Here is a 56,463-nt window from a genome sequence, read left to right as displayed (position 1 = left end):
GCTCGTCCATCGAGTGGGGCAACTACGCACAGGCGTTCACGTACCTGCCGTTCGCCCGGTTCATCCTGAACGGCGTCTTCGTCGCCGCGGCCGGCACGGCGATCAACGTCGCCGTCGCGGTGCTGTCCGGCTACGCGTTCTCGCGACTGCGGTGGCGCGGCCGGAACACGGTGTTCGTCCTGTTCCTGGCGACGCTGATGATCCCGCAGGACGTCCTCGTCATCCCGATGTACGTGATGATGCAGGGCTTCGGGTGGGTCGACACGTTCCAGGCGCTCATCATCCCGTGGGCGTTCACGGCACTCGGCGCGTTCCTGGTGCGGCAGTTCTTCCTCACCGTGCCGCAGGAGCTCGACGACGCCGCCCGGGTGGACGGAGCCGGAGCGATCCGGACGTTCTTCTCGGTGATGCTCCCGCTGGCCCGACCGACGATGGCGGTCCTCGCCGTGTTCTCGTTCATCGCGTACTGGAACTCGTTCCTCTGGCCGCTCGTCATCGTCAACGACGTCGAGGCCCGTGGCACCATCCCGCTCGGCCTGCAGCAGTTCTTCGGGCAGCAGGGCTCCGAGTGGAACCTCGTGATGGCGGCCTCGGTGATCTCGATGCTGCCCACGGTGGTCCTGCTGATCCTGCTCCAGAAGCACCTCGTCAAGGGGATCGTCACCAGCGGTCTCGGCGGCCGGTGACACCGCCGACCGTCACCCTCTCGTCCTCCACTGAAAGGAACACTGGCCTCATGACCATCACCGCACCTGCCGAGCCGCAGACCGCGACCGACTCCGCGGGGTTCCCCGCGTGGTTCTCCCACGACCGGTTCGGCATGTTCATCCACTGGGGGCTGTACGCCCTGCCGGCACGGCACGAGTGGGTGAAGAACCGCGAACGGATCACCGACGAGGACTACCAGAAGTACTTCGACCACTTCGACCCGGACCTGTTCGACGCCGCGGACTGGGCACGTCGGGCACGGCAGGCGGGAATGAAGTACGTCGTCCTCACCACGAAGCACCACGAGGGCTTCTGCCTGTGGGACACCGCCCTGACCGACTACAAGTCCACGAACACCCCGTTCGGCCGTGACATCGTGCGCGAGTTCGTCGACGCCGTCCGTGCCGAGGGGCTGCGGGTCGGCTTCTACCACTCGCTCATCGACTGGCACCACCCGGACTTCACCGTCGACGGCGTGCACCCCCGGCGCGACGACGGCGAGCAGGCGATCGCAGCGCTGAACGAGGGCCGCGACATGTCGCGCTACCGCGAGTACCTCCACGGTCAGGTCGAGGAGCTGCTCACCGACTACGGGCAGATCGACTACCTGTTCTACGACTTCTCGTACCGGGACAACGACCACGAGGACATCTGGGGCGGCAAGGGCCGGGACGAGTGGGGGTCCGAGGAACTCATGGCGCTGACGAAGCGGCTGCAGCCCGGCATCATCGTGAACGACCGGCTCGACATCCCCGGTGACCTGGTCACCCCCGAGCAGTACCAGCCCGACAAGCCGATGGAGGTCGACGGCGTCCCGGTGCCGTGGGAGGCCTGCCAGACGCTGAACGGCTCGTGGGGCTACGACCGCGACAACCTGAACCTGAAGGCGGTCGACCTGCTCGTCCGCATGCTCGTCGACGGCGTCTCGAACAACGGGAACATGCTGCTCAACATCGGCCCGACCGGTCGCGGCGAGTTCGACGGGGTCTCGGGGCAGACGCTCGACGGCATCGGGACGTGGATGCACCAGCACGCTCGCTCGGTGTACGGGGCGGGGCCGTCGCGGTTCGTCGCCCCACGGAACACCGTCTACACGCAGAACGGCAACCGCCTGTACCTGCACCTGTTCGCGTGGCCGTTCGAGCACGTGCACCTGCCCGACCTCGCCGGCCGGGTGGCGTACGCGCAGCTGCTCAACGACGCGTCGGAGATCCACTTCCGCGAGATCCCGCCGGGCACCCGGGCGCAGAACACCGGGCTCGGCGGCCAGCCCGCCGGCACGCTCACCCTGACGCTGCCGATCGTGCGGCCCGACGTCGCCGTGCCCGTCGTCGAGCTGTTCCTGCGCGACTGATGCAGCGGATCCTGACGCGGACACGACTGCGGGCCGGGAACGAGGCGGCGTACGACACCGTGCACACCTCGGTCCCGCCCGCGCTCGCGGCACGCCTGCGCGAGGCCGGGGTGCACGACTGGACGATCTGGCGGGACGGGCTCGACCTGGTCCACCTGATCGAGGTCGAGGACCACCGGGCGATGCGCCGGGCGCTCGCCGACGACCCGGTCAACGCCGAGTGGCAGGAGACGATCAACCCGCTGCTCGAGGCGGACGACGACTACTCGGGCGACGACGACGGGATCCCGCGGGTCTGGTCGCTGTCGGACCAGGTGCACCACGTGGATCAGGTGGACCCGTGACGGCCCTCGACCTGGACCGCGGCCCGTTCTGGTTCGGCGGGGCCGGCATCGGCAACCTGCTCCGTCCGGTGTCCGACGACGACGCCCGCGCCACGGTCGACGCCGCATGGGACGCCGGGGTCCGCGGGTTCGACACCGCCCCGCACTACGGCCTGGGGCTGTCCGAACGGCGGCTCGGTGCGGCGCTCGCCGGACGCCCCCGGCAGGACTTCCTCGTGTCGACGAAGGTCGGGCGGGTGCTCGTGCCCGGGCGCGGCGACGGCGACGACCTGGCGTCCGGGGGCTTCGCGGTGCCGGACGACACCGTGCGGCAGTGGGACCCGTCGCCGGCGGGCGTCCGGCGCTCGCTCGACGAGTCGCTCGGCCGGCTCGGGCTCGACCACGTCGACGTCGCCTACCTGCACGACCCGGACGTGTACTCGCTCACGGACGGCCTGACCCAGGCGCTGCCGACGCTCGCCGAGCTCCGTGACGATGGCGTGGTGCGGGCGGTCGGCGTCGGGTCGAACTCCGTCGAGGCGCTGTCGGCGGCCGTCGACACCGGACTCTGCGACGTCGTCATGCTCGCCGGCCGGTACACCCTGCTCGAGCAACCGGCTGCGGCACTCGTCGACCGGTGCGCGTCGCTGGGCGTCGCGGTCGTGGCGGTCGGGGTCTACAACTCGGGGTTGCTCGGCCAGGAGCGGCCCGCCGTGGGTGCGACGTACGACTACGCCGAGGCCTCCGCGCAGCTGCTCGCCCGAGCCAACGCCGTCGCCGACGTCTGCGAGCGCCACGGAGTCACGCTGCCCGAGGCCGCGCTGGCCTTCCCGCGCCGGGCTGCGGCGGTCGCGGCGATCGCGCTCGGGGTGCAGTCCGCCGACCAGGTGCGCTCGAACGTCGCACGCGCCGCCGCCGACGTGCCGGAGGCGCTGTGGGACGACCTTCGCGCGGCGGGCCTGCTCGCGGCCTGAGTCACGGACGACGAAAGTCACCCCGATCCACGTCGTTGCGTGGTTCGGGGTGACTTCAGTGGTGTGCCGGTCGGACCGGCGGCGTGGTGCCTAGCGGCGCGAACCGCGGCCGGCGACGCGCGTGTAGATGAACAGCACGATGATCGCGCCGATGATCGAGCCGATGATGCCGGCCGGCTGGAAGAAGCCGGCCGGCGGCGTGGTGCCTAGCGGCGCGAACCGCGGCCGGCGACGCGCGTGTAGATGAACAGCACGATGATCGCGCCGATGATCGAGCCGATGATGCCGGCCGGCTGGAAGAAGCCGGCCGGCGGCGTGGTGCCTAGCGGCGCGAACCGCGGCCGGCGACGCGCGTGTAGATGAACAGCACGATGATCGCGCCGATGATCGAGCCGATGATGCCGGCCGGCTGGAAGAAGCCGGCCGGCGGCGTGGTGCCTAGCGGCGCGAACCGCGGCCGGCGACGCGCGTGTAGATGAACAGCACGATGATCGCGCCGATGATCGAGCCGATGATGCCGGCCGGCTGGAAGAAGCCGTCCATCGGGTCGTGCTGGAAGATCAGGAACCCGAGGAACCCGCCGACGAACGATCCGACGATGCCCAGGACGATCGTCATGAGGATGCCGATGTTCTGCTTGCCGGGGATGATGAGCCGGGCGAGAGCGCCGGCGATGAGTCCGATGATGATCAAGCTGATGATGAGACCGAGCACGGTGTCCTCCTCGTGGGTGCGGTTGCCGCGGCATGGTTGCCGGAGTCAGGGCCGAGGACCGACACAACTCCGAGGTTCCTGGGAGCATTGCCGGGTTCAGTCGAGGGAGCGCCGCAACCAGCGCTCGACACCTTCGACGTGCGACACGACGAGGGCCTGCACGAGCTGCGGATCCCGGCGCCGGATCGCGTCGACGATGGCGGCGTGCTCGTCGAGGGTCCGCTGCACCGACCCGTTCTGCGTCAGTCCGCGCCACACCCGCACCCGCACCGTCTTGCTCGACAGCGCGTCGAGCAGCCCGGACAGGTACTGGTTGCCGCCGATGCCCGCGATGGTCGAGTGGAACAGCAGGTCGTGGGCGACGAGGTCCTCGACGCCGGTGTCCTCGCCGACGGACTGCATCAGGGTCGCGAGCTCGTCGATCTGCTGTTCCGTGGCGCGGGCCGTCGCCAGGACGGCGGACGCCGGTTCCAGGATGCGGCGCACCTCGAGCAGGTCGACGAGCGACCGGTCGTGGTGCATGTCGACGACGAACGACACCGCCTCGAGCAGGACGCCCGGTTCGAGCGACGTCACGTAGGTGCCGTCGCCGCGCCGGACGTCGAGCACGCGGATGAGCTCGAGCGCCTTCACGGCTTCGCGGAGACTGTTGCGGGACAGTCCGAGCGACTCGCTCAGTTCCTTCTCGGGCGGGAGGCGCTGGCCGGGTTGGAGCTCGCCGCTCACGATCATCTGCTGGATGCGTGCGATCGCATCGTCGGTCAACGACGCCACGTCACCACCTCCTGTGGACCCGGCCGCGTGCGCGACGGGACGTCCCGACGATACCCGGGGCGGGCCTCCAGGCCGGTGCGGCGGAGCCGCTGGGCGACCATCAGGCCGGCCGCAGCCGGAGCGCCTGCATCCCGCCGTCGACCGCCAGCTCGACGCCCGTCGTCGACCGGGCGAGCGGGCTCGTCAGGTAGGCGACCGCCTCGGCGACCTCCGCCGCCTGCACCAGGCGTCCGTGCGGCTGGCGTGCCTCGAGCGCGGCGCGTTCGGCGGCCGGGTCGTCCGCGGACGACAGGAGTCGCGCGATCCACGGGGTGTCCGCGGTGCCCGGGTTGACGGCGTTGACGCGGATGCCCTCGCGGACGTGGTCGGCGGCCATCGCGCGGGTGAGCGCGGAGATCGCCCCCTTCGTGGCGGAGTAGAGCGCCCGCTGGGGCAGCCCGGCGGTGGCCGCGACGGAGCACGTGTTGACGATGCTCGCGCTGTCCGACGCTCGGAGGTGGGGGAGCGCGGCGCGGGACAGGCGCACGGCGCCGAGGACGTTGACCTCGTACACGCGGCGCCACTCGTCGTCGGTGTTGTCCTCGACCGTCCCCTGGGCGCCGATGCCGGCGTTGTTCACGAGCACGTCGAGACCGCCGAGCTGGTCGACGGCCGACGCGACGGCGGCACGGACGGACTCGTCGGACGACACGTCGCAGGTGACGGAGACGAGTCCGTCGGCAGCGGACGGCTGCAGGTCGAGCACGGCGACCGCCGCGCCGCGCTCCTGCAGTGCGGCCGCGATGGCCGCGCCGATACCGGAGGCGCCGCCGGTGACGATCGCGCGGAGACCCGCGTGGGTGCTGGGCATCCCGGTCGCGGTCGTGTCGGTCATCAGGCTGCTCCCACTGTCTGGCGCTGCGAGCCGAGCCCGTCGGCGGTGAGCTCGACCACGTCGCCGGGCTGCAGGTACGGCGCGTGCCCAGCCAGGGCGACCCCGGCCGGGGTGCCCGTGCTGATGACGTCGCCCGGGTACAGCACCATGAACTGCGACAGGTACCGGACGATCTCGACGGGTCGGAAGATCATGTCCGCCGTGGTGCCGTCCTGCCGCACCTCGCCGTTGACGGTGAGCCGGAGTGCGAGCGCCGCCGGGTCGACCTGGTCGGGGGTGACCAGCCACGGGCCGAGCGGGTTGAACGTCTCGCAGGACTTCCCCTTGTCCCACTGCCCGCCGCGCTCGAGCTGGAATGCCCGTTCGGAGACGTCGTTGGCGATGGCGTAGCCGGCGATGCAGGCGCTCGCGGCCTCGTCGGAGTCGCAGTAGCGGGCGGTCTGCCCGATGACGACGGCGAGTTCGATCTCCCAGTCGGTCTTCTCGCTGCCGCGGGGGATCAGGACCTCGTCGTCCGGGCCGATCACCGTCATCGGGTCCTTCATGAACACGATCGGCTCGGTCGGGATCTCGGCGCCGGTCTCGGCGGCGTGGTCGCGGTAGTTCAGGCCGATGCAGACGACCTTGCCGGGACGGGCCACCGGTGCACCGCGGCGGAGGCCCTCGGCGCCGGGCAGCGCTCGGAGGTCCCCGGCGCTCCGCGCGTGCCGGACGCGGGCGACCGGGTCGGACGCCAGGAAGGCCCCGCCGATGTCGGTCGTGATCGGGCGGAGGTCGAGGACCTCGCCGTCGGTGTCGACCGCGACGGGGATCTCGCCGCCCGCGGGGCCGAGTCGTGCGAACTGCATCGTTCCTCGCTCTCCGGCTGCACCGGCGCAACCAGAGACATCCTATGTCTGCGCCGGGTTGCCGACAAGGTCGCGGGTGCTGAGGGTCCTCCCATGCAGGTACGTGCGCTCCGCCGTCCCGCTCAGCACCGACTGCCGTTCGTCAGGGGTCAGGTCGGCCAGTGCGTCGGTGGTCCGCCGCACCACGTCGTCGTAGGTCGTGGCGAGCGTCGAGACGGGCCAGTCCGAACCGAACAGCGACCGCTCCGGGCCGAACCGCTCGACCACGGCACGCACGTACCGGTCGACGGGCTGTTGGCGCCACTCCGGTCCGGCCTCGGTGGACAGTCCGGACACCTTGCAGGCCACGTTCGGACGCGTAGCGAAGTCGTCGATCCGGGCCGCCCACCCGGGGTCCCCGCCCGCGATGTCGGGTTTGCCGGCGTGGTCGAGGACGAACGATCCCTCGGGCACGGCGTCGAGCAGTGCGAGGGCAGCGCGGTGCTCACGCGCGCGGACGAGCACGTCGAACACCAGGCCGGCGGCGGCCACCGCACGGACTCCGCGGACGACCTCGGGCCGGGCGAGCCAGTCCGGGTCCGGTTCGTCGTGCGCCTGGTGGCGGATGCCGACCAGGCGGGTGCTGGCTGGCCGTTTGCCCGCCAGCTGGCTGCTGGCCGGCCGGCCCCCGCCGGACCCCGCGATCAGTGCGGCGATCCGGTCGACGACGTCCGGGGCGGTCAGGTCCACCCAGCCGACGACCCCGGCGACCGGCTCGGGCTGCTCGAGGAGCCAGGCGGTCTCGCCGGGGTCGTGCACGGCCTGCACGACGATCGTCCGGGTGACGTCGGTGCTCCGGGCGGCGGCGCGGAGGTCGTCCACGTCGAACCGGCGGCGGATCGGAGCGACCGAGTCGTCCATCCAGGGGTACGGCCGGTCGGCGGGATCCCACAGGTGGTGGTGAGCGTCGATGATCACGCGCTCATGATGCCCGATTCATCCGATGTCCGCCCGGGGGTGCCGGTGCGGCGACCGCTCGCGCTCAGCGACACCTCACGCGCCACAGTGCCCTGAGGTGTCGTTGGGCGCGTGGAGTCGCAGCGGCCAGTGGCGATCAGACGACGCCGGAGGCCTCGAGCTCGGCCCGCAGCTCGGCGTCCGACGGCTCGACGAAGTGCTTGCCGTTGGGCAGCACCACGACGGGGATGTTCTTCCGGCCGCTGATCGCCTCGGCACGGTCGGCCGCGGACAGGTCCTGCTCCACGTCGACGTACTCGTAGTCCACGCCGAGGGTGTCGAGCAGCGCCTTGGACCGACGGCAGTCGCGGCACCAGTCGGCACCGAACATGGTCACGCGGTCGGGGGCAGTCGTCGCATCGCTCATGTGCAGAGAGTACGTCGGAGCGCCCCCGGGCATTCCCGGAGCGCCGCCGGACCCGCGCCCCGCTCGCCCTACGATTGGCACATGCCGCCAGCACCCGATCCCGCGACGCTGGCCTGGGCCTCGGCGGCCGTCCGGCGCTTCGCCGCCGCGACCAACCTGCTCGTCGCCGCCCGACGGTTCCGCATCGTCGGTGGCGACCCCCGTGACGCCGCGGCACTGCGGCACCTGCTGACCGCACTCGGGGCGCGCGAGGCCGAGCAGCCGAACCACCAACACCAGCACCAGCAGCACCCGTCCGACCTCGTCGACCAGCTCTGGTGTCTCGGCACGCCCGAGGAATCGACGCCCGCGGTCGAGCAGGCCGCCGACCGCCCGCGCGGCACCCCGCTGGTCGTCATCGATGCCGGCCGGCACATGCCCGCCGTCGACGAGGACGCCTTCGGTCCCGTCACACCCGCCCGCCCCGGCGTCCTCGCAGTCCCGATGCTCTCCGACGACGTCTTCCTCGTCTCCACCGGCCGCGACCCCGAGGACGACCCCGCAGCGGACGCCCGCCTGCGCTGGGCACGACGTTCCATGCCCGTCGCCCGGTCGGTCGCCGCGGAACTCCGCGACGGCGGACTCCTGCGCGGCACCCGCATCGGCGTCGCGATGTTCCTCGAGCCCAAGACGGCGGTGCTGAGCCTGCTCCTCCGTGACGCCGGCGCCGAGGTCGTCGTCTACGCCCACGCCGACGAGACCGACGACGCCGTCGCCGACGCACTGCGGTCCGCCGGCCTGACGGTGTTCGCGAGCAGCACGGCGACGCTCCCCGAGCAGAAGCAGCTGGCCCTCGCGATGCTCGACACCGCGCCGCACATCCTGCTCGACGACGGCTCGCACGTCATCCGGCTCGCCCACCAGGAACGCCCCGACCTGCTGCCGACGATGCTCGGCGCGGCCGAGGAGACCACGAGCGGCCTGCGGCCCCTGCGTGTGCTGGCAGCGCGCGGCGAGCTCGGCATCCCGGTGATCGCGGTGAACGACGCCCGCACCAAGACGTTCTTCGACAACCGCTACGGCACCGGGCAGTCGACGGTGTTCGCGGTGCTCGACCTGGTCGACGGGCTCGCGTCCGGCACACACCGGGCGATGCCGGGAGGCGCGGCGGTCGTCGCCGGGTTCGGGCACGTCGGCGAGGGGGTCGCCCTGGTGCTCACCGCCCTCGGGTTCCGGGTGACGGTCGCCGAGACCGACCCGGTCCGCGCCCTGCAGGCGCGGTTCGCCGGGTACGCCGTGGCCCCGCTCGTCGAGGCGGTGCGTGACGCCGACCTCGTGATGAGCGCCACCGGGGTGCCGGACACCATCGACCTCGAGGTGCTCCGGGCCTGCGCCGACGGTGCGGTCCTCGCCGTCGCCGGCGGGGTCGACCAGGAGATCGCCGTCGACGACGCGCTCGCCGCCGGGGCCCGGCGCCAGGACGTGGGGCCGAAGGCCGAGCGGTTCGTGTTCCCCGGGGTCGACGGTGGGCCGATCGTGCTCGACGACGGTGGCTGCATCAACATCACCGCGGCCGAGGGCAACCCGGTCGAGATCATGGACCTGTCGTTCGCCGTGCAGCTCGGCGCCGTCCGGATGCTCCTGGAGCGCGGCGACGAGCTGGAGCGTGCCGTCGTGCCGATCGAGCCCGCGGTCGACGACGTGACCGCCCGCGCGGCGCTCGCCGCCTTCGGGAGCCGACCCGTGCCTCCCGGCCTCCCCGCTGAGCACCCGGCGGACCGCGAGCCGGACGTCCGGACGCACCGTTTCGGAGACCCGGCGTGAGCGCCCGACAGCACCCGGTCACGGTGCACTCGGCGCGCGTCGTCGTCCCGATGACGGCGCCACCGATCGCGGACGGCGCGGTCGCCGTGCAGGACGGCCGGATCCTGCACGTCGGCGACCGGTCGTGGGTCATCGACCAGCTCACCGGGTCCGACGCGACCTTCACCGAGCGGCAGTGGCGTGGCGCGCTCCTGCCCGGACTCGTGAACGCGCACTCGCACCTCCAGTACACCGGCATGGCCAGTGTCGGCCGACGGCAGTACAGCGGGTTCGAGGACTGGGCCGCAGCGTTCAACGTCGACTACGCCGAACCGCACGACTGGCGGGCCGAAGCCGCGGACGGTGCACGGGCGTCGATCCTGGCCGGCGTCACGAGCATCGCGGACATCGTCACCGACATCGAGGCCTCGACCGCCCTGCAGGACGCCGGCCTCGGCGGCATCGCGTACTGGGAGGTGATGGACTGGGAGAACGACGCCTGGCAGTCGCACGGACGCGACCAGGTGCTCGACGAACTCGACCGGATCCCCACGACGCCCGGAGCCGGCCTGTCCCCGCACGCGCCGTACTCGCTCGAGGTCGCCCCGCTGCTCGAGCTCCCCGACATCGTGCGGCAGCGCGGTCTGCGACTGCACCTGCACCTCGGTGAAGCGGCGTTCGAGGGGGAGCGCACCGCCCTCGGTCCGGTCCCCGGGCTCGACGGGGTCGACGGCGTCGGCCACGGGAACGACTGGCACCTGGCGAACGTGCCGTCGTTCCGGGCGCTACGGGCCCTCGGCTTCGGTGCGAGCGCGACCGCGTTCGTCGACCGCCTCGGCGTGCTCGGGCCGGACTGCCACATCGCCCACGGGGTGTACATGACCGCCGCCGACCGGGCCCTCCTGCGTGCCCGGGGCACCGCCGTCGCACTGTGCCCGCGGTCGAACGCCGTCATCGGCCTCGACCCGCCGCCCGTCGCCGACTACCTGCGCGAGGGCAGCCCGATCGCGATCGGTACCGACTCCCTGTCGTCGTCGCCGTCCCTCGACCTGATGGCCGACGTCACCGCGCTCCACCGCATCGCTCGTGCCCAGGGCTACGGGCACCGTGACCTGCACGAGCGGCTGCTCGCGGCGGCGACCCTCGGTGGTGCGCACGCGATGGGCCTCGCCGTCGGGTCGGACCGCATCGGGCACCTCGCCGTCGGGGCGCGCGCCGACCTGGCGGTCTTCGACGTCGACGCCCGGACCGTGCCGGACGCGCTCGCCGAGCTCGTCGAGGACGGCGCCGGGCGGGCGGCCGCCACCGTGATCCGTGGGGTCGTCCGCGCCGCGGCGGGCGTCGTCACCGAACCGGCTTCCCCGCACATGGACGTCCCCGCACCGCACCAGGAGGAACGATGACCGAGTCCGCACCCCACCCCGGAATGGCCGCGCGCCGAACCGTCACCGGTGAGCTGATCGAGTGGCTCGACGTGCCGAAGCGCGCGATCGCCCTCGGCATGGAACCGCACCCCGAGGGCGGCTGGTACGTCCGCACCTGGACCTCGCCGGCGACGGTCACCACCCCCGCGGGGGACCGTCCCGCCGCCACCCTGATCCACTTCCTGCTGCCCCCGGGCGAGGCCTCCGCCTGGCACCGGGTCACGAGCGACGAGATCTGGATGTGGCACGGGCCGGACACCGTCGACCTGCAGCTCGGCGGCGACGGTGACGTCCCCGAGCCCGGTGCGACGATCACGCTCGGCCCGGACGCCGGACGCGACCGGGTGAACGACGCGCAGGCGTTCGTGCGCGGCGGGGTGTGGCAGCGGACGATCCCGGGCGACGGCGAGGTGCTGCTGAGCTGCCTGGTGTCGCCGGGCTTCTCGTTCGACGACTTCACGATGGCCGACGATGGAGACCCTGCCGTCGAGTTGCACCGCGACACCGTTTCGCGTTGGTATCCCACCGCGAAGTACACTTCGACCTGCCCCCACCCCCCTCGCACGAAGGCCCGACCGTGACCCGTCCCCTCCGCTTCACCCTCGCCGTCGCCACCGCCGCGGTCGCCGCCCTCGCCCTGTCGGCCTGCTCCGCCGGGGGCAGCAGCAACGCCGACGGCACCGTGACCGACGGCAAGCTCACGATCGCCACCGGTGACCCGGCGTACTCGCCCTGGGTCGAGGACAACAAGCCGCAGTCAGGCAAGGGCTTCGAGTCCGCCGTGGCCTACGCGGTCGCGAAGGAGATGGGCTACGGCAAGTCCGACGTCGTCTGGAAGCGCAGCACCTTCGACAGCGCCATCGCGCCGGGCCCGAAGGACTGGGACCTCAACGTCCAGCAGTTCTCGATCGACGCGAAGCGCAAGAAGGCCGTCGACATGTCGAGCGCCTACTACACGACGACCCAGGCGGTCGTGACGACCTCCGGGTCGAAGGCCGCCGGCGACACCACGATCGCTGCCCTCAAGCAGGACGCGATCGGCGTCGCGACCGGTTCGACGAGCATCGCGAGCGTCAAGGACGTCCTCGGTGTCACGCCGCAGGTGTTCAACTCCAACGACGACGCCGTGCTCGCGCTCAAGTCCGGGCAGATCGACGCGATCGTCACCGACCTGCCGACGGCGTTCTACATGGCCTCGGCCCAGGTCGACGACGGCACCGTGTCCGCGCAGTTCCCCGACGACGGCAAGGGCGACCAGTTCGGCTTCGTCCTGCCGAAGGACTCGGAGCTGACGAGCAAGGTCGACAAGGCCCTGAAGACCCTCGACGACGACGGCACCCTGCGGGACCTGCAGACCAAGTGGCTGTCGTCGGAGACCGGCACGCCGGTCCTGAAGTAACCGGATGACCCTGCCAGCAGGGGCCGGCACTCCGGTCGCCGCACCCGCGCCGAGCCAGGTCGAGCTCGAGCGTCGGCTCTACCGCCGCCAGCGTGGCCGTCGCTCGGTCGTGGTGTCGGTCGTCTCCACCCTGGTCGTGCTCGCCGTCGTGTACTTCGGCGTCGTGAACACCCCCGGCTGGGCGGCGGTGCAGCAGTCGTTCTTCGACCCGCAGACCGCGGTCGACACGTTCCCGGACATCCTGCTGGGCCTCTGGCTGAACGTCCGGATCCTGTTCTTCAGCGCCATCGGCGTCGCCGTGTTCGGCACGCTGCTCGCGGTCGTCCGCGGCCTGCGCAACCCGGTGTTCTTCCCGCTGCGGATGCTCGCGACCGGCTACACGGACCTGTTCCGTGGCCTGCCGCTCATCATCGTGCTCTACCTGGTGGGCTACGGCATCCCCGGGCTCGGGGTGTTCCCGCGGCTCCCCGCCGAGGTCTGGGGCACGATCGCGATCACCCTGACCTACTCGTCGTACATCGCCGAGGTGCTCCGCGCCGGCATGGAGGCCGTGCACCCCTCGCAGCGCCTGGCCGCCCGGTCGCTTGGACTCTCGCACGCCAAGACACTGCGGCTCGTGGTGCTGCCGCAGGCGATCCGCAAGGTCACCCCGGCGCTGATGAACGACTTCGTGTCGATGCAGAAGGACGTCGGTCTGGTGTCGATCCTCGGGGCCGTCGACGCGGTCCGCTCCGCCCAGATCGCGCAGGCCGAGACCTACAACTTCACGCCGTACTTCGTCGCCGGGCTGCTGTTCGTGGTGATCAGCCTGCCGCTGATCCGCGTCACGGACGCGATCGCGCGTCGCCAGCAGCGGCGCGAGCAGATCGGAGGGACCGTATGAGCGAGGCCGGCCTGGAGGCCCGTGGTGCGTCCGGTACGGACGCCGCGGTCCTCGAACTGCGCGGGTTGCGCAAGGCCTTCGGCGAGCACGAGGTCCTGCGCGGGATCGACCTGACGGTCCACCGGCACCAGGTCATCTGCGTCATCGGGGCTTCGGGCTCCGGCAAGTCGACGCTGCTCAAGACGGTCAATCTGCTCGAGGGCATCGACGACGGCGAGATCCTGCTGCAGGGCACGGACATCGCCGACCCGCGCGTCGCCGTCGACGCCGTGCGGGCGCGCATCGGCGTGGTGTTCCAGCAGTTCAACCTGTTCCCGCACATGAGCGTGCTCGACAACGTCACGCTCGCCTCCCGCCAGGTGCACGGCATCGGACGGGCCCAGGCCGAGGACACCGCGCGCCGGCTGCTCGACCGGATCGGCCTCGCTTCGTTCGCCGATGCGTACCCCGACCGCCTGTCCGGCGGGCAGCAGCAGCGCGTCGCGATCGTCCGGGCGATCGCGTCGGACCCGGAACTCCTGCTGCTCGACGAGGTCACGAGCGCCCTCGACCCGCAGCTCGTGGGCGAGGTGCTCGACCTGGTCACCGAGCTGAAGCGGCAGGGTTCGACGATCCTGATGACGACGCACGAGATGCACTTCGCGCGGAACGTCGCCGACCGGATCGTGTTCCTGCACCGCGGCGAGGTCGTCGAACAGGGTTCCCCCGCCGACGTCCTCGACCACCCGCAGCACCCGGCGCTCGTCGAGTTCCTCGCCCGCGTGCACGCCTAGGGCGTCAGCAGCACCTTGCCGATCACCTCGCCGTCGCGCACGCGGCGGTGGGCCTCCTCGACCTCGGCCAGGGGCAGCACCGAGTCGATGACCGGGCGCACCCGGCCGTCGGCGACCAGCGGCCATACGTTGTAGCGGACCGCCTCGACGATCGCGGCCTTCTCGGCGAGCGGCCGTGCGCGCAGGGTCGTGCCGCTGATCGTCGCGCGCTTCCGCATCAGCACCCCGAAGTCGAGCTCGGCGGTGCGGCCGCTGCCCGAGGCGATGACCGCGATGTGCCCGTTCGGGGCGAGGGCCTGCAGGTTCCGCTCCAGGTAGGACGGTCCGACGATGTCGAGCACCACGTCGACGCCGACACCGTCGGTGAACGCCATGACGCGCTCCACGAAGTCCTCGGTGCGGTGGTCGACCACCAGGTCGGCGCCGAGCTCACGGGACGCGGCGACCTTGCGGTCGCCGCCGCTCGTCGCGATCACCGTCGCACCGAGGGCCTTCGCCCACAGCACCGCGTGTGACCCCATGCCGCCGGTACCGCCGTGCACCAGGAGCGTCTGCCCCGGTCGGAGCCCGGCGAGCATGCCGATGTTGGAATAGACGGTGCAGGCGGCCTCGGGCAGCCCGGCCGCCTCGACCAGGTCGACGCCATCGGGGACCGGCAGCACCTGCGTGACCGGCGCGACCACGAGTGCCGCGTACCCGCCGCCGGAGAGCAGCGCGCACACCCGGTCGCCCACCGCCACGGTCGTGACGCCCGCACCGACGGCCCGCACGGTGCCGGAGACCTCGAGCCCGAGGATCTGCGAGGCTCCGGGCGGCGGCGGGTAGTTCCCCGCGCGCTGCTGCAGGTCGGCGTTGTTGACGCCGGCAGCGGCGACCTCGATCAGGACCTCGTCCCTACCGGGTTCCGGGTCGGGCAGGTCGGTGACGGACATGGAAGCGTCGTCGAACGTGATGGCTCGCATGCCCTCGACGGTACGCGCCACGTGCCTTCGGCCGGGTGCCGGTCGCCCACAACCCGGCCGGTCCCCCTGTGGATGTTCCCTGTACGCTCGATGACGGATCTGCACCTCATCCGGGGGAGTGCGGACAGATCGAGGGGGACTCTCCACCATGCCCAAGAAGCTCATCGCGCTGGCCACCGCCGGCCTCGCACTCACGCTGCTCGCCGGTTGCTCGACCGGGCCGTCCAAGGCCGAGCAGTGCACGCAGTTCGAGAAGACCGTCAAGTCCGCCGCCCAGGGCGTCCAGTCCGAGGCCGCGAACCTGCAGTCCGACCCGGACGCCGCCGTCACGAAGCTCAAGGAGCTCGACGAGAAGATCTCCGACGGCGTCGACGACCTGTCGGACGACGACCTGAAGGCCAAGGGCGACGCCTTCGAAGAGGCGTACGGCGACCTGGTCGACGACATCGAGGACATCGCCGACGACCCGCAGTCTGCCGACGTCTCGGCCCTGACGAAGTCCAGCACCAAGGTGCAGGACGCCGGCAACGCGTTCCAGAAGGAGTGCAACTCCTGATGCGCCGTACCCTCACGGCGCTCGCCACCGCCGGCCTCGCGCTCACGCTGCTCGCCGGCTGCTCGGGCGGCGACGGCGGTTCGTCCGACGGCGGCTCCTCCAGCGGCGACTCGGGCTCGTCCAGCGCCCCGTCGGCCTCGAAGACCGCCGCAGCAGCACCCGCCCAGACCAAGCAGGAAGCCTGCTCGCTGCTCGAGAACGAACTCGCGTCGTTCCTCAAGGAGCAGGGTTCGAGCTCCGCCCCGGCCGAGCCGAAGGCCCGTGCGGCGCTCGTCGACGAGTTCGTCCAGCGCATCGACTCGGCGCTGACGAAGGTCTCGAACGACCAGGTGCACGACACGTTCGAGGACTTCTCCGGCGCGGCCAAGGGCTACAGCTCGGCCATCCGCTCCGGCGCGGCCGAGGACTCCACCGAGGTCACGAAGGCCCAGTCCGAGGTGCAGACCACGCTCGACCAGGTCTCGGCGGTCTGCCCCGCCAAGAGCTGAGCGGGCACACGCCCGGCCACGCACGACGACGCCCCGCCGCTCCTGGACCAGGAACGGCGGGGCGTCGTGCTTCCCCCGTCGGGGGAACGGGCGTCAGACGGCCGCGGGCTGCGAGGCGTCGAGGCGTGCGACGTCCTCCGGCCGCAGCCGCACGGTCGGCGCCGTGATCGAGTTCAGGATCGACTGCGGCCGCGACGCACCGGGGATCGGCACGACGACGTCGCTCTTCTGCAGCTCCCACGCCAGGGCGATGACCTGCGGGGTGACCCCACGGTCGCGGGCGATGTACGCGAAGTCCTCGAACGCCGTGCCGAGGTCCGCCGCGCTCCCGATGCCACCGAGGGGGCTCCACGGCAGGAACGCGATGCCGAGCTCGTCGCACAGCTCGAGTTCCGGCTCACTCGACCGGAACTTCGGCGAGTACTGGTTCTGCACCGACGCCAGGCGTCCGCCGAGCACCTCGTTCGCGGTGCGGATCTGGTCCGGGTCGGCGTTCGAGATGCCCGCCATCCGGATGACGCCCTCGTCGAGCAGCTCGGCGAGCGCCCCGATCGAGTCGGCGTACGGCACTGCCGGGTCGGGGCGGTGGAACTGGTACAGGCCGATCTGCTCGACGCCGAGCCGCTTCGCCGAGGCCTTCGCCGCCTCCTTCAGGTACTCCGGGTGCCCGTTCTGTGCCCAGTTGCCGGCTTCGGGGCGCAGGTGTCCGCCCTTCGTCGCGATGAGGACGTCCGAGGTGTCGTCGTGGAACTCCCGGACGGCCCGCGCGATGAGCTCCTCGTTGTGCCCCACCTCGTCGTGGCCGCCCAGGTGGTAGGCGTCGGCGGTGTCGATGAGCGTGACACCGTTCTCGAGCGCTGCGTGGATCGTGGCGATGGACTGACGCTCGTCCGGTCGGCCCTCGATCGACATGGGCATCCCGCCCAGACCGATGGCACTGACGGACACGTCTCCGATGACTCGTTGCTTCATCGGCCCAGCATGCGCCGGGGGTGCGCTCGCACGCCCAGGTGGTCACGCCGTGGCCGTGACCGACAGGCGGACTGGAGGCGCGTGGCGGCCCCGCCTTCGCGCCTCCAGGCCGGAACGCACACGCGTTCTCGGACAGGACACGCGTCGATCGACGCGTGTCCTGTCGGAAGCGTGGTGTCGGTCAGGCGCTGGCGGACACCGACGACGAGGCGGATCCGCTGTCGACGGCGTTCGCGAAGACGACCCCGCCCCACACGATGACGACGATCGCGAGCACGAAGCCGATCGCGGCGATCCACCACGACGGCTTCCGCCGGATCCACGCGCCGATCGACAGCACGATCGTGGCGACCCCGATGACGAAGGCACCACCGACCGCGATGGCCGTGCCACCGAAGTACCCGCCGGGCGTGCAGCCCGACGAGGCGTCGCACTCCGCCGTGGCCGAGGCGATCGCCACGATGCCGACGACCGCCGTGATCGCGGTCATGACGGCGCCGAACACCAGGAGCAGCACCGTCGAGATCCGGTCGGCGAGCTTCGCCGGCGGGAACAGCGTGGTGCCACCGCGCTCCCACGCCGCGCGCTGCGCGTCCGTGGGACCGGAGGAGGACTGCGGCGGAGGGCCGGGGACGTTGGACCAGGTCATGCGTGCAGTCCTACCGCGCCTCGACCCCGAACGCCTGTGCGAGCCGCTGGATCTTCTGCGCCCGACCGAGCCGCGGCAGGTCGGAACCATCGCGGATGACCCGGCCGCGGGCCTCGAAGTCGTCGAGGAAGTCCTGCGCCCAGGCGACGTCGGTCGGCGTGGGGGAGATGACCTCGTTGATGACGGGGAGCTGCTCGGTGTCCAGGCAGAGCTTGCCGGTGAGGCCGAGCGACACGGCCACCTGCGACTGCTCGCGGAGGATCGGGTGCGACGACCCGACCGTGGGGCCGTCGATCGGGCCCGGCAGGTCGCCGACGCGCGAGGCGACGACCAGCTTCGACCGCGGGTACGCCATCGCGAGCGTGTCGGCGCTGGTCCCGGTGTCGCGGCGGTAGTCCCCGGAACCGAAGGCCAGGCGGAACGCGCCCTGCGCCTTGGCGATCGACACCGACTCCTCGATGCCCAGGGCCGACTCGACCAGGGCGATCACCGGCGTCTGGCCGCCGAGCCGGTGCCAGGTGTCGGTGACCTGGGCGGGGGACTCGGTCTTGGCGAGCATGACGCCCTGCAGCCCGGGCAGGCCGCGGAGCTCCTCGACGTCGTCCGCCCAGAAGTCCGTCGTGACGTCGTTGATGCGCACCCAGGCCTCGCCACCGCCGGCGAGCCAGGCGGCGACGCCCTGCCGGGCCGAGGGCTTCGCGGCGGGGTCGACGGCGTCTTCGATGTCCAGGATGATCTGGTCGGCGCGGGAGCGCTGGGACTTGTCGAACCGGTCGGTGGCGGTGCCGGACACCAGCAGCCACGACCGTGAGATCTCGGCGGGGACCGATCGACGCCGGTTCGGCGTGGGGGTGGACGGAGCGGTGCGGTCGTCGATGGCCATGCCCCGTTGGTACCACACCGGACGGGGCCGCCGTCGGATCGGGCGCGCCGCACGTCGGGTCGGACGGTGGCGCACGGCGGGCCGGACGGCGGTCACGTCCGTGCGGAAACCCCGAAACCTCGGTTCATTGCCAGAGAGGCCGTCCGGTTCCGCCTACAGTGTCGGATGTGTGGCGAGCGGACAGGGTGACCGACGGTGAGGACGACGTGAACGACGACGTCCCCGTCGAGGGTGCCCGCGCGCGCCCCGACGACGATCGAGACGAGCAGCAGGACGTGGACCAGGAACGGACCGACGACGAGCCGGACCGCACGCTCCGCCCGGAGCTGCAGATGACGAGCCCGCAGGCGATCAGCCTCGGCGACCCGCGGCTGCAGGCCGGCAACGCGGCCGAACCGACGTGGGACGGCTGGCGCACCCAGCTGACCGGCGTCGGCGGCACGAGCCCGCTCACGCACTTCAGCGACCACCCGCGCGCCCGCATCGAGCTCTCGACCACCCACCCGGGCGGTCTCGCGCAGTTCATCACCGGCAAGACGACCCTGCTGTCCAGCCTGATCCGCGACGAGGTGGCGCTCCGTGCCGCCCGCGTGGCCGCCGGACACGTCGAGGCGAAGGGCACCGAGCTCGCCACCGTGCGCGGCATCGACGCCGTGAAGCTCGGCATCGGCATGGCCGACTGGAAGCACGGCGACGAGCAGTTCCGCGGCCCGGTGCTCCTGCGCCCCCTGGCGATCCGCCGGCACGGACGCGACTTCGAGGTGCGCCTGCTCGGCGAACCGGTGCTCAACCCGGGCCTCGCCGACGCGCTGCACGAGCAGTTCGGGGTCATCCTCGACGCGCAGTCCTTCGTGGCCCTCGCGCAGCAGGACGGCTCCTTCACGCCGAACCCCGTCATCGACCGCCTGCGTGGCCTGACTGCGCACATCCCCGGCTTCTCGGTGCACGCCCGACTCGTGGTGTCCACCTTCGCCGAGGTCGCCACCGGCATGGTCGAGGACACCGGGGACCTGTCGCACCCCGTGCTCGACGCCCTCGCCGGCAACCCGAGCGCGAAGTGGCAGGTCGAGCAGTCCTACCACCCGGTCGAGCAGACCCCGTCGGACGAGCGCAGCCCGGAGACCGACACGCTCCTGCTCGACGCCGACGACGAGCAGGAGAACGTGATCGCGCAGATCACGGCCGGCAACTCCATCGTCGTGAAGACCCTGCCCGGCACCGGTGGCACCCAGACCATCGTGAACGCCCTGGGCGGCCTGGTCGCCGCGAACAAGCGCGTGCTCGTCGTGAGCCCGCGCCGCGCCACGCTGCGGGGCATCGCCGCTCGCTTCGGCGAGGTCCAGCTGCCCGGGGTCGCGGTCACGCCGTCGACCCTGCGCCGTGACGTCGTCCGTGCGATCGCCCGGAACGAGAAGGCCGCGCGTCCGAACCTCCGCGAGGTCGACGACGCCCTGGTCCGCCTGCGCAAGGTGCTCAAGGACTACCGCGGTTCGCTCACCCGCAAGGACCCCGACTTCGGCGTCTCGGTGCTCGACTGCCTGGTGGAGCTGTCGCGCCTGTCGCTGCTGCCCGTCGCCCCGTCGACCACCGCGCGCCTGTCGAAGCAGTCCGTCGCCTCGATGGTCGAGGGCCGCTCGCGCGTCGCCGAGACGATGGTCAGCGCCGCGAACCTCGGTGAGTTCCGCTACGGCCCCGACGACTCGCCCTGGTACGGCGCGAAGTTCGGTTCGAGCGACGGTGCCCAGCGTGCGCACCGCATCGCGAAGGACCTCGACGCCGACGGCCTGCCGACCCTGCTCCGCCGCGCCCACGACCTGGTGAGCTCGACGCACATGCGCCAGTTCACGACGATCAACGAGCTCGGCATCTACCTGCGTCTGCTCACCGAGATCCGTGACACGCTCGACCGCTTCCTGCCGGTGGTCTTCGACCGCTCGGTGTCCGAGCTCGTGGCCGCCACCGCCCCCCGCGGCGAGGGCGCTCCGATGTCGTCGACGAACCGTCGCCGGCTCAAGAAGCTCGCCCGCGAGTACGTCCGTCCGGGCGTGCACGTGTCCGACCTGCACGAGGCCCTGACCCGCGTCCAGCAGCAGCGGGTGCTCTGGCAGCGCTACGTGGCCGCCGGCGTGAACCCCGAGGTGCCCACCGGCATCGCCGACGTCCAGGTGCTGTTCTCGAACGTCGCCGAGGACCTCGCGCGCCTCGACGAGCCGCTGGGTCGCACCGAGCGTGACCGCCAGCTCGCGAACACCCCGGTCGACCAGCTCGTCCCGACCATCGCCGAGCTCGCCGCCGAGTCCGACGTCCTGCACAACCTGCAGGAGCGCACCGAGCTCATGCAGACCCTGCGCGACCTGCAGCTCGAACCGCTCATCACCGACCTGGCGAACCGGCACGTGCCGGACGTGCAGGTGCCGGCCGAGCTCGAGCTCGCCTGGTGGCAGTCCGCTCTCGAGACCATGCTCGAGTCCGACCGGGCGCTGCTCGGCGCGAACACCGACATGCTCGACCGGGTCGAGGCCGACTTCCGCCTGGTGGACGACGCCCACGCGGCCGGGGTCTCCCAGGGCCTGGCGTGGCAGCTCGCCGAGAACTGGAAGGTCGGTCTCGTCGACTGGCCCGAAGAAGCGACTGCGCTCAAGACCCAGCTCCGCGACGGCGCGATCACCTCGCGCCTGCTGCAGGACTCCGCACCGCACCTGTCCCGGTCGATCGCACCCGTCTGGCTCGCCAGCCCGTACGAGGTGCCGCAGATCGCCGACACGATGCCGTTCGACACCGTGATCCTGGTCGACGCCGGCGCCGTGACGATCGCCGAGACCGTCGGTGCCGTCCGACGTGCCCGGCAGACCGTCGTGTTCGGCGACCCGGTCACCCAGACGCCGTCGCCGTTCCGCATCGCCGTGGACCCCGAGCACCGGGCGCTGCAGGTCGACGAGGGCACGCTCGACGCGTTCCACGCCGACTCCGCCCTGGCGAAGCTGTCCACCCTGCTGCCGACCCTGTCCCTGTCGCGGTCGTACCGCGCCGGCGGCGAGGACCTGGCCGAGCTCGTGAACCGTCGCTTCTACGGCGGCAAGATCGAGTCCCTGCCGTGGGCCGGCTCGTTCCTCGGCCACGGCTCGATCGCGCTCGACTACGTCAGCGACGGCAAGGCCGTGCCCGACCCCGAGTCCGGTGCCGTCGAGAGCGTCGACGCCGAGGTGGACCGCGTGGTCCGCCTCGTCATCGACCACGCCCGCACCCGTCCGACCGAGTCGCTCATGGTCATCACCGCGTCGGCGAAGCACGCCGTGCGCGTCGAGCAGGCCGTGCTGACCGCCGCCCAGGGCCACAAGGACCTGACCGAGTTCGTCATCGGCGACCGTGCCGAGCCGTTCATCGTGGCGACGCTCGAGCAGTCGGTGGCGCAGAGCCGCGACCGCGTCGTGTTCTCCATCGGCTACGGCCGGACCCCGCACGGCCGTGTGCTGCGCGACTTCGGTCCGCTCGGCAAGCCCGGCGGCGAGCGGCTGCTGGCGGTCGCCATGACCCGTGCGCGTCGCTCGATGGTCATCGTCACCTGCTTCCAGCCGTCGGACATCGAGGCCGAACGCATGGGCCACGGCACCGTCGCCCTCGCCGAGATCCTGGCCGAGGTGCGTGCCCGCACCACCGCTGAGTACGTGCCGGACGACTCCGACCCGCTGCTCGTCGACCTGGCCCGGCGCCTCGAGATGCGTGGCATCCCGGTCGCGCTCGGACACCGCGGCAAGCTCGGCCTCGTCGCCGCGCACGGCGGGGTGTGCGTCACGATCGAGACCGACGCGTCGCTGGTCAAGGGATCGCTGCGCGAGTCCCTGCGCCTGCGCCCCGAGGTCCTCCGCCGACTCGGCTGGCACTACGTGCGCGTGCACGCGTTCCAGCTGTTCTCCGACCCGGACCGCGTCGCCGACACCGTCGCGTCCGTGCTCGGGGTCGACCGCGGTGCCACGCAGGAGATCTCGATCCCGCCGATCCCCGCCCGCCGATGAGCACGCAGGATCTCCATCCCGTCGTGCCCGGCATCGGCCCCGCGCGCCGATGAGCCGCCGGGCCTCGCGGCCCGCCGGTCCGGTGACGCCGGAGACGGACCAGCTGGTGGGCACGTGGACGCGAGTCGACGACGCGTCGTCAGCCGCGCCTCCCGTCCGTCCCGCCGCTGACGGAGGCGAGACGGCGGACCAGCCGGGAGGCCCGGTGCGGCGCCGCAGACGCGTCACCACCCAGCCGGTGGCGGGCTACGACCCGACGCCGCCACCGGAACCGGCGCGGCACCGCGACGGTGAGAACGACGACCAGCTCCGGCGCGACGTCCCCCCGCACTGGTAACCGGTAGCCTGGCCCGTGATGACTGACACCGCGCGGCAGCGCCCCGACTGGCAGACCTGGCCGAACCTGATCACGCTGTTCCGCCTCGTGCTGATCCCGGTGTTCATCGGCCTCGTCGTCGCCGGCCACCCGGGGTGGGCGCTCGTCGCCCTCGTCGTGATCGGCGTGAGCGACTGGGCGGACGGCTTCATCGCCCGCAAGTTCGACCAGGGCTCCAAGCTCGGCAAGGCCATCGACCCCGTCGCCGACCGCCTGGCCATCATCGCGATCGTGCTGTCCCTGGTGCTCGTCGGCCTGCTGCCCTGGTGGGTGGTGGCCGTCGTCGTGCTCGTCGACCTGGTGCTCGTCGTCCTGTCGAGCGTGCTGTTCCACGGCAACCCGGACCTGGACGTCACGTGGACGGGCAAGATCCGCTCGGCGCTGCTGTTCGTCGGGCTGCCGGTGCTGCTGTTCTCCGCGGTGCACACCGTCGACGAGAACGCGCCGTGGGTCCGGGTCGTGGCCCTGGTGTTCGTGTACCTCGGCACCGCGGGGCACGTGCTCGCCGGCGCGCAGTACGCCGTCGCGATGTTCGCGAAGCGCCGCGCGGTCCCCGCCGCCTGACGGGCCGCCCTCTCCGCAAAACACCGGTGTTCACGCTGCGCACCGCGGTTTGCGGGTGTGCAGAGCGGGAACACCGGTGTCTTGCGAAGGCGCCTGGGCTAGAGCTTCGTCGAGCCGCCGATGCCGGGGCCCTCGGGGGCGTTCGACGGGGCGATGTGCGCCCCCGTGCTGGCCGCGGCGCCGTTCTGCGGGCGGAGCAGGTCGCGGATCTCGAGCAGCACCTCGACGTCGGTCGGGGGGACGTCCTGTGGGGTCTGCTGCTCGTCGTTCTTGACGCGCTCGAACGCCACCTTCTTCAGGTGGTTGACGGGCACGACGAGCGCGAAGTACACGACCGCGGCGACGATGACGAAGTTGATGACCGCGCCGATGATCGCGCCGAAGAGGATCTCCGCCGGCTTGCCGCCGGACACCGTCGGGATGTAGACGATGAGCGCCTTGTCCAGGCTCGACGCGTTGAACACCGCCCCGATGAGCGGGTTGATGAGGCTGGTGACGATCGTGCTGACGATCGCGGTGAACGCCGCACCGATGACGACTGCGACGGCCAGGTCGATGACGTTGCCGCGGAGCAGGAACTCCTTGAAGCCCTTCATGCGAGGGTCTCCTTCCGGGTCGAGGACGGCCGCCGAGTGGCGACGCGCCCCAACCTATCCGGAGAGCGCAGACCCCGTCAGGACGCGGCGGGCTTCGAGCCGCTGGGCTTCGACTCGGCCTTCTTCGCCGGCTCGGACTTCTTCGGCTCGGACTTCGCCGGGGCGCTCGACGAGCCCTCGGACTTCGGGGCCGGGCGGGAGTCGGTGCGGTAGAAGCCGCCGCCGTTGAAGGTCACGCCGACGGGGGAGAACACCTTGCGCAGGACGCCGCCGCAGACCGGGCACTCCGTCAGGGTGGCGTCGGAGAAGGACTGCTTGATGTCGAACGCGTTGTCGCACTCGGTGCAACGGTACGAGTAGGTGGGCACGTCAGCTCCGGAACGTGATGATGCGCGACGGCGTGATGATGCCGTCAACGGGTTCGTCGTGGGGTTCGCGCGGGACCTCGTCGAGGTACTCCGCGTCGAAGATCACAGCATAGACGGGCGGACGGTTCGCCATGGACCCGAGGGTCTTGTCGTAGTAGCCGCGCCCCCAGCCCATGCGGACGCCGTCGTGCCCGACCGCCGCCGCCGGGGCCAGGATCGCGTCGACGTCGTTGATCGCGAGCGGGGACAGGACCTCGCCGACGACCTCGGGCAGGCCGAGCAGGCTCTCGGTCTCGCTCTCGCCGTCGCCCACGGCCCAGTCGAGCAGGCCGTCCTCGCGGGTGATCGGCAGCAGCACGCGGATGCCCTGCCCGAACGCCCAGTTCAGGAACGGCCGCACGTTCGGCTCGTCCGGTGCGGACAGGTACAGGGCGAGGGACGTCACCTGGCGCTCCTCGACGAAGCGCTGCAGGGTCGCGGTCAGGGTCTCGGTGTCCGCGTCGCGTTCGGTCGTGGTCCGGGTGCGCCGCCGCTGCCGGAGTTCGGCTCGCAGGGCGCGCTTCTCGTTCCCGAGATCGGCGATCATGCGCAGGAGTCTACCGAGGGGCACGGTTGCGGCTTCCCGCCGGGAACACGCGGGGTCCCGTGTCCCCCGGAGCGACGACATGCCCTCGAAAGGGGGATCGGATACGGTCTGAGCATGGGCTTCCAGATTTCGAAGGCGGTGATCCCGGCCGCAGGGCTGGGTACCCGCTTCCTCCCCGCGACCAAGGCGATGCCGAAGGAGATGCTCCCCGTCGTCGACAAGCCGGCCATCCAGTACGTGGTGGAAGAGGCTGTCGGTGCCGGGCTGACCGACGTGCTGATGATCACCGGGCGCAACAAGAACGCGCTCGAGAACCACTTCGACCACGTGTCGGAGCTCGAGGAGACCCTCCGCAAGAAGGGCGACCACGAGAAGCTGCAGAAGGTGAACCAGTCGACGGACCTCGCCGACATGCACTACGTGCGACAGGGTGACCCGCTCGGCCTCGGCCACGCGGTGCTCCGCGCGAAGATGCACGTCGGCCGCGAGCCGTTCGCCGTGCTCCTCGGTGACGACATCATCGACGCTCGTGACCCGCTGCTCCAGCGCATGATCGAGGTCCAGGGCGAGAAGAACGCCACCATCGTGGCCCTGCTCGAGGTCCCCGAGTCGCAGACGCACCTGTACGGCATCGCCACGGTCGAGCCGACCGACACCGACGACGTGGTGAAGATCACCGGTCTCGTCGAGAAGCCCCCGCAGGGCGAAGCGCCCTCGAACCTGGCCATCATCGGCCGCTACGTCATCCGTCCCGAGGTCTTCGACGTCCTCGAGAAGCAGGAGCCGGGCAAGGGCGGCGAGATCCAGCTGACCGACGCGCTCATGAAGATGGCGAGCGCTGAAGAGTGGACCGGCGGCGTGTACGGCGTCGTGTTCCGTGGACGCCGGTACGACACGGGTGACAAACTCGACTACATCAAGGCGATCGTGCAGCTCGCCTCGGACCGCGATGACCTCGGCCCCGACCTCAAGTCGTGGCTGAAGGAGTTCAACGCGGGCGAATAGTCGGCCATCCCGCTCGGGTCCGGTGATCACGGACCCGGGCGGGACACCCCGTCCCGCACCGGGGCGGGACCCCGGAGGAACCCAGCGATGACGACGATCCCGACCCTGTCCCACGGGCGGGTCACCATCCGGCCCCTCCGGCTCCGCGACACCCGCGACCTCGACGCGGCACTCGCGACGAACCGTTCGTGGCTCCGCACCTGGGAGGCCACGAACCCCTCCGGACACGTCTCCACCGACGTCCGGGGCAGCATCCGCGCGCTCCAGGCCAACGCCCGCGCGGGACTGGGACTCCCGTTCGCGATGGAGCTCGACGGACGCTTCGTCGGGCAGCTCAACGTCTCCGGCATCTCCTACGGCTCGCTCGCGAGCGCCTCCATCGGCTACTGGGTCGTCGAGGACGCCGCCGGCCACAACGTGACGCCGATCTCCGTCGCCCTCGCCGTCGACCACTGCTTCCGCTCGCTCGGCGTGCACCGGATCGAGATCTGCATCCGGCCGGAGAACGCCCCGAGCCTGCGCGTCGTCGAGAAGCTCGGTTTCCGGTACGAGGGACTCCGTCGCCGCTACATCCACATCAACGGGGACTGGCGCGACCACTTCTGCTTCGCGCTGGTGGCCGAAGAGGTCCGCGGGGGCGTCCTCGAGCGCTGGGTGCAGGGGCAGGTGCCGCCCGGCGTGGGGGCCGTGCCGCTCGCCGCACGCGACGAGGCGGCGATGCCGCTGGACACGACGCCCCGCATCTGACGTCCCGCGTCTGACGGGCCTGGAGGCGCGGCTCGCCTCCCACGGATTCCGCCCCGACACGCGCAACACGCGTCCGGCAATGACGCGGCGCGGGAACCGCCGCCCCTACCGTGTTCGCATGGCAGGAATCGGCTCGTGGGGTGGCGGCATCGTCCTGCTCGTCGCGGCCGTCCTCTGGCTCGTCTACCTGATGCCGTCGTGGGCCGCCCGCCGCCAGTACCTGGCCACCGAGCGGAACGCCATCCGGCTGCAGCAGACCCTCCGGATCCTCGCGCAGACCGCCGAGCTGCCGGACGAGGTCCGCATCGAGATGAACGCGAAGTCCCTCGCCCAGGCGCAGCGCGTCGCCCGGTCCGAAGAGGCCAAGCGCACCGCCATCGTCCGAGCCCACGAAGCCGCGCGACAGCGTGAGATCACCCGCCGCCTGGCCGAGCAGGCCCCGGTGCTCGAGCGGGCGTCCGCCGTGCCGGCCCTGACCGCGATGCGCATGCGCCGTTCCCGGCTCGGGGCGACCCTGTTCGGCACGCTCGGCGTCGTCATCGCCCTCGTGGTCTTCGTCGCGGCACCGTCGCTCTGGCTCGTCGGTGTCGCCGGCCTCGTCGCCGCCGGCGGGTCCGCAGCGGTCCTGGCCCAGCTGCACCAGGTGGCGACGGCGCGGAAGCAGCGTCTCGCGGCCGCCGAGACGGGCGCGACCCGCGCCTCCCGGCCGTCCACCGCCTGGACGGACCCGGCGCCGCCCCTGTCGACCGAGCAGCCTGCCGAGCCCGCAGCAGACCGTTCCTGGACCCCGAACCACGTTCCGAAGCCCCTCTACGTGGAGCGGCCGGCTGCTCCGGCCGCCTCGCCCGAGTCGTCGGCGGACCTCGCTGCCCGCCTGAAGGAGCGCGTCGCCGCGGCCAAGGCGGAAGCCGAGGCCGAAGCTGCCGCGATCCGCGCCGGGGAGTCCGACCCGTCGCTGGCGCGGGTGTCGCGGATGCGGCCCGAACTCGAAGAGGCTGCGGCGTCGCTGTCCGCGCACGACCAGGGGCGTCTGGCCGAACGGCTCGGGCTCCGGGCCCCCGCCGCCCCTGCTGCGTCGGCCGGCGTTGCTCCTGGCGCTCCTGCTCCCGCTGCTCCTGCTCCCGCCGACGAGCCTGCCGGGCCGCCGAGCAAGTGGGCCGGCATGGGTGTCCTCGACGACGATGCCTACCAGCAGGCCGACCTCGACGCGATCATGCGACGGCGCCGCGCGGTCTGACCCGCGGCACGCCCGAAGCCCCACCTGCGATTTCGGCTGGGCCGAACGAGGGTGCTAGTGTGATCGAGCACTTGGGGCTATGGCGCAGTTGGTAGCGCGTCTCGTTCGCAATGAGAAGGTCAGGGGTTCGAATCCCCTTAGCTCCACCAGGTAGCAACCACGAGAACGGCCCGGAACCCACAGGTTCCGGGCCGTTCTGTCGTTGGCGGTCGTGTCGAGGGGATCGTCCTCCACAGGCCGATTCAGGTGGATCGTTCGACACAGTTCACGGACAGGGGTGGTGTGTTGTCCAACGCACCGCCCTAGACTCCCCGTGCGCCGACCGGCGCGGGAAACGGGGGAACACGTGCGCTTCAGGACCGCCATCGCATCGATCGGCACGGTGCTCGCCGTCGCCGCCGGGCTCGCCGTCGTCGGTCCGGTCGCGCCGGCATCGGCAGCGGCCCCGACGACCGGCCGGTTCACCCCCGTCGCACCGGCACGAGCCTGGTCCGGCACCGCGACGAGCACCGCGACGACGGTCACCCTCGGCGGCAGGAACGGCATCCCCGCTTCGGCCACGGCTGTCGTGCTCACCGCGACGGTGAACGCTCCGAGCGCCGCCGGGTACGTCAGTGTTGCCCCTGCCGGCAGCACGGCGAGCCCCGCGATCCAGAACTTCCGCCGGGGGCAGCCGATCTCCGGCACGACCACGGTCGGCCTCACCTCGGGCAAGGCCCAGGTGAAGGTGTCCGCGGGCAAGGCCACCGTTTCGCTCGACGTTGCGGGGTGGTACGGCACGAGTGCATCCGGTTCCACGTACACGCCGCTGCCGCCGACGAACGTGCTGAACGGAACGGTGTCCACCGCGGCGAAGAAGATCGTGGTCGCGGGGAAGGCGGGTGTTCCGGCGAACGCCACCGCAGTGGTGCTCCAGACCGACGTCTCCCGCCCCGCAACGAGTGGTCGGCTGCGGATCACCCCGTCCGGCAACAACGCCGGGGTCGTCTCGTTGATGTACGAGAAGGGCATCACCGTCGCCAACACGACCACGGTCAGGCTCTCCGGGGGCGCCGTGCAGGCGCGAGTCTCCTCCGGATCCGCACGGGTGCTCGCCGACGTGGTCGGGTACTACGCGCCGAACGCCGACGGTTCGGTCTTCGTCCCCGCGCACCCGGTCCGAGCTGCGACCGTCGCTGCCGGGACCACCGCGAAGAAGGTCACCGTCGCCGGCACCGCAGGTGTCCCGCGCAATGCGACCGCTGCGGTCATCAACGCGAAGGTCGGCAAGGGAAGCACCGGCGGATCACTCCGCGTCGTCGGCGCGGGGCTGGCCTCGAGCGTGCCGACGCAGGTCTACGCCAAGGGTCAGACGATCGGGAACGCCTTGATCGCGCCGCTCGCAGCCGGAGGACAGGTGCAGGCGAAGGTGTCCGGCGGGACTGCAACGGTCTACGTCGACGTCGTGGGGTACTTCCTCGATGGATCGACCGGTTCGGGGACCGGCGTGGACATCTCCTGGCCGCAGTGCGGCAAGTCCGTCCCCAGCGACCAGTCGTTCGGGATCGTCGGGGTGAACGGTGAACGGGCCAACACGACGAACCCCTGCTTGCAACAGCAGCTCGGCTGGGCCGCGGCCTCCGCCGGGGGCACCGCCCAGCCGACGACGCAGGTCTACTCGCTCTTCACGAACCCCGGTGCACGGGCAGCCTCGGTCTGGCCGACGTCGAACCTCGCGCCGAACGGCCAGACAGTCGCTGTGCCCACGGCGTACGGCACCTGCACACCGCAGTCCGGTGCGCAGTCGACCTGGAAGACGACGGCAGCGTGCTCGTACATGTACGGGTACGCCCGCGCCTACGAAGCAGCCAACACCCGCGGAGTCACCAATCCTGGTCAGTACCGCTGGTGGCTCGACGTCGAGACCGGACTGTCGTACGTCACCTCGGACGCCGGGCAGAACCGTGCTGCGCTCGAGGGCATGACGAAGGCCCTGCAGGACGCGGGAGTGACCCAGATCGGGGTCTACTCGACCTCGTACCAGTTCAACAAGATCATGGGGACCGTCCCGGCATCGGGTCCGCTGCGGCCGCTGCCGAGCTGGATCGCGCTCGGTGCAGCCCGTCTCGACCAGGCTCAGGCGGCCTGCTCCGGCGCTCGTCTGCTCGGTGGACCCATCAGGATGACGCAGTACGTGACGCCGTTCGACTCGACCGCGATCGACCGCGACTGGTCCTGCAGCTGACGCAGGGGCACGCGATCTGCGACGGTTCGCGAGCGGATCGGCGCGCATCCTGACGGCGAGCGCGAGTCACAGACGGACGGGAGGCCCGGTGCCAGCTGGCACCGGGCCTCCCGTCCGTCTGTGGGTCGCGTCGCACCCGTCCCCGCCGTCGACGTGTCAGCCGGCGATGCTCTCCGTCAGCACGCCGGACTGCGCGAAGGTGGTGTGGATCGCGTTCGCGGCCTGCTCGAAGGCACGGTTGCCGCGGGAGATGCCGAGCGCTCCACCCTTGATCGCGGACTTGCCCGAGCCGCGCAGCAGTCGGGCGACCGTGCGGCCGTCCGGGGCGATCATGATCTGCACGTCGAGGCGGGTGTGGAACGTGCGGTCGTTCGCCATGCCGCCGATGAGGAGCGTCAGGCCGAGGCTGCCGCGGGTCGCACGGAGTGCCCCCTGCTCGGCGTCGTCGACGGTGTAGCCCTCGCGGGACAGCGCCTCACGCACCTGGGCACGGGCGGTCTCGGGGTCGGTGGCGACGAAGAAGTCGTGGCTCTCGGGCATGTGTGTTCCTTCCGAACGGGTCCGCTGGGACACGGAGGACGCTCGCCCCGAAGACGATCATGCCGTGTCGGAACGACGGAGGTGTCGCTTACGCTGGTCGTGTCATGACTGCCTCGATGAACCGCCGCGCACTCCTGTCCCTCGCCGGCGTCGCCGGGATCGGGCTCGCCGTCGCGGCGTGCTCCTCCGGCAGCGACAAGGGCGGCGACTCGGGCAAGGGCTCGGGCGGCGGGCGTGGGAGCTCCGGGGGTGGGGACGCATCGTCCACCCCGACGGCGAAGCCCGTCGCGAAGGCCGTCACTCCGGCGCAGGTCCCGCTCGCCGGTGGCGTCACGATCACCGTGACGGGGACCGGACTCGCCGCCGTCAAGGGCGTCACCGTCGGCGGTGTCGCTGCGCGCGACGTCACGGCGACCGCGTCGAAGGTGACCTTCACGGCCCCGCACCAGGCGATGTACACCGCCGGGGACGCCGACGTCGCGCTCTTCACCGCGGTGATCGAGCCCACCGCGTCGTCGAACCAGTCCTCCGACGGCAACGGCAGCGCCGCGAACGACGGGCAGAGCGGCGCAACCCAGGACACGGCGACCACCACGCCGACCCCGACCGCCGCCGCGACGCCCGCTGCGGGCAGCGCGATCGCCTCGACGACCCTGGCCTACGCCGCACTGACCGACGTCGACCGGCAGCTCGCCTACGCGATGCGGTACTGGAAGGACTACAACCTCGCCGAGTACGGCACGATGAACCCGATCGGCGGCGACTGCGCGAACTACGTCAGCCAGACGCTCATCGCCCGCGGGTGGGAACAGCGGTCCGACTGGTACAACCGGTCAGCCGGTGCCGAGCACAGTGCGACGTGGACCTACTGCCCGACGATGGACCCGTGGCTCGAGACCAACGCGGCCGAGTTCGGACTCACCCGGCGTTCGTCGGACGAGCGCGACAAGGTGCAGGTCGGCGACATCGTCTTCTTCGACTGGAACGCCAACGGGTCACCGGACCACACCACCATCGTGTCCGAGGTCTTCACCGAGCCCGACGGCACCATCCGCATCAAGTCGGCGAGCCACAACCAGGACGGCCCCTACCGCGACCTCGACGAGATGATCACGGTGCAGCACCCCGGTGGATCGGCCTGGTTCCACACCTTCGACGCGTAGCGCTGTCGCGGCCGCAAGACACCGGTGTTCGCGCGTCGCACCGCGGTCTGCGCGTGTTCAACCGGCGAACACCGGTGTCTTGCAGCGCCGACGGACAGCGCCGCTCACGGGTACCCGAGGAACCACAGCAGCACGATCGCGACCGGCTGCAGGCACACCCCGACGACCAGCCACGTCACCGCCCGCCGCCGTGTCCCCACGAAGACGTCCGATCCGAGCAACGGTGCCATCGGCATGAGCAACCGCGGCAACGACTGCTGCGGCAGGAACACCGCCACCAGGTACAGCCCGTAGGAGGCCGTGAACGCGAGCACGTCGGTCCCCAGGGCCCGGGTGCTCCTGCGCGAGAAGAACCACACCGCGCCGGCGAGCACCACGACGACGAGCACGATGCCGAGCGGCCCGAGCCACGTCGACGCCATCGTGAACCACGGCGTCAGCGGCGCGAAGTGCTGCCGCCCGACGAACCCCACCCACCACGACAGCTCGGTGTCCAGGTAGGCGTTCGGCCGCCCCGTCACGGCCGTCGCGATGAAGGGCCACGCCAGTCCCGCAGCCGCGACGACCAGGCCGGTCACCACGATCGCGATCCGGTCACCCCACGGGAACACTTCGGCAGCGCGCCCCGAGCGGTGCGCTCCGACCCACCGCAGGACCAGGTGCACGGCCAGTGCCAGCGCCAGCGCGAGGACCCCGGGCTTCGTGAACGCCGCCACGACACCGAGCGGCGCGATCAGCCAGTACCGACGCAGCACAAGCGCCAGCAGCGCGCCGAACAGCAGCACGAGCAGCAGGCTCTCCGCGTAGGCGACCTGCAGCAGGAACCCCGTCGGCGCGAACGCGAACAGAGCTGTCGCCCAGCGGGCCCGGTGCGAGCAGCCGACGGCGAGCACCAGCCGGTACAGCAGCACGCAGGCGCCCGCTCCAGCGATCGACGCCACCACGACCCCGGCGACCCAGAACGAGGCGCCGGTCAGCGTCATCAGGATCCGCACGACCGCGGGGAACACCGGCAGGAACGCCCACGCGTTCGGCAGGACGTGCCCGGAGTCGTCGACCGGCAGCATCGCCGGGTACCCGTGCTCGGCGATGGTCCGGTAGAACGAGGCGTCCCACGAGCCCGAGAACGTGAAGAACGAGGGGTCCTGTCGGTACGAGGCGAACGGCCAGCCGTTCGCGGTCGCCAGCAGGTACACGGTCGCCAGCAGCACCGTGCTGACCACCCGCGAGCCCGCCCAGATCAGCAGCGGCGCGGCCCAGGCGCTGCGCCGTCCGGTCAGCAGGCTGCGGAACCCCCGCCTGGAGGCCCGGCTCGCTTCCGCCACGCTCGTCACCCGCCCGATCCTCCCAGATCGCAGGCCGCGCCCCGCATCGCGGGCCGCCACCCGCCCGGCGCGAGGCAACCCGTGTGCATCGTGAGCAGGAATGGTCGAGTCCGTCTGCCGGACCCGACCATTCCTGCTCACGAAGTGCGGGCCTCCCGGCTAGCGCCCCGTGACCGCGCGACGGATCTGCTCGATCGGGACCTTCGGGGAGCGGTCTGCGTTGAGCAGGCCGTTCGTCTCCTGCATGGTGTCGGTGAGCTGCGTGTAGCAGGACCCGGCGAGGAACGAGCTCGCACGGATCGCGTCGTACAGCGCGGTGATGCGGGCGACCCAGTCGTCGCCGTCAGTGGCCGACGTGTACCCCCAGCCGTCCTCACGCTGGACGCCCGGCTGGTAGTTCACGCCGCCGAACTCGGTGAGCATCACCGGCTGGCCGAGGTCCTCGGCGCCGCCGACCAGGATGCGGCGGTCCGCCGGCCCGATCCCACCGAGCAGCCGGGTCCGTGCGGTCTCGTCCGCGTAGGTGGCCGCGAGCCGGGGTCCGTCGCCCTCGTAGTCGTGGATCGTGACGATGTCGGAGTTCGTGTGCTCCCACCCGTCGTTGGAGATCACCGGACGCGTCGGGTCCAACGCCCGCGTGACGTCGGCGAGGGCCCGGGCGTAGGCCTGCTGGGCCGGGTCGGTGGCGATGTGCTGCACGCCCCAGCTCTCGTTGGCGGGCACCCACGTGACGATCGACGGGTGCGAGGCGTCACGCTCGACGGCGTCCATCCACTCGCGCATCAGACGCTGCACGGCGCGGGGGGAGAACGCGTAGGCGCCGGGGGCCTCGCCCCACACCAGGAGTCCGAGCCGGTCGGCCCAGTACAGGAACCGCGGGTCCTCGATCTTCTGGTGGTTGCGGGCCGCGTTGAAGCCGAGCTCCTTGATGAGTTCGACCTCGCGGCGGAGTGCCTGGCGGGACGGGGCGGCGATGTGCGACTCGGGCCAGTAGCCCTGGTTCAGGACACTGCGGACGTCGTGGCGTCGGCCGTTGAGCAGGAACGCGCCGCCGTCGACCCCGACCGTCCGGATCCCGAAGTAGCTGGCGACGGCGTCGAGCGCGCCCGTGCCCACCGTCGTGCCGTTGCCGTTGCCGTTGCCGGAGCGCGGCAGCAGCGTGACCGTGGCGTCGATCAGCCGGGGCGTGTCCGGCGTCCAGTGCAGCTCGTCCTCGGCCTGCCCGTTCGTCTGCCGCGCGATCGGCACGACCACGTCGAACTCGTCCCCGGTCTCGCCGACGGTGGTCTCGATCGTGGCGAGGTGCTCGTCGCGGTCGTCCCAGCGGGCCTCGACGCGCAGGCGCTCGCCGCCGGTGCGGTGACCGTCGAGCCGGACGGTCAGGCGCATGGTCGCGTGGTCGACGTTCGTCCAGCGCAGGGACGCGATCGAGGCGGTCGGCACGGCCTCGAGCCAGACCGTCTGCCAGATCCCGGTGGTCCGGCGGTACCAGATCGCGTGCGGGTCCTCGTGCCAGTCCTGCTTGCCGCGCGGCTGGGTCAGGTCGTGCGGGTCGTCCTCGGCGCGGACCACCAGGGTGTGCACGGCGTCGGGGTCCGTGGTCAGCGCCTCGGTGACGTCGAAGGAGAACGGGGTGTGGCCGCCCTCGTGCCCGCCGATGAACTGCCCGTCGATCCAGACGCGGGCGCGGTGGTCGACGGCACCGAAGTGCAGCACGAGCCGGGGCGCGCCGGTGCCGAACCCGGCGGCGTCGAGCTCCGAGCGGGTGATCGCGCGGGAGTACCAGACCACGGGGTGGAACCCGGGCTCGTCGATGCCCGAGGCCGGGGACTCGGGCGGGAACGGGACGACGATGTCCCGGGCGTCGGTGAAGCCGGTGCGCCAGGCGTCGTCGTCGCCGTCGTTCCGGAACGACCACGTGCCGTCGAGGTCGGCCCAGGCGGTGCGGAGCATCTGCGGCCGGGGGTACGTGCCGTCCTGCCGCGAAGCGAGGGGGAGGCCGGGGGCGGAAGCGGAGTCAGGTGCGGCCACGATGCCGTCGAGCGTGCTCATGCGTCCATGCTCCCGTGCTGGTACATCGTTGTAAAGAGCGAGTCGGGATTGCGCGGAAGAGGTTCCGCGGGACGCTCGTCGAGCGGTCGCTCAGCCGATCGCGGCGTCGCGAGTGAGCACCATGACATCCATCCGTCCCTGCTGGACGACCACGCCGTGCTGGTTCCGCAGGGCCACCGCTCGTTCGACGATCCCGGTCGTTCCCGAGCTCGTCAGCCGGGTGCCGAGGACCTCGACGGTGCAGGTCACGGTGTCGCCGATGAACACGGGCTCGGTGAACCGCCACTGGTCGATCCCGAGCAGTGCCACCGCGGACCCCTCGAAGACGCCCGTGCGCGCGATGAGCCCGAGGCACAGCGAGGTGCCGAGCAACCCGTGCACGATCCGCTGCCCGTACCGGGTCTTCCCCGCGAACTCGACGTCCGTGTGCACCTGGTTGTTGTCGTTCGTCCACGAGGCGAACGACACCACGTCCGCCTCGGTGATGGTGCGTCCCGGCGTGGTGAAGGTCTGTCCGGCAGCGAGGTCCTCGAAGTAGTGCGGCACGGCCCGATTCTCGCACCCGGTCAGAGCCGCGCGAGCAGCTTCCGCGATCGGTGCAAGCCCTGCGTGCTGGCCCTCTGCTCGGTCGTCGCCAGGACGCCGTACCCGAACGTGTCCTCGCCGTGCTGCGTTGCCACGGCTGCCAGCCGTCGGTACGCATCGGCGGCGTGTGCGGCGTCGAGCGTCTCGCCGAGGGTCTCCTGCACCCGTCGCAGTCGACCGAGCCGGCGCTTCCCGACGTCGGGCACGTCACCGGCCGCCTGCAGGGCGTAGCGCAACCGGCGCGCGGCCTTCCGGACCTCGTGCAGGGTGTCGAGGTCATCGCTGGGTTCACCCAGCAGCCGACCGACGCGTACCCGCTCGTGCCGGATGCGCCGGGCGGCGAACGTGGCCGCGTCGTCGTCCGCGTGCGGGCCGGCCGGTGCCCGGAGCAGCAGGTCGTCGAGGGCATCGAGTGTCCGGAACCAGGCGTCGGAGCGCAGCGCTCGCCGGAGTTCAGCAGCGGCGACGCTGCGACGTTCCGCGGTCTCGGCGCCGATGCGGTCCAGGGTCTCGGTGTCCACGTACCCGTCGGGGGCGTGTGTGGCCGACCGGGACAGGCCGGCGTGCAGCACCTCGGCGTCGCGAGCGGTCCCGGCGATCCGTGCGGTCTCGGCGAGGGCGGCACGGAGGTCCTCGGTCGCCTGGCGGTCGAGCGCGCCGCGGAACGCCGCGAGCACGCTCCGCAGGCGGCGCAGCACCTTCCGCAGGTCGTGCACGGACTCGGGCTCGTCAGCTCGTACCCGGGGGTCCGCCGCGACGAGGTCGCGCCGCAGGGCATCGAGCACCCGGAGGACGAGCCCGGCGGCGGTGTCCGGCCGGGGGCGCTTCGCTCGGCCGCGTCGGCGTTCCGGCGCCGGCTCCGGGCCCCGGGGGAGCGGTACCGACGAAACGTCCACCGGGTCCGTCGCCGCGTCGTGCAGCGCTCGTTCGGTCGCTCGTGCCGTTGCACCGTCGCGTCCGTCATCTGTCAGGGCCCACCACCGCGATGACCGCAGCACGGTGGTGTCCGGGTCGCCGTCGTCCACGCGCACGTCGGCGACCTCGGCCCGCACCCGGCCGTCCCTGCCGCGGAGGGTCACGAGCGTCGTGGTGGTGTCACGGACCAGGACGGTGCGCAGCGGACGACCACGCAGGAACACCTTGACGGCGTCGCGTGGGGGACCGTCGGACGCAGCGTCGAGCGGTTCCGGACCGACCCCGTGGGCACCCCGGTCGATCGTCCAGGTGCCGTCCGGCGAGCGTGTGAGCACGACACCCTCGGCGGCGAGCACCCGGTCGTCGGAGTCCCACACCGTCTCGCGCACCGTCACCGCTTCGTGACGGCGGACGTCGGCGGCGAACGGCTCGAGTGCGGGGAGCCTGCGGTCGTCGAGGATCCGCCAGGTCCGGCGGGGGTCGGGGAGCGCAGGTGCAGCGTCAGCGGCGGAGGCAGGAGCGGCAGCGGATCGGGGCATGCCGCAAGTGTCGTCCGACGCACCCGTGTCAGACCGGGGGCAACGGGGTTCTGTGGACGGAGCGCTCCCCGGCCCGTCCTGTGGGGGACTCGGCACCTCGCCAGGCCCCGGCGCGTAGGTTCCGCTGCATGAGCGACGGAGCACCCAGCGCCCCCGACACCCGCGCAGACACGAGCGCAGACACCCGCGCAGACGCCAGCGCCCCCGACACCAGCGCCCCCGACACCAGCACGCCGAGCGACCGCGACCTCGAGTCCTGGATCGCCGACCGCCGCTGGTACGCCTCGAAGGGGTCCGTGCCACACCTCCGGACGATCTCGACCGACGACGGAACCCGGCTGGTGCTCGACGAGGCACCCACGGTCCCCGTCCTCTACCAGTCGCCGATCACCAGCGACCCCGACGGCACGGTCGTCGACGCCACCACCGACCTCGCGTGGGTGTCGGCACTCGCCGCACGCATCGACGCGGCACCGGACAGCCTTAGCCCGATCGGTCGGGTCACCGCCGCCCGCGTCCTGACGGGTGAGCAGTCCAACACGTCGGTCATCTGCGACACCGAGTCCGGCGACCGCGTCATCATCAAGGTCTTCCGCGTGCTGCACCACGGCGACAACCCCGACGTGACCACTCAGCTCGCGCTCACGGCGGCGGGCAGCACGCGCGTGCCGCGGGTCTACGGCGCCCTCCGCGCCGACTGGCCCGACGTCGGACGCCCGGACGGCACGGCGACGGGGCACCTCGCCTTCGCCCAGGAGTTCCTGCCCGGGCTCGACGACGCCTGGCGCGTCGCCCTGCAGGAGGCGCAGGCCGGCACGCCGTTCGGTGACCGCGCCGAGCAGCTCGGCACCGCGCTCGCCGACGTGCACCGCACCCTCGCCGGAGCGCTGCCGACGGAACCGGCCGACGCGCCCCGACGGGACGCCGCCGTCGCGACGATGCACGCCCGACTCGACACCGCCGCCCGCGAGGCCCCGGCCGTCGCCGACCACGTCGACGCCATCAGCGCGGTCTACGTCCGTGCCGCCGACGCGACGTGGCCGGACCTGCAGCGCATCCACGGTGACCTGCACCTCGGACAGGTCCTGTCGGCACCGGACCCCCGCGGGTGGGTCTTCCTGGACTTCGAGGGCGAGCCGCTCCGCCCCCTCGACGAACGCTCGCTGCCGGACGTCACCCTGCGCGACGTCGCGGGCATGCTCCGATCGTTCGACTACGTCGCGGGTGCGCTGGCGCACGACGCCGAACCGGTCGACGCGGCCGCCTGGGCGGCCGAGGCGCGGGCACGCTTCCTCGAGGGCTACCAGCGGGGCACCGGCGCGGACCTCACCGCCCACGGCGCGCTGCTCGACGCCTTCGAACTCGACAAGGCGGTCTACGAGGTCGTCTACGAGACCCGCAACCGACCCGACTGGGTCGGCATCCCGCTCGCGGCCGTCGCGCGCCTGGTCGGCGACAGCGGGTCCTGAACGCGCCCCACGAACGGACGGGAGGCCCGTGGCGACACCGCCACGGGCCTCCCGTCCGTCTCCGGGTGACGTCGTCTAGTTGACGGGACCCGTGTACTTCTCGCCTGGTCCGGCACCGATCGGGTCCGGGATCGCCGACGCCTCGCGGAAGGCGAGCTGCAGCGACCGGAGTCCGTCGCGGAGCGGACGTGCGTGGTGGTCGCCGATCTCGGTCGCGGCTGCGGTGACGAGGCCAGCCAGCGCGGTGATGAGCTTCCGCGCCTCGTCCAGGTCGGTCTGTTCCTGCGGGTCGTCTGCCAGGCCGACCTTGACGGCCGCGGCACTGAGCAGGTGCACCGCAACGGTGTTGATGAGTTCGACCGCCGGCACCTCCGCGATGTCCCTGGCGGCGTCGATGCCGGTGTCGTCGATCGGGGTGTCGCTCACGGTGCTCCTCTGCTAGGCTTGCTCGCGGCAGATGCTGTCCGTGTGCCGTCAGTTCCCTTGACATCAGTTCTCCTGAGATCAAGATCCTCGACAACACCCGGACGGTGTCACGAAAGAGGAGTCTCTCCCACCCGCGGCCGCGTTCCACCAGGCTACCGGGTCACCACCGCTCCGCGAGTGCACGTGTTGCACCCGTCGGTCGGATCCCACGGATCCGATGCAGGGCGGCTGCCGAACGGGTCGACATCCCGTGCGTCAGATCTCCTCTCTCGTGCTGTCGTCCAGGGCATACGCTCCGGACGGCCACCACCTGATTGAAGGAGCTCCGCATCACCGATCCCCGTACCAACGACCGAATCCGCGTTCCCGAAGTCCGACTCGTCGGTCCGCAGGGTGAGCAGGTCGGCGTTGTCCCGATCGCCATGGCACTGCGTCTCGCGCAGGAAGCCGAACTGGATCTGGTCGAGGTCGCGCCGAACTCGAAGCCGCCCGTGGCCAAGATCATGGACTACGGCAAGTTCAAGTACGAGGCCGCTCAGAAGGCCAAGGAAGCCCGTCGCAACCAGGTGAACACGGACCTGAAAGAGGTCCGTTTCCGCCTGAAGATCGACGTGCACGACTACGAGACGAAGCGCAAGCGCGCCGAGGGGTTCCTCCTCGGCGGCGACAAGGTGAAGGCGATGATCCTCTTCCGTGGCCGCGAGCAGTCGCGTCCGGAGCAGGGTGTCCGTCTCCTCCAGAAGTTCGCGGAAGAGATCGCCGAGTTCGGTGTCGTCGAGTCGCGTCCGACCCAGGACGGTCGCAACATGACGATGATCATCGCCCCGCTCAAGAACAAGTCCGACGTCAAGGGCGAGCAGAACGCCAAGCGTGCTGCACAGAAGGCCGAGCGTCGTGCCACCGAGCACGCCGCGAAGGGCAAGGACGAGGCCGAGGCCGGTTCCACGTCCGAGGCAGCTGCGGAATCCACGGACGCCGCAGCCGAATAGGTCCCCGGACCGAACCCGCAACGACGCGGCCCCCCATCCATCCCACGGAAAGGCACCACCATGCCCAAGCAGAAGACCCACTCCGGGTCGAAGAAGCGCTTCAAGGTCACCGGTACCGGCAAGATCATGAAGCAGCAGGCCGGTATGCGTCACAACCTCGAGGTCAAGAGCTCCAAGCGCAAGGCCCGCCTGAACGAGGACCAGGTCCTCTCCAAGGGTGACGCGAAGAACGTCAAGAAGCTCCTCGGCCACTGAGCCCCCGGATCGTAAAGGAATAGTGCAATGGCACGAGTAAAGAGAGCGGTCAACGCCGCCAAGAAGCGCCGCGTCATCCTCGAACGCGCCGAGGGCTACCGCGGCCAGCGTTCGCGCCTGTACCGCAAGGCCAAGGAGCAGGTCACCCACTCCCTCGTCTACGCGTACCGCGACCGTCACGCGAAGAAGGGCGAGTTCCGTCGCCTGTGGATCCAGCGCATCAACGCTGCGTCCCGTGCGAACGGCCTGACCTACAACCGCCTCATCCAGGGTCTCAACCTGGCCGGCGTCGAGGTCGACCGTCGTATCCTCGCCGACCTCGCGGTGAACAACCCCGAGACCTTCACCGCGCTCGTCGAGACCGCGAAGAAGGCCCTCCCGGCCGACACCTCGGCCCCGAAGGCTGCGTAGTCAGTTCTTCTGCTCGCGAAACCCCCGCCGCACGGCGGGGGTTTCGTCGTTCCTAGACTTGGGTCGTGAGCGATCTCCTCGAGAACCCCCGTGCCGGACGCGTGAAGGCCGTTGCGGCCCTGGCCAAGAAGGACGTCCGGGCCGAGACCGGCCTGTTCCTGCTGGAAGGGCCCCAAGCCGTCCGCGAAGCGCTGGAGTACGCCCCGGAGCTCCTGCGTGAGCTCTACGTGACGCCGACCGCCGCAGCCCGCTACGGGCTGGACGACGCGCCGGTGGACACCTGGTTCGTGACCGAGCAGGTGCTCGACGCGATGGCCGACACGGTCACCCCGCAGGGCGTGGTGGCGGTGTGCCAGCAGTTCCCGACGTCGGTGAAGGACGTCTTCCCGGACCGCGCTGCGGCCGCCGCCGACCGGGAGGCCCGTGATGCGTCCGACGAGCAGGCCGCGTTGCCCGGACTGGTCGCCATCCTCGAAGAGGTGCGGGACCCGGGGAACGCCGGCACGATCATCCGGGCCGCCGACGCGGCCGGTGCCGACGCGGTGGTGCTGACCGGACGCTCGGTGGACCCGTACAACCCGAAGGTCGTCCGGTCGACGACCGGGTCCCTGTTCCACGTCCCGGTGTCCGTCGGCGTGACCCTGGCCGACACGATCGAGCGGGCGAAGGCCCTCGGCTACACGGTGCTCGCGGCGGACGTCTCCGGCGACGACCTGCCGGTGGTCCGCGCCGACGGGATGCTCGACGGTCCGACCGCGTGGGTCTTCGGCAACGAGGCCCGCGGACTCACCGCCGACGACCTGGCGCTCGTCGACCGGGCCGTCAAGGTGCCGATCTACGGGCAGGCGGAGTCGATGAACCTCGCCACCGCTGCGTCGGTGTGCCTGTACGAGTCGGCCTTCGCGCTCCGGAGCTGACGCTCCTCCCTCCCCAGGCCGGTCGTCGGCGTCGGTCATCCACCGTCCGCTCGGTGCAGGTGGGTGGTATCCCGACGGCCGGTAGGCTTGGGTCTCGTGTCAGAACCTCTCGAGATCAGCGAATCGGCCGTCGCCGACGCGGTGGACGCGGCCCTCGCCGCCGTCCGTGCCACGACGACGGTCGCCGAGCTGAAGCAGGCCAGGGCCGAGCACACCGGTGAGCAGTCACCGTTGGCGCGGATGAACGCATCGATGCGCAGTGTGCCGCCGGAGCAGAAGGCCGGGGCGGGCAAGCTCGTCGGGCAGGCCCGTGGGCGGGTGAACGCGGCGATCGCCGAGCAGGAATCCGTCCTCGCGGTGGCCGAGGAACGCGCACGGCTCGAAGCCGAGCGCGTCGACGTCACCGCGTTGCCGGTCCACCGCGCCACCGGCTCCCGCCACCCGCTCTCGCTGCTGAACGAAGCCGTCGCCGACATCTTCGTCGGCATGGGGTGGGAAGTGGCAGAAGGCCCCGAGCTCGAGCACGAGTGGTTCAACTTCGACGCCCTGAACTTCGACCAGGACCACCCGGCCCGGGCCATGGCGGACACCATCTTCGTCGAGCCCGTCGACCGGCACCTGGTCATGCGCACCCACACCTCGCCGGTGCAGGTGCGGTCGCTGCTGTCGCGTGACCTCCCGCTGTACGTCATCGCGCCGGGTCGCGTCTACCGTGCCGACGAGCTCGACGCCACGCACCTGCCGGTCTTCACCCAGGTCGAGGGCATCGCGATCGACAAGGGCCTGACGATGGCGCACCTGCGCGGCACGCTCGAGCACTTCGCCCGGCAGATGTTCGGCGCCGAGGCGCAGATCCGGCTCCGCCCGAACTACTTCCCGTTCACCGAGCCCAGCGCCGAGATGGACGTCTGGCAGCCGAACGCCAAGGGTGGCGCGCGGTGGGTCGAGTGGGGTGGCTGCGGCATGGTGAACCCCAACGTCCTGCGTGCCGCCGGCATCGATCCCGACGAGTACCAGGGCTTCGCGTTCGGCATGGGCATCGAGCGGACACTGCAGTTCCGCAACGGCCTGAACGACATGCGTGACTTCCTCGAGGGCGACATCCGCTTCTCGCAGCAGTTCGGAACGGTGGTCTGATGCGCGTCCCACTCCGTTGGCTCGGTGAGTCCGTCGACCTCCCCGAGGACGTCACCCTCGAGCACGTCCACGCGGCGCTCGTGTCGGTCGGCTTCGAGGAAGAGGACGTCCACACCTTCGACCTGACCGGCCCCATCGTGGTCGGTCGGGTCCTCGAGCGCGTCCCCGAGCCGCAGAAGAACGGCAAGACCATCAACTGGTGCCAGGTGGACGTCGGCGAAGCCGAGCCTCGCGGCATCGTCTGCGGCGCGCACAACTTCGACGTCGGCGACCTCGTCGTCGTCACGCTGCCCGGCGCAGTCCTGCCGGGGCCGTTCCCGATCGCCGCCCGCAAGACCTACGGGCACGTGTCCGACGGCATGATCGCCTCGGCCCGCGAGCTCGGGCTGGGCGACGAGCACGAAGGCATCCTGCGCTTCGCCGACCTCGGCATGGACCCCACCGTCGGTGCCGACGCCATCGCGCTCCTCGGCCTCGATGACGCCGCGGTCGAGATCAACGTCACGCCGGACCGCGGCTACGTCCTCAGCATGCGCGGGGTCGCCCGTGAGTACGCGCACGCCACCGGAGCCAGCTTCCACGACCCCGTCGACCGCGTCGCGCCGCGTGCGGCCGAGGGGTTCCGGGTCACGATCGACGACCAGGCCCCGATCCGGGGTCGAGTCGGAGCGTCGACGTTCGTCACGCGCGTCGTGCGCGGGATCGACCCGGCCGCCAAGACACCGTCCTGGATGGTGTCGCGCCTCTCGCTGGCCGGGGTGCGCTCGATCTCCCTGCCCGTCGACATCACGAACTACGTCATGTTCGAGCTCGGCCAGCCGCTGCACGGCTACGACCTGCAGACCGTCGCGGGCGGCCTCGGCGTGCGTCGGGCGACCGCTGGCGAGACGCTCGAGACCCTCGACGGCACGGTCCGGAAGCTCGACCCCGAAGACCTCGTCATCACCGACGACGACGGTCCCGTCGGCCTCGCCGGCGTCATGGGCGGAGCCCGCACCGAGATCTCGGCGAGCACCACCGACGTCCTGATCGAGGCCGCCGGGTTCGACCAGGTCTCCATCGCCCGCACCGCTCGTCGCCACAAGCTCCCCAGCGAGGCATCCCGTCGCTTCGAGCGCGGGGTCGACCCGCAGGTGGCCGAGGCCGCGGCGAACCGCGCCGTCGAGCTCCTCGTCGAGCTCGCCGGCGGCACCGCTGACGCCCTCGGGTCCACGCTCGTCGACACCGAGCCGCGGGCGACCGTGACGATGCGGCTCTCGCGTCCGTCCGAGCTCGTCGGCGTCGACTACACCGACGCCGAGGTCATCGACACGCTCCGTGCGATCGGCGCCACGGTCGAGGCCGACGGTGAGCAGCTCGCGGTCACTCCGCCCACCTGGCGTCCCGATCTGACCGACGACACCACCCTCGTCGAAGAGGTCGCGCGCATCGTCGGCTACGACCGGATCCCGAGCGTGCTGCCGGTCGCGCCGCCCGGCCGGGGCCTGACCCAGCACCAGCAGGCTCGTCGTCGGGTCGCCTCGGCGCTGGCCGCGGCGGGCCTGACCGAGGTCGTCACGGCACCGTTCGTGTCGGCGGCCACGCAGGACGCCTACCCGGGGATCGACCCGCAGGGCGGACCGAGCGTCGTGCTCGCGAACGCCCTGGACAGCGAGCAGAACCTCCTGCGCCGCAGCGGCGTTCCGGCCCTGGTCGACGCCGCCCGTCGCAATGTGTCGCGCGGGCTCGTGGACGTCGCGCTCTACGAGACGTCCCGGGTGTTCCTGCCGGTGACGGGCGTGACGCTCGGCACCGACGAGGTCCCGGCGGGCGCCGCCCGGCCCGACCGTGCGACGCTCGAGGCGCTGGACGCCTCGCTGCCCGCCCAGCCCTTCCACGTCGCCGCACTGCTCACCGGCCACCGGGTCGTCAAGCAGCCCGGCACCACGGCAGAGCCGTTCGGCATCGCCGACGCGATCGATGCGGCCCGCCAGGTCGCCTGGGCCGTCGGTGTCGAACTGACCGTCGCGCAGACGACCCACCCGTCCCTGCACCCGGGCCGTGCCGCGTCGCTGCTCGTCGACGGCACGGTCGTGGGCGTCGCCGGTGAGCTCCTGCCCGAACTGGCCGAGGCCGCCGTCCTGCCCCGTGTGGTGGCGGTCGTCGAGCTCGACCTCGACGCGCTGGTCGCCGCTGCCCCGGAACTCGTCGCGGTCGCGCCGATCGTCTCCTACCCGGCGGCCACGCAGGACCTCTCGCTCGTCGTCGACGCCGACGTGCCGGCCGGCGACGTGCTGGATGCGGTGCGCTCTGGCGCCGGAGACCTGTTGGAGTATGCTCGGCTCGTGGATGACTACCGGGGCTCCGGCGTGGACGAGGGACAGAAGTCCCTGACGTTCGCGCTGCGCTTCCGTGCCACGGACCGCACGCTGACCGCTGCCGAGGCCACCGAGGCCCGTGACGGCGCTGTCCGACGTGCCGGCGAGCGATTCGGGGCGACCCTGCGCGACTGACCCACACGGGATCAGCACCGCCCGGGGTCGCCGCCTCCGACTCTCTCGACGACCAGTCCGACCAAAGGTGGAATCCCATGTCCGTATCCGTCGCCGTGGCGGGAGCCTCCGGCTACGCGGGTGGTGAGCTCCTGCGCGTGCTCTCCGCCCACCCCGAGTTCGAGGTCAGAACGGTGACGGCGTTCTCGAACGCCGGACAGCCCCTGATCGCGACGCAGCCGCACCTCCGTTCCCTGTCGCACCTGACGCTGGCGGAGACGACGGCCGAGACGCTGCGCGGACACGACGTGGTGTTCCTGGCGCTGCCGCACGGCCAGTCGGGTGCGATCACCGCGGAACTCGGCGACGACGCGCTCGTCATCGACTGCGGCGCGGACCACCGGCTGACGGACCCGGCGGCGTGGGAGCGGTTCTACGGCGGTGACTACTTCGGCGCGTGGACGTACGGTCTGCCCGAGCTCCTGCTCGCGGCACCCACCCCGGGTTCGGCCGATGAATGGCGCGAGGTCGACGACATCGCATCGCAGGGCAAGCAGCGTTCCGCCCTGGTCGGCACGAAGCGCATCGCGGTCCCCGGCTGCAACGTCACCGCGGTGACGCTCGGCATCCAGCCGGGCATCCAGGCCGGCCTCGTCGAGTCCGACGACCTCGTCGCGGTGCTCAGCGTCGGCCCGAGTGGCGCCGGCAAGAAGCTGGCCACCACCTACCTGGCCTCCGAGATCATGGGGTCCGCCAGCGCCTACGCCGTCGGTGGCTCGCACCGGCACGTCCCCGAGATCCAGCAGAACCTGCAGGTCGCGGGGGCCGCCGACGTGACGATCTCGTTCACGCCGGTCCTGGTCCCGATGTCGCGGGGGATCCTGGCGACCACCACCGCGAAGCTCTCGCCCGGCGTCAGCGCACGCGACGTCCGACTTGCCTGGGAGCAGGCGTACGCCGATGAACCCTTCGTCCACCTGCTCCCCGAGGGCGAGTTCCCCCGGGTCGCGGACACGATCGGTGCGAACACCGCGCTCGTCGGCATCGCCGTCGACGAGGCCGCCGGCCGCGTCGTCGCGGTGACCGCGCTCGACAACCTCGCCAAGGGCACGGCCGGCGCCGCCGTCCAGTCGGCGAACATCGCCCTCGGTCTCCCCGAGACCACGGGCCTCAGCGTGGACGGAGTCGCACCGTGACCGACGCAGGCACGACCACCCAGACCGAGCCGGGCCTCCAGGGCGTCACCGCGGCAGCGGGCTTCCGCGCCGCCGGTGTCACCGCAGGCCTCAAGACGAGCGGCAAGCCGGACGTGGCCCTCGTCGTCAACGACGGCCCCGACGCGGCCGTGGCCGCCGTCTTCACCAGCAACCGGGCCCAGGCGCACCCCGTGATCTGGTCCCGCCAGGTCGTCGGGGACGGCGTCGCTCGTGCCGTCGTCCTGAACTCCGGCGGCGCGAACTGCTTCACCGGCCCGTTCGGCTTCCAGACCACGCACCTGACGGCCGAAGCCGTGGGCGACGCCCTCGGGATCGGAGCCGGCGACGTCGTCGTCTGCTCCACCGGGCTCATCGGTGTCGGCGACCAGACCTTCCGCGACAACGTGCTCCGTGGCGTCGAGCTGGCGAGCACTGCACTCAGCAGCGACGGCGGCCCGGACGCGGCGACCGCGATCATGACGACGGACACGAAGGCCAAGCAGTCCGTCGTGACCGAGGACGGCTGGACCGTCGGCGGCATGGCCAAGGGCGCCGGGATGCTCGCCCCGGGCCTCGCGACGATGCTCGTCGTCATCACGACCGACGCCGTGCAGACGCCGGACCAGCTCGACCAGGCGCTCCGTGCCGCCACCCGCATCACGTTCGACCGGGTCGACTCCGACGGCTGCATGTCCACGAACGACACCGTCGTGCTGCTGTCGTCGGGTGCGAGCGGCGTGACGCCAGAGGTCGGTGACTTCCAGGAAGCCCTGACCGCGGTCTGCGCCGATCTGGCCCGCCAGCTGCAGCAGGACGCCGAGGGTGCGAGCCACGACATCGCGATCGAGGTCGTGCACGCCGCGACGGAGGACGACGCCGTGACCGTCGGTCGGAGCGTCGCCCGGAACAACCTGTTCAAGGCGGCTGTCTTCGGCAACGACCCGAACTGGGGCCGGGTGCTCGCGGCGATCGGCACCACCGACGCCGAGTTCGACCCGTACGCGGTGGACGTCAGCATGAACGGCGTCCGGGTCTGCCACGCGGGCGCACCCGACGAGCCGAGCGACTCCGTCGACCTGACCCCTCGTGACACCCACGTGCGCATCGACCTCGGTGTCGGCACGCACTCGGCCACGATCCTGACCAACGACCTCACGCACGACTACGTGCACGAGAACAGCGCGTACTCCAGCTGATGGCGGCGGACACGAACGGGGCCGGTACGCCCCTCACGAAGGAAGAAGAACACGAGTTCGCCGCGGTCAAGGCCGCGACGCTCATCGAGTCGCTGCCCTGGCTGAAGCGCTTCTCGGGCAAGGTCGTCGTGGTCAAGTTCGGCGGCAACGCCATGGTGAACGAGGACCTGAAGCGCGCCTTCGCCGAGGACATGGTCTACCTGCGCTACGCCGGTCTGCACCCCGTCGTCGTGCACGGCGGCGGCCCGCAGATCTCCGCGGCCCTCAAGGAACAGGGCATCGAGTCCGAGTTCCGCGGCGGCTACCGCGTCACGACGACCGAGGCGATCACCGTCGTCCGCGACGTCCTGGCCGGCGAGGTCAACCGCGAGATCGTCGACTTGATGAACGAACACGGCGAGGGCCTGGCCATCGGCGTGTTCGGCGACGGCGGCTCGTTGTTCACCGGCGAGAAGAAGGGCGTCGTCGTCGACGGGCAGGAGTACGACCTCGGCCACGTCGGGGACATCACCCACGTCGACCCGTCCGGTGTGCTCGCCGCGATCGAGGCAGGCCGGATCCCGGTCGTCTCGAGCATCGCGATCGACGACGCGCACCCCGACCAGGCACTCAACGTGAACGCGGACGCTGCGGCGGGTGCCCTGGCGATCGCGCTGCGGGCCTCGAAGCTCATGATGCTCACCGACGTCCCCGGCCTGTACCGCAACTGGCCCGACCGTGACTCGATCGTCGACCTCATCGCCGTCGACGAGCTCCGCGAACTCCTGCCGAGCCTCGAGTCGGGGATGATCCCGAAGATGACCGCGTGCCTCGACGCCGTGGTCGGCGGGGTCGGCGGTGCGACGATCATCGACGGCCGGATCCCGCACTCGATCCTGCTCGAGGTCTTCACCCTGCGGGGTGCGGGCACCGAGGTGATCCCGGACCCGAGCCGACGAACCGAGAACCAGATGACCCACGCCGAGATCGGCCGTCGCGTGGCGTCGCCGTCGATCGACAGCAGTACCGGCCAGCACGTGGCGGGTACGAACGAGAAGGGACACCAGCAGTGAGCACCGAGACGCAGACCGAGACCTGGAACGACCGGTTCGGGGCGTCGCTCATGCGATCCCTGACCCCGCCCAAGATCATGCTCGAGCGTGGCCAGGGCTGCCGCGTCTGGGACGTCGACGGCAACGAGTACCTCGACTTCCTCGCGGGCATCGCGGTGAACTCGCTCGGCCACGCGCACCCCGCCCTGGTGGAGGCGATCGCCGACCAGGCCGCGAAGCTCGTGCACGTGTCGAACTACTTCGCCACCCCGCCGCAGCTCGAACTCGCCGAGCGCCTCAAGCGCATCACCGGTGCGGGCGACGCGGGCCGTGTCTACTTCGGCAACTCCGGCGCCGAGGCGAACGAGGCCGCGTTCAAGCTGGCCCGCCTCAACAAGGGTGCGGACGGCACCAAGACCCGGATCCTCGCGCTCAAGCAGGGCTTCCACGGGCGCACGATGGGTGCCCTCGCGCTCACCGGCAAGCCCGCGCTGCAGCAGGACTTCCTGCCGATGATCCCGGGTGTCGAGCACATCGACACCTCGATCGAGGCGCTCGAAGCGTCGATCGACGACTCCGTCGCCGCCCTGATCCTCGAACCCATCAAGGGCGAGGCCGGCGTGGTCGACCTGCCGGAGGGCTTCCTGCTGGCGGCACGCCGACTGACCGCGGAGCACGGCGCACTGCTGATCCTCGACGAGATCCAGACGGGTGTCGGCCGGACCGGCAACTGGTTCGCGTTCCAGGGCCACGGTGTGACGCCGGACGCCATCACCGTCGCGAAGGGCATCGCCGGGGGCTTCCCCATCGGCGCCCTGGTCACGTTCGGCTGGGCATCCGACCTGTTCTCGGCCGGGCAGCACGGTTCGACCTTCGGCGGCAACCCGCTCGGCACCCGCGTCGCCAACGCGGTGCTCGAGGAGATCGAGCGTGCGGAACTCGTCGCCGGCGCAGTGGTCAAGGGCGAGCGGATCCGTGACGGCATCCGCGCCATCGGTTCCCCGCTGGTGGAAGAGGTCCGTGGCACCGGCTTGCTCGTCGGCGTCGGTCTGACCGGTCCGATCGGCCCGGCCGTCAACGCAGCCGCCCTCGAGCGCGGCCTCATCATCAACGCCCCCAACGAGTCGAGCCTGCGCATCGCGCCGCCGCTCATCGTGTCCGACGCCGAGATCGACGAGTTCCTGTCGATCCTCGCCCAGAGCCTCGCGGCCGTCGCCGCAGCGCAGGAGCCCACCGCATGACCCGCCACTTCCTCCGCGACGACGACCTGAGCCAGGCCGAGCAGTCCGCGATCCTCGACATCGCCGACCGCATGAAGGCCGACCGCTGGGCGGAGAAGCCGCTGGCCGGTCCGCAGAGCGTCGCAGTGATCTTCGACAAGTCGTCGACCCGTACCCGGGTGTCCTTCCACGTCGGCATCTCCGACCTCGGCGGCAGCCCGCTGATCATCTCGACGGCGAACAGCCAGCTCGGCGGCAAGGAGACCCCGTCGGACACGGCCCGCGTGCTCGAGCGCATGGTGTCGGCGATCGTGTGGCGCACCTACGGTCAGGCCGGGCTCGAGGAGATGGCCGCCGGCACGACGGTCCCCGTCGTCAACGCGCTGTCCGACGACTTCCACCCCTGCCAGCTCCTCGCCGACCTGCTCACCATCCGTGAGCACCGCGGCGCCCTCGCCGGGCAGACCGTGGCGTTCATCGGCGACGGTGCGAGCAACATGGCGCAGTCGTACCTGCTCGCCGGGGCGACAGCGGGCATGCACGTCCGCGTCGCCGCCCCCGCCGAGTTCTCCCCGTCGGCGCAGGTCGTCACCGACGCCGAGGAACGCGCCGCCGTGACGGGCGGCTCCGTCCTCGTGGTGACCGACCCGGTTGCCGCGGTCGCTGGTGCCGACGTGGTCGTCACCGACACCTGGGTGTCGATGGGCAAGGAGTCCGAGAAGCAGTCGCGCCTCGACACCTTCGCGGGGTACCGCGTCGACGACGCGCTCATGGCGCACGCCGCCGACGACGCCGTCTTCATGCACTGCCTGCCGGCCGACCGGGGGTTCGAAGTGACCGCCGACGTCATCGACGGCCCCCGCAGCATCATCTGGGACGAGGCGGAGAACCGTCTGCACGCCCAGAAGGCGTTGCTGGCCTGGCTGCTCGCCAACGACTAGCCGACGGATCGGACACCAGTGGCTGACCGGGTCGTCCTCGCGTACTCCGGCGGTCTCGACACCTCCGTCGGGATCGGCTGGCTGCGCGACGCCACCGGCAAGGACGTCGTCGCACTCGTGGTGGACGTCGGCCAGGGCGGCGAGGACCTCGAGGCGGTCCGGCAGCGTGCGCTCGACTGCGGCGCCGTCGAGTCACTCGTCGTCGACGCCAAGGAAGAGTTCGCCGACGAGTACATCGTGCCGGCGCTCCGGGCCAACGCGCTCTACCAGAAGCGGTACCCGCTCGTCTCGGCACTGAGCCGCCCACTCATCGCGAAGCACCTCGCGTTGACGGCGAAGCAACTCGGTGCCGACAGCGTCGCGCACGGCTCCACCGGCAAGGGCAACGACCAGGTCCGCTTCGAGGCAGCCGTCGCGGCGATCGCACCGGACCTGCGGACCGTCGCACCGGTGCGGGACCTCGCCCTCACCCGCGACCGCGCCATCGCCTACGCGCAGGAGCACCGGCTGCCGATCCAGCACTCGGAACGGGAGCCGTGGTCGGTCGACCAGAACGTGTGGGGCCGAGCGGTCGAGACCGGGCTCCTCGAGGACCCGTGGACCGCCCCCGCTGACGACCTCTACGCGACCACCCAGGACCCGGCGCTCCCGCAGCAGGCCGACGAGGTCACGATCACCTTCGACCGCGGTGTCCCGGTCGCCCTCGACGGGCAGCGGTTCAGCGTGCTGCGCATGGTGCAGGAGCTCAACGCGGTCGCCGGCAAGCACGGCGTCGGGCGGATCGACGTCGTCGAGGACCGGGTGGTCGGCATCAAGTCGCGCGAGGTCTACGAAGCGCCGGCCGCGATCGCACTCATCGCCGCGCACGAGGAGCTCGAGAGCCTCACCCTCGAGCGCGACGTCGCCCGGTTCAAACGCGGCGTCGAGTCCGAGTGGGCCGACCTGGTCTACGACGGCCTGTGGTTCGGCGGACTCAAGCGCAGCCTCGACGCCTTCGTCGAGCACACCCAGCAGCACGTCTCCGGCGACGTCCGGTTGCGGCTGCAGGGCGGGCGTGCCACCGTGACGGGCCGTCGGTCGGAGCAGAGCCTCTACGACTTCGACCTGGCAACGTCCGACACCGGCGACGCGTTCGACCAGTCCGTGTCCAGGGGGTTCATCGAGCTCTGGTCACTGCCCAGCAAGATCTCCGCCCGCCGCGACGCGGCGAACTGACCGACAGCCGCACCACAGACGAAACGACGCAGGACGACATGACCGACGAGAAGACCGACGCCACCAACACCGGTGCCCTCTGGGGCGGCCGCTTCGCCGACGGCCCGAGTGCGGCCCTCGCCGCGCTCTCGAAGTCGACGCACTTCGACTGGCAGCTCGCGCCCTACGACATCGCGGGCTCCCGTGCCCACGCCCGAGCGCTGCACACCGCGGGCTACCTGACCGCCGACGAGCTCGAACGCATGCTCGCCGGCCTCGAGCGGCTCGAAGCGGCGCACGTCGACGGCACACTGCAGCCCGACGACTCCGACGAGGACGTCCACGGCGCCCTCGAACGCCTGCTCATCGCCGACCTCGGTCCCGAACTCGGCGGCAAGCTCCGCGCGGGTCGCAGCCGCAACGACCAGATCGCCACGCTCGGCCGCATGCACATGCTCGACCACGGGCGGCGCATCGGCCGACTCGTGATCGACCTCGTCGACGCGATCACCCAGCAGGCGACCGAGCACCCGGGCGCGATCATGCCGGGGCGCACGCACCTGCAGCACGCGCAGCCCGTGCTCCTGGCCCACCACCTGCTCGCGCACGCCTGGCCGCTCGTCCGCGACCTCGAGCGCCTCCGCGACTGGGCCGGCCGCGCGAGCGTCAGCCCGTACGGTGCCGGTGCGCTGGCAGGGAGTTCGCTCGGCCTCGACCCCGCCGCGATCGCCGCGGAGCTCGGCTTCGACCGTCCGGCGGACAACTCGATCGACGCCACGGCCGCCCGGGATGTCGTCGCCGAGTTCGCGTTCGTCCTCGCGCAGATCGGCATCGACGTCTCGCGCCTGTCGGAAGAGGTCATCCTCTGGAACACGAAGGAGTTCGGCTTCGTCCGGCTCCACGACGCCTTCTCGACCGGCTCGAGCATCATGCCGCAGAAGAAGAACCCGGACATCGCCGAGCTCGCCCGGGGCAAGTCGGGGCGCCTGATCGGCAACCTGACCGGGCTGCTCGCGACGCTCAAGGGACTGCCGCTGGCGTACAACCGCGACCTGCAGGAGGACAAGGAGCCGGTCTTCGACTCCGTGGCCACGCTCGAGGTCCTGCTGCCCGCGTTCACCGGCATGATCGCGACCCTGACCTTCGACACCGACCGGATGGCCGAGCTCGCGCCGCAGGGCTTCTCGCTCGCGACGGACGTCGCCGAGTGGCTGGTCCGGCAGGGCGTCCCGTTCCGCGACGCGCACGAGGTCTCCGGCGCGCTCGTCCGGTACTGCGAGGAGCGCGGCATCGAGCTCGACGAGCCGACCGACGACGAGTACCGGTCCGTGTCCGAGCACCTCACGCCCGACGTCCGTGCCGTCCTGACCATCGAGGGCAGCGTCGCATCGCGCTCCGGCGTCGGGGGCACTGCACCCGACCGGGTCGCCGAGCAGCTCGCGTCCGTCACCCGCCGCGTCCGCGACCTGGCCGAGGGCGCGCCCTTCTCGCGATGACCGAGGGGATCGCCGCGCTGCTCGCCGAGCCCGCCCCGATCGCCGCGCCGGCCCTGCTCGGTGCGACGATCGCGGGGCGTGGCGTGGCGCTCCGCATCACCGAGGTCGAGGCCTACTTCGGCCCCACCGATCCCGGATCACACGGTCACCGGGGGATGACGGAGCGCAACCGCCATCTCTTCGGGCCGCCCGGCACGCTGTACGCCTACCGCTCGTACGGCATCCACACCTGCGTCAACGTCGTGAGCGGGCCTGCCGGCACCTCGTCGGGCTCCCTGCTGCGCGGTGCGCAGGTCGTCGAGGGACTCGACGTCGCGCGAGCGCGTCGCGGGTCGAAGGTCGCGGACGTCGCCCTGGCACGCGGGCCCGGCAACCTCGGTGGTGCGCTCGGAGCGGTCCTCGGGCAGGACGACGGCACGTCGCTCCTCGACGGGTCCGGTCCGTTCGTGCTCACCCTGGCACCCGGCCTGGAGGCCCGGCTCGCCTCCGCCGGACCGGCCCACGTGATCGACGAGCTCCTGTCCGAGACCCTTGCCGGTCCGCCCGCGGGCGCTGCGGTCCCGCGGATCTCCCGCGGGCCGCGCACCGGCGTCGGCGGCATCGCCGGCGGGTTGGGGTACCCCTGGCGCTTCTGGCTGACGGGTGACCCCACGGTCTCGACGTACCGGCGGCACAAGGGCGCCCTCGACTCGTGAACCCGGCCACGGGCCTCCCGGCCGCCGCGCCTGCCGGACGTCCGTCGCCGCTACGATGGCGGGGTGTCCAGTGATACCGCTCAAGACGTCCTGACGCGCCAGCAGAACGACCCCGCCTTCGACTCGGTGTGGGACGAACTGCAGTGGCGCGGTCTGGTGCAGGTCTCGACCGACGAGACCGCGCTGCAAGAGGCCCTCGACGGTGAGCCGATCACGTACTACTGCGGCTTCGACCCGACGGCGCCGTCGCTGCACTGCGGCAACCTCCTGCAGCTCCTGACCATGCGGCGGCTGCAGCTCGCGGGGCACAAGCCGCTCGCGTTGGTGGGTGGTTCGACCGGTCTCATCGGCGATCCGCGTCCCACGGCCGAGCGCACGCTGAACACGCCGGAGACCGTGGCGGAGTGGGTGTCCCGGCTGCAGACCCAGGTGTCCCGGTTCCTCAGTCCAGACGGCGACAACGGCGTCCGCCTGGTGAACAACCTCGACTGGACCGCACCGTTGTCGGCGATCGACTTCCTGCGCGACATCGGCAAGTACTTCCGCGTCAACTCGATGCTCAAGAAGGACGCGGTGGCCGCACGGTTGAACTCTGATGCGGGGATCAGCTACACCGAGTTCAGCTACCAGATCCTCCAGGGGCTCGACTACCGCGAACTCTGGCGGCAGTACGGGTGCACGCTGCAGACCGGCGGCTCGGACCAGTGGGGCAACCTGACCTCGGGCACGGAGCTCGTCCGTCGTGCCGAAGGTGCCACGGTGCACGCCCTCGGGACCCCGCTCATCACGAACTCCGACGGTACGAAGTTCGGCAAGAGCGAGGGCAACGCGATCTGGCTCGACGCCGAGATGACCTCGCCCTACGCCATGTACCAGTTCTGGCTCAACACGACGGACGCCGACGTGATCGCCCGGCTGCGGCAGTTCACGTTCTTGACGCGCGCCGAGATCGAACGACTCGAGCAGGCCGTCGCCGACGAGCCCTTCCGACGAGAGGCCCAGCGGACCCTGGCCTTCGAGGTCACCTCGATCGTGCACGGAGTCGCGGCGACCCAGGCGGCGATCGATGCCGCGGCCGCACTGTTCGGCAACGGTGACCTCGGTGCGCTCGACCCGGAGACCCTGCGGTCGGCGATCGCCGCGCTGCCGGGGTCGGTCACGCTCGACTCCGGAGCGGACGTTGCACGGGCACTCGTGGAGACCGGACTCGTGAAGTCCCTCGGTGAAGGCCGCCGCGCGATCGACCAGGGCGGCGTCTCCGTGAACAACGTCCGGGCCGAAGACCCGGCCGCCCCGCTGTCCGACCTCGCCCTGCCCGGGGGAGTGCTCGTCCTCCGTCGTGGCAAGAAGACCCTCGCCGGAGTGACGCTCGCCTGATCCCGGTTGCTCGACCCCCTGCGATGCCCGGTTCCCCTGTGGAACCGGGCATCGCTGCGTCCGGGCGACGTGTGTTGCACAACGCGACACGCCCGGGATGGGGGCTGGCTTGGCGCACTCGCTCAGGGCTGCGTATAGTTCTTACTCGTCACCCCAAAGGTGCGGCGGAGCGGCTGGAGCGAAAGCCCAGAGCACGTCGGCCCTCAAGCGGGACCATCCTCCACTGAAGTTCAGATCGGGCCTTGCGCCGGATCGCTTCGACGCCTAGGATGACAAGCCCACCGGTTCTCTCCCCTCGGGATGAGCCACTGGACCTCCGGGTCCGACGAACAACCGGTGGCAAGCCAAGAACACAAGCCTTGTGGCTGAAGCTCGAACTCGAGCCGAGGAGCAAGTGCGTCTGGTCCTTGAGAACTCAACAGCGTGCACATTGTCAATGCCAATTTATTGATTGACCTCGTGCCTGGTCGGCTTGCTGACCGGGTCATGAAGCAATTCCTTTTG

At 71.3% G+C, this 56,463-nt stretch carries 56 protein-coding genes and 1 tRNA gene (1 of these 57 only partly in view); 36 read left to right on the top strand and 21 right to left on the bottom strand.

Features of this window, described 5'->3' with window-relative positions; all coding sequences use genetic code 11:
* The 4 genes in view from DEJ06_RS08150 to DEJ06_RS08135 are tightly spaced (at most 50 nt apart) and all read left to right on the top strand, a layout consistent with a single transcriptional unit that may run on beyond the window.
* Positions 1–686: the 3' portion of a carbohydrate ABC transporter permease gene (locus DEJ06_RS08150; RefSeq protein WP_111038997.1), read on the top strand. 205 nt of this gene lie to the left of the window's left edge; the window shows 686 of its 891 coding nt (coding positions 206–891); the start codon falls outside the window, past its left edge; the stop codon is at positions 684–686.
* 50 nt (positions 687–736) lie between these two features.
* Complete coding sequence (locus tag DEJ06_RS08145) at positions 737–2,062, top strand: alpha-L-fucosidase (RefSeq protein ID WP_111038996.1); 1,326 nt, start codon at positions 737–739, stop codon at positions 2,060–2,062.
* On the top strand, positions 2,062–2,406 hold the full coding sequence (locus DEJ06_RS08140) for an L-rhamnose mutarotase (RefSeq protein ID WP_111038995.1): 345 nt from the start codon (positions 2,062–2,064) through the stop codon (positions 2,404–2,406). The genes DEJ06_RS08145 and DEJ06_RS08140 overlap by 1 nt, the downstream gene beginning before the upstream one ends.
* Positions 2,403–3,359, top strand: coding sequence for an aldo/keto reductase (locus DEJ06_RS08135; RefSeq protein ID WP_111038994.1), 957 nt, complete (start codon positions 2,403–2,405; stop codon positions 3,357–3,359). The genes DEJ06_RS08140 and DEJ06_RS08135 overlap by 4 nt, the downstream gene beginning before the upstream one ends.
* 90 nt (positions 3,360–3,449) lie before the next feature.
* On the opposite strand, the gene DEJ06_RS08130 is transcribed toward DEJ06_RS08135, so the two are convergent.
* From DEJ06_RS08130 to DEJ06_RS08090, 8 genes are all read right to left on the bottom strand, one after another.
* Positions 3,450–3,515 carry a hypothetical protein gene (locus DEJ06_RS08130; RefSeq protein ID WP_258372462.1) on the bottom strand — a complete coding sequence of 22 codons (66 nt, stop codon included), beginning with the start codon at positions 3,513–3,515 and terminating at the stop codon, positions 3,450–3,452.
* A gap of 166 nt (positions 3,516–3,681) precedes the next feature.
* Complete coding sequence (locus tag DEJ06_RS18670; RefSeq protein WP_258372462.1) at positions 3,682–3,747, bottom strand: hypothetical protein; 66 nt, start codon at positions 3,745–3,747, stop codon at positions 3,682–3,684.
* Between the two features lie 50 nt (positions 3,748–3,797).
* Positions 3,798–4,073: a GlsB/YeaQ/YmgE family stress response membrane protein gene (locus tag DEJ06_RS08115; RefSeq protein WP_027466577.1), complete on the bottom strand. Its 276-nt coding sequence runs from the start codon at positions 4,071–4,073 to the stop codon at positions 3,798–3,800.
* A gap of 96 nt (positions 4,074–4,169) precedes the next feature.
* Entirely contained in the window at positions 4,170–4,847 is a 678-nt protein-coding gene (locus tag DEJ06_RS08110; protein WP_110862381.1) for a FadR/GntR family transcriptional regulator, read from the bottom strand.
* A gap of 100 nt (positions 4,848–4,947) precedes the next feature.
* On the bottom strand, positions 4,948–5,721 hold the full coding sequence (locus tag DEJ06_RS08105) for an SDR family NAD(P)-dependent oxidoreductase (RefSeq protein ID WP_258372456.1): 774 nt from the start codon (positions 5,719–5,721) through the stop codon (positions 4,948–4,950).
* On the bottom strand, positions 5,721–6,569 hold the full coding sequence (locus DEJ06_RS08100; protein WP_111038993.1) for a fumarylacetoacetate hydrolase family protein: 849 nt from the start codon (positions 6,567–6,569) through the stop codon (positions 5,721–5,723). Before DEJ06_RS08100 ends, DEJ06_RS08105 begins: the two co-directional genes overlap by 1 nt.
* Before the next feature lie 42 nt (positions 6,570–6,611).
* Complete coding sequence (locus DEJ06_RS08095) at positions 6,612–7,526, bottom strand: amidohydrolase (protein WP_111038992.1); 915 nt, start codon at positions 7,524–7,526, stop codon at positions 6,612–6,614.
* A gap of 136 nt (positions 7,527–7,662) precedes the next feature.
* The gene (locus tag DEJ06_RS08090) at positions 7,663–7,932 is read right to left on the bottom strand and encodes a glutaredoxin family protein (RefSeq protein WP_017888006.1); all 270 of its coding nucleotides are present in this window, start codon (positions 7,930–7,932) and stop codon (positions 7,663–7,665) included.
* Between the two features lie 81 nt (positions 7,933–8,013).
* On the opposite strand from DEJ06_RS08090, the gene DEJ06_RS08085 reads away from it, so the two are divergent.
* From DEJ06_RS08085 to DEJ06_RS08060, 6 genes are read left to right on the top strand one after another with little or no spacing between them, the layout of a single operon-like run.
* Positions 8,014–9,735 carry an adenosylhomocysteinase gene (locus DEJ06_RS08085; protein ID WP_111038991.1) on the top strand — a complete coding sequence of 574 codons (1,722 nt, stop codon included), beginning with the start codon at positions 8,014–8,016 and terminating at the stop codon, positions 9,733–9,735.
* Positions 9,732–11,117 (top strand): amidohydrolase family protein, encoded by a 1,386-nt coding sequence (locus tag DEJ06_RS08080; RefSeq protein WP_220036498.1) that lies wholly within the window; start codon positions 9,732–9,734, stop codon positions 11,115–11,117. Before DEJ06_RS08085 ends, DEJ06_RS08080 begins: the two co-directional genes overlap by 4 nt.
* Positions 11,114–11,719: a cupin domain-containing protein gene (locus tag DEJ06_RS08075; RefSeq protein ID WP_258372455.1), complete on the top strand. Its 606-nt coding sequence runs from the start codon at positions 11,114–11,116 to the stop codon at positions 11,717–11,719. The genes DEJ06_RS08080 and DEJ06_RS08075 overlap by 4 nt, the downstream gene beginning before the upstream one ends.
* A complete protein-coding gene (locus DEJ06_RS08070) occupies positions 11,716–12,537 on the top strand; it encodes an ABC transporter substrate-binding protein (protein WP_111038990.1) in 822 nt (273 codons plus the stop codon). The genes DEJ06_RS08075 and DEJ06_RS08070 overlap by 4 nt, the downstream gene beginning before the upstream one ends.
* A 4-nt stretch (positions 12,538–12,541) precedes the next feature.
* Positions 12,542–13,420 (top strand): amino acid ABC transporter permease, encoded by an 879-nt coding sequence (locus DEJ06_RS08065; protein WP_071404033.1) that lies wholly within the window; start codon positions 12,542–12,544, stop codon positions 13,418–13,420.
* Positions 13,417–14,193, top strand: coding sequence for an amino acid ABC transporter ATP-binding protein (locus DEJ06_RS08060; protein ID WP_071404032.1), 777 nt, complete (start codon positions 13,417–13,419; stop codon positions 14,191–14,193). Before DEJ06_RS08065 ends, DEJ06_RS08060 begins: the two co-directional genes overlap by 4 nt.
* On the opposite strand, the gene DEJ06_RS08055 is transcribed toward DEJ06_RS08060, so the two are convergent.
* Positions 14,190–15,155, bottom strand: coding sequence for an NAD(P)H-quinone oxidoreductase (locus DEJ06_RS08055; RefSeq protein ID WP_111039056.1), 966 nt, complete (start codon positions 15,153–15,155; stop codon positions 14,190–14,192). The two genes, DEJ06_RS08060 and DEJ06_RS08055, sit on opposite strands and share 4 nt — an antisense overlap.
* A 148-nt stretch (positions 15,156–15,303) precedes the next feature.
* On the opposite strand from DEJ06_RS08055, the gene DEJ06_RS08050 reads away from it, so the two are divergent.
* Together DEJ06_RS08050 and DEJ06_RS08045 are read left to right on the top strand one after the other, a co-directional pair.
* Positions 15,304–15,711: a hypothetical protein gene (locus tag DEJ06_RS08050; RefSeq protein ID WP_071404030.1), complete on the top strand. Its 408-nt coding sequence runs from the start codon at positions 15,304–15,306 to the stop codon at positions 15,709–15,711.
* A complete protein-coding gene (locus DEJ06_RS08045; protein WP_111038989.1) occupies positions 15,711–16,199 on the top strand; it encodes a hypothetical protein in 489 nt (162 codons plus the stop codon). The genes DEJ06_RS08050 and DEJ06_RS08045 overlap by 1 nt, the downstream gene beginning before the upstream one ends.
* Positions 16,200–16,292: 93 nt before the next feature.
* Here the strand turns inward: DEJ06_RS08045 and DEJ06_RS08040 are convergent, their stop codons facing one another.
* The 3 genes from DEJ06_RS08040 to DEJ06_RS08030 form a co-directional block, all read right to left on the bottom strand.
* The gene (locus DEJ06_RS08040; protein WP_071244093.1) at positions 16,293–17,171 is read right to left on the bottom strand and encodes an aldo/keto reductase; all 879 of its coding nucleotides are present in this window, start codon (positions 17,169–17,171) and stop codon (positions 16,293–16,295) included.
* A gap of 181 nt (positions 17,172–17,352) precedes the next feature.
* Positions 17,353–17,820 carry a DUF6264 family protein gene (locus tag DEJ06_RS08035; protein ID WP_111038988.1) on the bottom strand — a complete coding sequence of 156 codons (468 nt, stop codon included), beginning with the start codon at positions 17,818–17,820 and terminating at the stop codon, positions 17,353–17,355.
* Positions 17,821–17,830: 10 nt separating this feature from the next.
* Positions 17,831–18,703, bottom strand: a complete 873-nt coding sequence (locus DEJ06_RS08030; RefSeq protein WP_111038987.1) for a CoA ester lyase — start codon at positions 18,701–18,703, stop codon at positions 17,831–17,833.
* Positions 18,704–18,888: 185 nt separating this feature from the next.
* On the opposite strand from DEJ06_RS08030, the gene DEJ06_RS08025 reads away from it, so the two are divergent.
* Both DEJ06_RS08025 and DEJ06_RS08015 read left to right on the top strand, forming a co-directional pair.
* Complete coding sequence (locus DEJ06_RS08025; protein WP_111038986.1) at positions 18,889–22,716, top strand: ATP-binding protein; 3,828 nt, start codon at positions 18,889–18,891, stop codon at positions 22,714–22,716.
* A gap of 355 nt (positions 22,717–23,071) precedes the next feature.
* A complete protein-coding gene (locus DEJ06_RS08015) occupies positions 23,072–23,656 on the top strand; it encodes a CDP-alcohol phosphatidyltransferase family protein (protein WP_051596961.1) in 585 nt (194 codons plus the stop codon).
* A 98-nt stretch (positions 23,657–23,754) separates the two neighbouring features.
* Here the strand turns inward: DEJ06_RS08015 and mscL are convergent, their stop codons facing one another.
* The 3 genes from mscL to DEJ06_RS08000 form a co-directional block, all read right to left on the bottom strand.
* Entirely contained in the window at positions 23,755–24,252 is a 498-nt protein-coding gene (gene mscL, locus DEJ06_RS08010; RefSeq protein WP_111038984.1) for a large conductance mechanosensitive channel protein MscL, read from the bottom strand.
* Between the two features lie 77 nt (positions 24,253–24,329).
* Positions 24,330–24,620 (bottom strand): FmdB family zinc ribbon protein, encoded by a 291-nt coding sequence (locus DEJ06_RS08005; protein ID WP_111030707.1) that lies wholly within the window; start codon positions 24,618–24,620, stop codon positions 24,330–24,332.
* A 1-nt stretch (position 24,621) separates the two neighbouring features.
* Positions 24,622–25,206 (bottom strand): 5-formyltetrahydrofolate cyclo-ligase, encoded by a 585-nt coding sequence (locus tag DEJ06_RS08000; RefSeq protein ID WP_111024332.1) that lies wholly within the window; start codon positions 25,204–25,206, stop codon positions 24,622–24,624.
* Positions 25,207–25,320: 114 nt separating this feature from the next.
* Here DEJ06_RS08000 and galU point away from each other — a divergent pair, with 114 nt between their 5' ends.
* The 5 genes from galU to DEJ06_RS07975 all read left to right on the top strand — a co-directional run bounded on the left by galU (position 25,321) and on the right by DEJ06_RS07975 (position 30,419).
* Positions 25,321–26,211, top strand: coding sequence for a UTP--glucose-1-phosphate uridylyltransferase GalU (gene galU, locus DEJ06_RS07995; RefSeq protein WP_027466560.1), 891 nt, complete (start codon positions 25,321–25,323; stop codon positions 26,209–26,211).
* 87 nt (positions 26,212–26,298) lie between these two features.
* Positions 26,299–26,958, top strand: a complete 660-nt coding sequence (locus DEJ06_RS07990) for a GNAT family N-acetyltransferase (RefSeq protein WP_110865431.1) — start codon at positions 26,299–26,301, stop codon at positions 26,956–26,958.
* A 118-nt stretch (positions 26,959–27,076) separates the two neighbouring features.
* Complete coding sequence (locus tag DEJ06_RS18235) at positions 27,077–28,195, top strand: hypothetical protein (protein WP_181436804.1); 1,119 nt, start codon at positions 27,077–27,079, stop codon at positions 28,193–28,195.
* A 73-nt stretch (positions 28,196–28,268) separates the two neighbouring features.
* Positions 28,269–28,344 (top strand) — tRNA-Ala (locus DEJ06_RS07980).
* 197 nt (positions 28,345–28,541) lie between these two features.
* Positions 28,542–30,419 (top strand): hypothetical protein, encoded by a 1,878-nt coding sequence (locus DEJ06_RS07975; protein WP_111038983.1) that lies wholly within the window; start codon positions 28,542–28,544, stop codon positions 30,417–30,419.
* Positions 30,420–30,575: 156 nt separating this feature from the next.
* Here DEJ06_RS07975 and DEJ06_RS07970 read toward each other — a convergent pair whose 3' ends face one another.
* Entirely contained in the window at positions 30,576–30,959 is a 384-nt protein-coding gene (locus DEJ06_RS07970; RefSeq protein WP_071405149.1) for a hypothetical protein, read from the bottom strand.
* A gap of 104 nt (positions 30,960–31,063) precedes the next feature.
* Between DEJ06_RS07970 and DEJ06_RS07965 the strand changes: the two genes are divergently transcribed.
* Positions 31,064–32,122: an amidase domain-containing protein gene (locus tag DEJ06_RS07965; protein ID WP_258372454.1), complete on the top strand. Its 1,059-nt coding sequence runs from the start codon at positions 31,064–31,066 to the stop codon at positions 32,120–32,122.
* A 104-nt stretch (positions 32,123–32,226) separates the two neighbouring features.
* On the opposite strand, the gene DEJ06_RS07960 is transcribed toward DEJ06_RS07965, so the two are convergent.
* The 4 genes from DEJ06_RS07960 to DEJ06_RS07945 all read right to left on the bottom strand — a co-directional run bounded on the left by DEJ06_RS07960 (position 32,227) and on the right by DEJ06_RS07945 (position 37,538).
* Positions 32,227–33,456 carry a hypothetical protein gene (locus DEJ06_RS07960; RefSeq protein WP_181436803.1) on the bottom strand — a complete coding sequence of 410 codons (1,230 nt, stop codon included), beginning with the start codon at positions 33,454–33,456 and terminating at the stop codon, positions 32,227–32,229.
* A gap of 150 nt (positions 33,457–33,606) precedes the next feature.
* Positions 33,607–35,499, bottom strand: a complete 1,893-nt coding sequence (locus DEJ06_RS07955) for a glycoside hydrolase family 2 protein (RefSeq protein WP_111038982.1) — start codon at positions 35,497–35,499, stop codon at positions 33,607–33,609.
* Between the two features lie 90 nt (positions 35,500–35,589).
* Positions 35,590–36,045 carry a MaoC/PaaZ C-terminal domain-containing protein gene (locus DEJ06_RS07950; protein ID WP_111024335.1) on the bottom strand — a complete coding sequence of 152 codons (456 nt, stop codon included), beginning with the start codon at positions 36,043–36,045 and terminating at the stop codon, positions 35,590–35,592.
* Positions 36,046–36,065: 20 nt separating this feature from the next.
* Positions 36,066–37,538 (bottom strand): CHAD domain-containing protein, encoded by a 1,473-nt coding sequence (locus DEJ06_RS07945; RefSeq protein WP_111038981.1) that lies wholly within the window; start codon positions 37,536–37,538, stop codon positions 36,066–36,068.
* Between the two features lie 128 nt (positions 37,539–37,666).
* On the opposite strand from DEJ06_RS07945, the gene DEJ06_RS07940 reads away from it, so the two are divergent.
* Complete coding sequence (locus tag DEJ06_RS07940; protein ID WP_111038980.1) at positions 37,667–39,007, top strand: phosphotransferase; 1,341 nt, start codon at positions 37,667–37,669, stop codon at positions 39,005–39,007.
* A 75-nt stretch (positions 39,008–39,082) separates the two neighbouring features.
* Here DEJ06_RS07940 and DEJ06_RS07935 read toward each other — a convergent pair whose 3' ends face one another.
* On the bottom strand, positions 39,083–39,433 hold the full coding sequence (locus DEJ06_RS07935) for a DUF1844 domain-containing protein (protein WP_027466553.1): 351 nt from the start codon (positions 39,431–39,433) through the stop codon (positions 39,083–39,085).
* Positions 39,434–39,747: 314 nt separating this feature from the next.
* On the opposite strand from DEJ06_RS07935, the gene infC reads away from it, so the two are divergent.
* From infC to tyrS, 15 genes are all read left to right on the top strand, one after another.
* On the top strand, positions 39,748–40,422 hold the full coding sequence (gene infC, locus DEJ06_RS07930) for a translation initiation factor IF-3 (protein ID WP_081827403.1): 675 nt from the start codon (positions 39,748–39,750) through the stop codon (positions 40,420–40,422).
* A gap of 60 nt (positions 40,423–40,482) precedes the next feature.
* The gene (gene rpmI, locus DEJ06_RS07925; protein WP_017887976.1) at positions 40,483–40,677 is read left to right on the top strand and encodes a 50S ribosomal protein L35; all 195 of its coding nucleotides are present in this window, start codon (positions 40,483–40,485) and stop codon (positions 40,675–40,677) included.
* 27 nt (positions 40,678–40,704) lie between these two features.
* Positions 40,705–41,088: a 50S ribosomal protein L20 gene (rplT, locus tag DEJ06_RS07920; protein ID WP_017887975.1), complete on the top strand. Its 384-nt coding sequence runs from the start codon at positions 40,705–40,707 to the stop codon at positions 41,086–41,088.
* Positions 41,089–41,153: 65 nt separating this feature from the next.
* Complete coding sequence (locus DEJ06_RS07915; RefSeq protein ID WP_111038979.1) at positions 41,154–42,005, top strand: RNA methyltransferase; 852 nt, start codon at positions 41,154–41,156, stop codon at positions 42,003–42,005.
* A gap of 96 nt (positions 42,006–42,101) precedes the next feature.
* Positions 42,102–43,142, top strand: a complete 1,041-nt coding sequence (gene pheS, locus DEJ06_RS07910; protein WP_111038978.1) for a phenylalanine--tRNA ligase subunit alpha — start codon at positions 42,102–42,104, stop codon at positions 43,140–43,142.
* Positions 43,142–45,634, top strand: a complete 2,493-nt coding sequence (pheT, locus tag DEJ06_RS07905) for a phenylalanine--tRNA ligase subunit beta (protein ID WP_111038977.1) — start codon at positions 43,142–43,144, stop codon at positions 45,632–45,634. Before pheS ends, pheT begins: the two co-directional genes overlap by 1 nt.
* 77 nt (positions 45,635–45,711) lie before the next feature.
* On the top strand, positions 45,712–46,809 hold the full coding sequence (locus DEJ06_RS07900) for an N-acetyl-gamma-glutamyl-phosphate reductase (RefSeq protein WP_111025015.1): 1,098 nt from the start codon (positions 45,712–45,714) through the stop codon (positions 46,807–46,809).
* Positions 46,806–48,005: a bifunctional glutamate N-acetyltransferase/amino-acid acetyltransferase ArgJ gene (argJ, locus tag DEJ06_RS07895; RefSeq protein ID WP_111038976.1), complete on the top strand. Its 1,200-nt coding sequence runs from the start codon at positions 46,806–46,808 to the stop codon at positions 48,003–48,005. Before DEJ06_RS07900 ends, argJ begins: the two co-directional genes overlap by 4 nt.
* Positions 48,005–49,057, top strand: coding sequence for an acetylglutamate kinase (argB, locus tag DEJ06_RS07890; RefSeq protein WP_111038975.1), 1,053 nt, complete (start codon positions 48,005–48,007; stop codon positions 49,055–49,057). Before argJ ends, argB begins: the two co-directional genes overlap by 1 nt.
* Complete coding sequence (locus DEJ06_RS07885; RefSeq protein ID WP_111038974.1) at positions 49,054–50,277, top strand: acetylornithine transaminase; 1,224 nt, start codon at positions 49,054–49,056, stop codon at positions 50,275–50,277. Before argB ends, DEJ06_RS07885 begins: the two co-directional genes overlap by 4 nt.
* Positions 50,274–51,197, top strand: coding sequence for an ornithine carbamoyltransferase (argF, locus tag DEJ06_RS07880; RefSeq protein WP_071405139.1), 924 nt, complete (start codon positions 50,274–50,276; stop codon positions 51,195–51,197). Before DEJ06_RS07885 ends, argF begins: the two co-directional genes overlap by 4 nt.
* A gap of 18 nt (positions 51,198–51,215) precedes the next feature.
* Entirely contained in the window at positions 51,216–52,412 is a 1,197-nt protein-coding gene (locus DEJ06_RS07875; protein ID WP_111038973.1) for an argininosuccinate synthase, read from the top strand.
* Between the two features lie 38 nt (positions 52,413–52,450).
* Positions 52,451–53,887, top strand: a complete 1,437-nt coding sequence (gene argH / locus DEJ06_RS07870; RefSeq protein ID WP_111038972.1) for an argininosuccinate lyase — start codon at positions 52,451–52,453, stop codon at positions 53,885–53,887.
* Positions 53,884–54,582: a DNA-3-methyladenine glycosylase gene (locus DEJ06_RS07865; protein ID WP_111038971.1), complete on the top strand. Its 699-nt coding sequence runs from the start codon at positions 53,884–53,886 to the stop codon at positions 54,580–54,582. The genes argH and DEJ06_RS07865 overlap by 4 nt, the downstream gene beginning before the upstream one ends.
* 63 nt (positions 54,583–54,645) lie before the next feature.
* The gene (tyrS, locus tag DEJ06_RS07860) at positions 54,646–55,959 is read left to right on the top strand and encodes a tyrosine--tRNA ligase (RefSeq protein WP_111038970.1); all 1,314 of its coding nucleotides are present in this window, start codon (positions 54,646–54,648) and stop codon (positions 55,957–55,959) included.
* The last annotated feature ends 504 nt before the right edge of the window (positions 55,960–56,463 follow it).

This window comes from Curtobacterium sp. MCLR17_051, assembly GCF_003234395.1.
GTDB classification, from domain to species: Bacteria; Actinomycetota; Actinomycetes; order Actinomycetales; family Microbacteriaceae; genus Curtobacterium; species Curtobacterium flaccumfaciens.
This window is presented reverse-complemented; position numbering and strand designations above follow the sequence as displayed.

What these genes read in the sequence shown, in the direction of transcription:
- DEJ06_RS08145 (WP_111038996.1), top strand. Translation starts at nt 737, where the DNA reads ATGACCATCACCGCACCTGCCGAGCCGCAGACCGCGACCGACTCCGCG.
- DEJ06_RS08140 (WP_111038995.1), top strand. Translation starts at nt 2,062, where the DNA reads ATGCAGCGGATCCTGACGCGGACACGACTGCGGGCCGGGAACGAGGCG.
- DEJ06_RS08105 (WP_258372456.1), bottom strand. Translation starts at nt 5,721, where the DNA reads ATGACCGACACGACCGCGACCGGGATGCCCAGCACCCACGCGGGTCTC.
- DEJ06_RS08100 (WP_111038993.1), bottom strand. Translation starts at nt 6,569, where the DNA reads ATGCAGTTCGCACGACTCGGCCCCGCGGGCGGCGAGATCCCCGTCGCG.
- DEJ06_RS08090 (WP_017888006.1), bottom strand. Translation starts at nt 7,932, where the DNA reads ATGAGCGATGCGACGACTGCCCCCGACCGCGTGACCATGTTCGGTGCC.
- DEJ06_RS08085 (WP_111038991.1), top strand. Translation starts at nt 8,014, where the DNA reads ATGCCGCCAGCACCCGATCCCGCGACGCTGGCCTGGGCCTCGGCGGCC.
- DEJ06_RS08075 (WP_258372455.1), top strand. Translation starts at nt 11,114, where the DNA reads ATGACCGAGTCCGCACCCCACCCCGGAATGGCCGCGCGCCGAACCGTC.
- DEJ06_RS08065 (WP_071404033.1), top strand. Translation starts at nt 12,542, where the DNA reads ATGACCCTGCCAGCAGGGGCCGGCACTCCGGTCGCCGCACCCGCGCCG.
- DEJ06_RS08060 (WP_071404032.1), top strand. Translation starts at nt 13,417, where the DNA reads ATGAGCGAGGCCGGCCTGGAGGCCCGTGGTGCGTCCGGTACGGACGCC.
- DEJ06_RS08055 (WP_111039056.1), bottom strand. Translation starts at nt 15,155, where the DNA reads ATGCGAGCCATCACGTTCGACGACGCTTCCATGTCCGTCACCGACCTG.
- DEJ06_RS08050 (WP_071404030.1), top strand. Translation starts at nt 15,304, where the DNA reads ATGCCCAAGAAGCTCATCGCGCTGGCCACCGCCGGCCTCGCACTCACG.
- DEJ06_RS08045 (WP_111038989.1), top strand. Translation starts at nt 15,711, where the DNA reads ATGCGCCGTACCCTCACGGCGCTCGCCACCGCCGGCCTCGCGCTCACG.
- DEJ06_RS08040 (WP_071244093.1), bottom strand. Translation starts at nt 17,171, where the DNA reads ATGAAGCAACGAGTCATCGGAGACGTGTCCGTCAGTGCCATCGGTCTG.
- DEJ06_RS08035 (WP_111038988.1), bottom strand. Translation starts at nt 17,820, where the DNA reads ATGACCTGGTCCAACGTCCCCGGCCCTCCGCCGCAGTCCTCCTCCGGT.
- DEJ06_RS08030 (WP_111038987.1), bottom strand. Translation starts at nt 18,703, where the DNA reads ATGGCCATCGACGACCGCACCGCTCCGTCCACCCCCACGCCGAACCGG.
- DEJ06_RS08015 (WP_051596961.1), top strand. Translation starts at nt 23,072, where the DNA reads ATGACTGACACCGCGCGGCAGCGCCCCGACTGGCAGACCTGGCCGAAC.
- mscL (WP_111038984.1), bottom strand. Translation starts at nt 24,252, where the DNA reads ATGAAGGGCTTCAAGGAGTTCCTGCTCCGCGGCAACGTCATCGACCTG.
- DEJ06_RS08000 (WP_111024332.1), bottom strand. Translation starts at nt 25,206, where the DNA reads ATGATCGCCGATCTCGGGAACGAGAAGCGCGCCCTGCGAGCCGAACTC.
- galU (WP_027466560.1), top strand. Translation starts at nt 25,321, where the DNA reads ATGGGCTTCCAGATTTCGAAGGCGGTGATCCCGGCCGCAGGGCTGGGT.
- DEJ06_RS07990 (WP_110865431.1), top strand. Translation starts at nt 26,299, where the DNA reads ATGACGACGATCCCGACCCTGTCCCACGGGCGGGTCACCATCCGGCCC.
- DEJ06_RS18235 (WP_181436804.1), top strand. Translation starts at nt 27,077, where the DNA reads ATGGCAGGAATCGGCTCGTGGGGTGGCGGCATCGTCCTGCTCGTCGCG.
- DEJ06_RS07970 (WP_071405149.1), bottom strand. Translation starts at nt 30,959, where the DNA reads ATGCCCGAGAGCCACGACTTCTTCGTCGCCACCGACCCCGAGACCGCC.
- DEJ06_RS07965 (WP_258372454.1), top strand. Translation starts at nt 31,064, where the DNA reads ATGACTGCCTCGATGAACCGCCGCGCACTCCTGTCCCTCGCCGGCGTC.
- DEJ06_RS07955 (WP_111038982.1), bottom strand. Translation starts at nt 35,499, where the DNA reads ATGAGCACGCTCGACGGCATCGTGGCCGCACCTGACTCCGCTTCCGCC.
- DEJ06_RS07945 (WP_111038981.1), bottom strand. Translation starts at nt 37,538, where the DNA reads ATGCCCCGATCCGCTGCCGCTCCTGCCTCCGCCGCTGACGCTGCACCT.
- DEJ06_RS07940 (WP_111038980.1), top strand. Translation starts at nt 37,667, where the DNA reads ATGAGCGACGGAGCACCCAGCGCCCCCGACACCCGCGCAGACACGAGC.
- rpmI (WP_017887976.1), top strand. Translation starts at nt 40,483, where the DNA reads ATGCCCAAGCAGAAGACCCACTCCGGGTCGAAGAAGCGCTTCAAGGTC.
- rplT (WP_017887975.1), top strand. Translation starts at nt 40,705, where the DNA reads ATGGCACGAGTAAAGAGAGCGGTCAACGCCGCCAAGAAGCGCCGCGTC.
- pheT (WP_111038977.1), top strand. Translation starts at nt 43,142, where the DNA reads ATGCGCGTCCCACTCCGTTGGCTCGGTGAGTCCGTCGACCTCCCCGAG.
- DEJ06_RS07900 (WP_111025015.1), top strand. Translation starts at nt 45,712, where the DNA reads ATGTCCGTATCCGTCGCCGTGGCGGGAGCCTCCGGCTACGCGGGTGGT.
- argB (WP_111038975.1), top strand. Translation starts at nt 48,005, where the DNA reads ATGGCGGCGGACACGAACGGGGCCGGTACGCCCCTCACGAAGGAAGAA.
- argF (WP_071405139.1), top strand. Translation starts at nt 50,274, where the DNA reads ATGACCCGCCACTTCCTCCGCGACGACGACCTGAGCCAGGCCGAGCAG.
- argH (WP_111038972.1), top strand. Translation starts at nt 52,451, where the DNA reads ATGACCGACGAGAAGACCGACGCCACCAACACCGGTGCCCTCTGGGGC.
- DEJ06_RS07865 (WP_111038971.1), top strand. Translation starts at nt 53,884, where the DNA reads ATGACCGAGGGGATCGCCGCGCTGCTCGCCGAGCCCGCCCCGATCGCC.